The organism is Rhizobium sp. No.120 (genome assembly GCF_054558365.1).
This window is the reverse complement of sequence record NZ_BAAJNQ010000009.1, coordinates 57,672-115,342: the sequence shown is the minus strand read 5'-3', so window position 1 is coordinate 115,342 and position 57,671 is coordinate 57,672. Positions and strand designations below refer to the sequence as shown.

Below are 57,671 nucleotides of genomic sequence, written 5' to 3'. Positions count from 1 at the left end.
CCAAGCATTCAGGAGCGCGTTGCCTGATTTCAAAGGCTATCCAGCTTGCTCTGCATAGCGCGGAGCTGTTCCTTCAGTTCATCGATATCCTTGGCTTCGGCCTTGCGGCTTTCCTTGGCCGGCGGCTTCATGAAGGGCGAGAACATCTGCATGGCCTGCTGGAACATCTCGGTGTTGCGACGGACCTGCTCTTCGACCATCTGCATGGGCAGTTGCAGGTTCTTGCCGAGCGGCGTTTCGCCGAATGCGCGATTGATCTGTTCGCGCATCTGCGTCTGCTGCTCGGTAAAGGCGCGCATGGAATGTTCGAGGAAGCTCGGCACCACCATCTGCATCTGATCGCCGTAATAGCCGATCAGCTGGCGGAGGAAGGAAATCGGCAGCAGCGTGTTGCCGGTCTTCGATTCCTGTTCGAAAATGATCTGTGTCAGGACCGAATGCGTAATATCTTCACCGCTTTTGGCGTCCTGGACGATGAATTCCTCGCCCTTCTTCACCATCTCCGCCAGGTCATCCAGCGTCACATAGGTGCTGGTGCCGGTATTGTATAGGCGGCGATTGGCGTATTTCTTGATTACGATCTGGCCCTCATTCTTTGCCATTTATCAGTCTCCTGGCCCCGTCTGATTGTATGGAAACTCCTCCACCTCGGAGTGTAGACGCAAAAGAAGCTTGGTGACAATCGGTTTGTGCGATGCGGCAAGGCCTTTCCCGTGATTGCCTTTTTTGAAGGCGGTGACAGCTTCGTGAAATCTGCGCAATGAAAATTCTTGCTGTTTGACTCAAGAGCAAAGCTTTGACAGTTTCGCCTCATATACGTGTTCATTCTGTGAGGAGGCTTCCATGAGCAGTTCATCCATCGTCGTCGCCAGCGCAGCGCGCACTGCCGTCGGTTCGTTCAACGGCGCGTTCGCGACCGTTCCGGCTCATGAACTCGGCGCTGCGGCGATCAAAGGCGCGCTGGAGCGTGCCGGCGTCGATGCCAAGGAAGTCGACGAAGTGATCCTCGGCCAGGTGCTTCAAGCCGGTGAAGGGCAGAATCCAGCCCGCCAGGCCGCAATGAAGGCCGGCATTCCGCAGGAAGCGACCGCATGGGGTGTGAACCAGCTTTGTGGTTCCGGCCTGCGTGCCGTGGCGCTGGGCTTGCAGCAGATCGCAACGGGCGACGCGAAGATCATCGTTGCCGGCGGTCAGGAATCCATGTCGATGGCGCCGCATGCCGCGAACCTTCGCTCCGGTACCAAGATGGGCGACATGAAAATGATCGACACCATGATCAAGGATGGTCTGACGGACGCCTTCTACGGCTACCACATGGGCATCACGGCCGAAAATATCGCTCGCCAATGGCAGCTTTCGCGCGATGAGCAGGATCAGTTCGCCGTTGCCTCGCAGAACAAGGCTGAAGCCGCACAGAAGGCCGGCCGTTTCAAGGACGAGATCGTTCCCTTCACTATCCAAACCCGCAAGGGTGACGTCATTGTCGATGCCGATGAATATATCCGCCATGGCGCGACGATGGAGGCCATGGCGAAGCTGCGCCCGGCCTTTGACAAGGAGGGTTCCGTCACCGCCGGCAATGCTTCCGGCCTCAACGACGGCGCCGCTGCTGCGTTGCTGATGACCGAGGCGGAAGCCTCGCGTCGCGGCATTCAGCCGCTCGCCCGCATCGTCTCCTGGGCGACGGCCGGCGTCGATCCGCAGATCATGGGTACGGGGCCTATCCCTGCCTCCCGCAAGGCTTTGGAGAAGGCTGGTTGGTCCGTTAACGACCTCGATCTCGTCGAGGCCAATGAGGCGTTTGCCGCTCAGGCCTGCGCCGTCAACAAGGATCTCGGCTGGGACACGTCGATCGTCAACGTCAACGGTGGCGCGATTGCTATCGGCCACCCGATCGGCGCTTCGGGCGCACGCGTCCTCAATACGCTGCTGTTCGAAATGAAGCGCCGCGGCGCCCGCAAGGGGCTTGCCACGCTCTGCATCGGCGGCGGTATGGGTGTCGCCATGTGCTTCGAGGCGCTCTAGAATCTAAGAAATAGAGCATGATGTTGTCCGAAAACCGCTCATACGTTTCGGCATCCTGCTCTGGGGCGTTTTGAAAGGAATTTTCCAGAAGAAGTGGTGAAAGCGAGCGGGCGACCCGACCTTCGGGCGTCCCGCCTCCGCAGCAAAAAAAGGGGAGTGGCACATGAGCAGAGTGGCATTGGTAACCGGGGGTACGCGCGGCATCGGCGCGGCTATTTCTATGGCACTGCACAATGCGGGTTACAAGGTGGCGGCAACCTATGCCGGCAATGATGAGAAGGCCCGTGCTTTCCACGATGTGACCGGGATCTCCGTTCACAAGTGGGATGTGACCGACTACGAGGCCTGCGGAAAGGGTATTGCCAAGATCGAGCATGATCTCGGCCATGTCGATATTCTGGTCAACAATGCCGGCATCACCCGCGACGCCATGTTCCACAAGATGACGCCGCAGCAGTGGCACGAGGTCATCAATACCAACCTCACCGGCCTTTTCAACATGACGCACCACGTCTGGCAGGGCATGCGCGACCGCAGCTTCGGGCGCGTCATCAATATCTCCTCGATCAATGGTCAGAAGGGGCAGATGGGGCAGGCGAATTATTCCGCAGCCAAGGCGGGCGATCTCGGCTTCACCAAGGCTCTGGCGCAGGAAGGGGCTGCCAAGAACATCACGGTCAATGCGATCTGCCCTGGCTATATCGGTACGGAAATGGTGTTGGCGGTCCCGGAAAAGGTGTTGAACGAGCGCATCATTCCGCAGATCCCTGTTGGACGCCTTGGCGAACCCGAAGAAATTGCCCGCATTGCCGTCTTTCTGGCAAGCGACGATGCCGGTTTCATCACGGGATCGACCATATCTGCCAATGGCGGCCAGCTGTTCGTCTAATCAATTCAAGAAAAGCGCAGCCCGTTTTCTGCTAGGGACTTGCGTGAGCGCAATAAAAATGGAGCGGTTCAGAGTTACGGAACCGCTTCAGCCATGACATCCATTATATGCCGAACGGAATTACCGGGCTGAGCCGGAAATCATCCTCTTGTTGAGGCCTGCTGCCGATGCCGTGGTTTGAATTCCAGGACGACGGCCTCAAGGGCAACCTCCCGCTTTTCCTTGCCTCGGGCTCTCGCCGCGCTTGCGAGCGCATAAAAAGTCGTGCCGGTAAGCACGAGTGCTGCAATGCTTGCGATGATTGCGGCCATGATGCCGTTCCTTTCTCAAAACACTGCCACCTCGCGGTGACCGATGGCGGGGGGAAGAAGATCTTATTGAAGGAACTGTCGCTCCCTGAATTTTTTCCAGGAGCTAATCCTGACCGGCCGCCGCTGGCGGCCGGTCAGGTAATGCCTTAGCGGCAGCGAGCCTCGTAACGGTGACCGTAACGGTCGCGATAGATGCAGTAGCCGCGACGCTCTTCCGAACGTCCGATGAGGTTGCCGACAACGCCGCCAGCGACCGCACCGACAGCGGCTCCGCCCCAGCTATGAGTGGCGACGCCACCGATCAGCGCGCCGGTGCCGGCGCCGATTGCCGTACCCTTTTCCGTTGCCGTGCACGACGCCAATGCGCCGACAAGGGCGACAGCGACAATAATCTTCTTCATGGTGTTAGCTCCCTGATGTTGCGAGGTTTGAACAATGTCTGCGGATCAGATGCGCCCCATCAATAACAGAATGAGGACAATGACGAGAACAAGCCCGAGACCACCCGATGGGCCATATCCCCATGCCCGGCTGTAACCCCAGCTGGGAAGTGCGCCAATCAGCAGCAGAATCAGTATGACAAGCAATACCGTACCAAGCATGATATGTCTCCTCCATGTCCCTCGCTTGAATATCCCGCCAATATCGCTGTTCGATGCGGCGTTATCCTTCCAGCGTTCCAGCTCAAAACTGTCCAGTGAATGGGCCGGATTTCTCAATTCTGCTCATAGAAACTTACATGTCCGGTAATTGTTCCGGCTAAGAAATAAAAATGCGCGTGCCTGGCAGTTGGAGCGCTCAATAAAACGTTAATATGATCGCGCCGCGCAACGGATCACGGACGTGTCGTTAAATCGTCCGTATGGTTAAAATATAATTAAAATACAATGGGTTGTGGTGAACGAAACGAGAAAGGCCGGATGTCTGTGATTCGTCGGCGATTCGTTCTGCATTTGAACTTTGGTTAACGGCTGGGCGGTCTGCCGACATGCCGCATACAAGGATGCTACCCGGCAAATGGCGTTCAGGTAGTGTGTTCGCCGGCGGATTCGTTAATTTGCAGAGGACTCCGAAACGGTATCGCCGCTCGAGCCGATCTCCATGTCGGGATGCTGGTCCGGCAAGATACAATATCTAGCCGTGAACAAATGCAGTATCCGCTGCTATCCGCGATTCGTCACCGATTCGTTCCGGCTTTGATCAATGTGTTAATTGATGCAGCCTTTGCGTGCGTTCATCGATTCATTATAGCTTCACTCGCCAAAAGGCGAGCCGCAATCGCAGATTCGGCTCGGATTCGCATCTCAACCATGCAGAGTCCGGTCTATCCTTGCCGAGAAACCGCTAGATGTTGTGGAGAACAAAACGGAATCGGGAGGTCGCTGCAATCAGTCGCAGATTCGGTCCGGCTCTGGCAGCCGATGTAAGGCTGCTGGCGGATTCACAGGAAAAGTCATGATTTACAGATCATTAACCATGATACGATGCAAAGTCCCCTTGGCTGAGGCCTCTTTGCTTGACTCTCTTGTATGGAAAAAAGCCGCGTAGGGATGATTCAGTATTTGGTGTGAATCCTTCTCTTGAAATCCATATATTGTAGTGAACAAATAAAGAACTATGTCGAGTCACCGATTCGTCTCCGATTCGTTCTCAGGCTGTTCCGGAATCGCCAGGACTCGCATGGGATGCAGTGTAATTGTAGCTTATGGTTGAGGCGCTCAAATATGAAATCGAATGTTGCCGCATCTGTTTTTTCATTCGGGTCTTGCCTTTGTCACATATGGTCGTCATCTGTTCGTTTCCTCCAGGAGGAACAGGCTGATCGGAAGACGGCCGTTTCTCGCCCATGCACGGACCTATGACTCAGACTTCGCAGCCCATGATCCTGAGCGGACGCGGCGTAACCGCGGTGCTCGGACCGACCAATACCGGCAAGACCCATTATGCCATCGAGCGCATGGTGGCACACGGCAGCGGCGTAATCGGCCTGCCGCTGCGGCTGCTTGCGCGCGAGGTCTATACGCGCGTCGTCGAGAAGGTCGGCGCGCAGAATGTCGCGCTCGTGACCGGCGAGGAAAAGATATCGCCGCCCAATGCGCGCTTTTCGGTCTGCACGGTCGAGGCTATGCCGCGCGAGACTCGCGCCTCCTTTGTCGCGATCGACGAAGTGCAGCTTGCCGGCGATCTGGAGCGCGGACATATTTTTACCGACCGCATTCTGCATCTGCGCGGCCGCGATGAAACCTTGCTGCTTGGCGCCGGCACCATGCGGCCTATTCTCGAGCAGCTTCTGCCTGGGATCACTGTTCTCGAGCGGCCCAGGCTGTCGCATCTCTTCTACGCCGGGCAGAAGAAGATCACGCGGCTGCCGCAGCGCACTGCCATCGTCGCCTTTTCCGCCGACGAAGTTTATGCGATCGCGGAGCTTATCCGCCGCCAGCGTGGTGGCGCGGCCGTCGTCCTCGGCGCGCTTAGCCCACGTACCCGTAATGCGCAGGTGGCCCTCTATCAGGCCGGCGATGTCGAATATTTGGTTGCGACCGATGCAATCGGCATGGGGCTCAACCTCGATGTCGATCATGTCGCCTTCGCCCAGGACCGTAAGTTCGACGGCTATCAGTTCCGCAATCTCAATCCGGCCGAGCTCGGTCAGATCGCAGGTCGCGCCGGTCGTCATCTCAAGGACGGCACCTTTGGGGTGACGGGACAAGTCGATCCTTTCGACGACGAACTCGTGCGCCGGATCGAGGGACACGAATTCGATATGGTCAAGGTGCTGCAATGGCGCAGCAAGGATCTGGATTTCGCTTCGATCGCGGCGTTGCGTGCAAGTTTGGAAGACGCGCCTCGCGTGCAGGGCTTGACGCGGGCGCTGCCTGCAGTAGACCAGCAGGCGTTGGAATATCTGTCACGCGATCTGGAGATAGTCGATCTTGCCAGCAACCCGGCTCGGGTTGAGAAATTGTGGGAGGCTTGTGCGCTTCCCGACTATCGGCGCATCACGCCTGCCCAGCATGCTGATCTCATCGCCGCCCTCTTTTCCGATCTCGTGCGCTATGGCACGGTAAAAGAGGATTTCCTGGCCGAACAGGTGCACCGCGCCGATCGGACGGATGGCGAGATCGACACGCTTTCGGCGCGAATCGCGCAGATAAGGACTTGGACCTATGTGTCGAACCGGCCCGGCTGGCTTGCCGATCCGACACACTGGCAAGAAAAGACGCGGGAAATCGAAGATCGATTGTCCGACGCGTTACATGAGAGGTTGACGAAACGCTTTGTTGATCGCAGGACATCTGTGCTCATGAAGCGCCTGAGAGAGAATGCGATGCTGGAAGCTGAAATCAGTGTGAATGGAGATGTCTTCGTAGAGGGGCATCATGTGGGACAGTTGACCGGATTCCGGTTCACGCCTATCGCAGGGACCGAAGGGCCAGATGCCAAGGCTGTCCAGACGGCCTCGCAGAAGGCGCTGGGGCTGGAGTTCGAGGCACGTGCCGCACGTCTGCATGCGGCCGGCAATGGCGATCTCGCGATCAGCGCCGATGGCCTCGTACGTTGGCTCGGAGATCCCGTCGCGCGTCTGTCAGGCAGCGATCATGTCATGCGTCCGCGCGTCATCCTGCTTGCCGACGAGCAGCTGACGGGCAATGCGCGCGATCATGTCGCCGCCCGTATCGAGCGCTTCGTGAACCATCATATCAGCACCATCCTGAAGCCGCTGGATGATCTCCAGCGCGCCGAAGATTTGCAGGGCCTTGCCAAGGGGCTGGCTTTCCAGCTGGTAGAGAATCTCGGCGTTCTGTTCCGGCGCGACGTCACGGAAGAAGTGAAGTCCCTGGATCAGGACGGGCGTGCCTCGATGCGCCGCTACGGCGTTCGCTTCGGCGCCTATCATATTTTCGTGCCCGCCCTGCTGAAGCCGGCTCCGGCCGAACTCATCACGCTGCTCTGGGCGCTGAAGAACGATGGGCTGGATAAGCCGGGTTATGGCGATCTGATCCCGGTTCTCGCCGCCGGCCGTACCTCGGTCGTTACCGATCCCGGCTACGAGCGCATGTTCTACAAGCTCGCCGGCTTCCGGTTCCTCGGCAAGCGCGCCGTGCGAATCGATATTCTTGAACGTCTGGCGGACCTCATCCGTCCGCTGTTGCAGTGGAAGCCCGGCCAGACTTCGCGTCCCGACGGTGCTTATGACGGCCGTCGTTTCACCACGACGACTGCGATGCTCTCCATCCTCGGCGCGACGCTTGAGGACATGGAGGAAATCCTCAAGGGTCTCGGTTATCGCGCCGATTCGGTGAAGGCGGAAGAGGCTGCGGTCTTTCTCGCCCAGCAGGATGCGGCCGCGACGCCGGCCGCGCCGGCTGCGGAAACTACGGGGGAAAAGGCCGATCACGATGATGCCGACGCTGCTGGCGACGAGCCGGCTAAGGAAGTGGAAGCCGTTTCGCAGGAAACAGCCGCTCCCGCCGAGGCGCCTGATCAGACGGAAGCCTTCGTATCTGCAGAGTCTGTTGCCGTTGCAGAAGTTGCCGCAGAGCCCGTAGAGCCGAAGCCGGTTCTGCTCTGGCGTCTGGGTGGCCGCAACGACCATCAGCAGCGGCAAGGCGGCCGTGGCCACGGCGATCGCCGCGGCCAGCAAGGCGAAGGTCGAGGTTACCAGGGCAACCGCCGTAGCGGCGAACAGGCAGCCGGTGAAGGCAATCGCGAAGGCGGCCGTGATCGTCGTGACGGACGCGACAATCGTGAGGCTCGCGGCGGCGACAATAAGGGTCCGCGCGGCAACCGCGAAGGCGGTCGTCCGCAGCATCAGGGCAATCGCGGCGAACGGGGTGATCGTCAGGAACGTGGCGACCGCAACGACCGGCATGATCGCAACAATCGCGGCGCATCGCAGCCCTTGCGCTTCGAAGCCAAGCCGCCGCGCAAGGAAAAGCCGATCGATCCGGATTCTCCTTTCGCCAAGCTCGCTGCCCTTAAGGAGCTGATGAAGAAATAGGCCATGACGGACGAGAAACAGCCATTTTCCGGTTCGCGCCAGCGCATCGACAAATGGCTGTTCTTTGCCCGCATGGTGAAGTCCCGGTCGCTGGCGCAGGTCTATGTGCAGAATGGCAGCGTCCGGGTGAATGGCGAGCGGATCGTGCAGTCAAGTTTCGGGGTCAAGGCCGGCGACTGCATCGAGCTCTCGCTGGAGCGGCGAGACGTGGTGCTGATCGTGCGCGCAGCGGGCGATCGCAGAGGTCCATTCGAGGAGGCCAGGCTGCTTTACGAGGATCTGACGCCGCCACCGGATGAGACAAAACGCCTCACTCCCTTCGAGCAGGCATTGCGGACGCCGGGCAGCGGCAGGCCTACGAAAAGGGATCGGCGCGCCATCGATCGTCTCACCTCTGACGATGATTAGAAAACTCTGTCTGTTGCAGAGGGGTTTCGCGATTGTTTGTCCTTGAAATTCGCTGACAAAGTCGATACCTCACGATCAACCTGCCGGTAACCAACCGGACGGCGCGTTTGCGCGTGATGCATTCGTCTGCCCGTTCGGCTCCGAGGAAAAGCGCGACGTTCCAGGTTGCGCATCCGCGGAAGCTAGATACATTCCTGGAGTGCTTCGTGACATATGTCGTGACCGATAATTGCATCCGCTGCAAATATACCGATTGTGTGGAAGTCTGCCCCGTCGACTGCTTCTACGAAGGCGAGAACTTCCTTGTCATCCATCCTGACGAATGCATCGATTGCGGCGTCTGCGAACCGGAATGTCCTGCCGAGGCGATCAAGCCCGATACGGAACCGGGTCTCGACAAGTGGCTGAAGGTGAATGCGGAATATGCCGCCATCTGGCCGAATATCACGGTCAAGCGCGACCCGATGCCGGAAGCCAAGGAAATGGATGGCGAACAGGGGAAATTCGAGAAATATTTCTCGGCCAATCCCGGTACAGGTGACTGATCGCAGGTCGTGACAGGCCTTCGATAAAGGTGTAGTCGATATCGCAGAAAGCGAATCAATGCCATTGGGCCGTTGGCTGGTCAACGTGGCCATTTTGGTGCGTGCGCAGCAAATTATTGATTTCCTCAGATTTTTGTGATAGGGTCGTCACACTGATCCACAGCGGCATTTCGCATGCCCAAAACCATCACGAAAGCAAATCACCAATCCGTACGCGGTTTCCTTGACATATCAACGCATTGTGTTGTCGGGTCCCAGATCGCGATGGGTGGGTTTCTGTTTGCATAAGTCTGGCTGGACCAGGATGAAGTGACCCGACGGTACGCCGTCTCATCCGGGCCTGACTGACCCGGCACCCCGGCCCTAACGGGGCGCGTAACAGGGAGTTTTTGAAAAGAATGACGACCCAGCAGAAAAAACCTTCAGCAGCACGCCATGGCTTCAAGACTGGTGAAGCGATCGTTTATCCGGCCCACGGTGTCGGCACGATCACTGCGATCGAAGAACAGGAAGTCGCAGGCATGAAGCTCGAGCTGTTCGTAATCGATTTCGAGAAAGACAAGATGCGCCTGAAGGTGCCGGTGGCAAAGGCCATGAGCATTGGCATGCGCAAGCTTTCCGAGACCGATTTCGTCGAGCGTGCATTGAAGGTTGTGCAGGGCAAGGCCCGCGTTAAGCGCACCATGTGGTCGCGTCGCGCGCAGGAATACGATGCCAAGATCAATTCCGGCGACCTGATCTCGATCGCGGAGGTCGTTCGCGATCTCTATCGCGCCGAGAATCAGCCTGAGCAGTCCTATTCCGAACGTCAGCTTTATGAAGCTGCGCTTGACCGCATGGCGCGGGAAATCGCCGCCGTCAATAAGATGTCGGAAACCGAAGCTGTTCGCCTTGTCGAAACCAATCTGAACAAGGGACCGAAGCGCGGCAAGGTCGTCGAAGAAGACGATTCGCAGGACGAAGCCGCATAAGGCCGAGACGCCACTATCGCTTACAAAAAACCCGGCCTTCGTGCCGGGTTTTTTATTTGGAACCTTTTCCGTTTTGATGCGTTTAAGCCCTGGATTGGCGGTTCGTGTGGGTTTTCTCCTGTGGGGAGGCGTATCCACACGGGCTGTCTTATAGATGTTTACGAGGACCGGCCTATGCGTTTTCACTCGAAGCTCCCAGGCGATCTGAAGATGATTGAATCGGCAGACCCGTTCGATGAGATCGAACTAGACTAGTCATCGATTCTCCGGCGACCCGGATAATCGGTTTCCAATTTGCAATTTCATTCATTGATTTCCATCCGAGCAGCAATGTTCGGAAACGATGCTTGCTGCCCTTTTCGTCGACCGCGGCATAGAGACGATTTGAGGCCGAAACCCAGGAGATGCATATGACGAATATGTCTGCAGATCGGCGCATGATCAAAGTTGCGATGGCTGCTCCCTATCTCGATCGCGACGAAGAGCACGATCTCGCCATACGCTGGAAAGACCACGACGATCGTGGTGCGCGCAATCAGATAGCAACGGCCCATATGCGCCTCGTCATTTCTATGGCGGGGAAGTTTCGTAATTTCGGACTGCCGATGAGCGATCTGGTGCAGGAAGGCTATGTCGGTCTGTTGGAAGCGGCCGCCCGCTTCGAGCCGGAGCGGGAAGTTCGCTTCTCCACCTATGCAAGCTGGTGGATCCGTGCTTCGATCCAAGACTATATTCTGCGCAATTGGTCGATCGTACGCGGCGGCACGAGTTCTGCTCAGAAAGCGCTGTTCTTCAATCTGCGCCGCTTGCGCGCCAAGCTTGCCCGCAGCAATTCCAACGTCACCGTCCAATCCATCCATGAGGAAATCGCCGTCACGCTCGGTGTTAGCCTTGCAGATGTGCAGACGATGGATGCGCGCCTCTCCAGCAGCGATACCTCCCTGCAGGCCCCCTCCATTGCCGGCGATTCCGAAAGTGCCGAGCGCATCGATTTTCTGATCAGCGACGAGCCGCTTCCCGACGAGCAGGTCTCCGACATGATCGACGGCGAGCGTCGTCGCGTCTGGCTCGCATCGGCGCTGAAACATCTCAACGAGCGCGAAATGAAAATCATTCAGGCGCGCCGCCTGGTCGAAGACGGTGCGACGCTCGAAGAGCTCGGTGCTGATCTCGGCATTTCCAAGGAGCGTGTGCGCCAGATCGAAAGCCGGGCGATGGACAAGCTCCGCAACGCTTTGGTGGATGCGGATCCCCGCATGGCCAGCTACGCCTGAATGCGCGCTTCTCCCGCCCGGGAGAAGTCGCCCGCTATCATTCCGAAATAATCTTGACTTTGTCGCCCGGTGCAATGTTTGCCCCGGTTGGCAGGGCGTTTATCAGCTTGAACAGGTCGAGCTTGCGGTCGGTGCCCATCATGCGGGCAGCGAGCGTGGTGATCGTATCGCCGGGCTTGACGGTGACGACGCGAACACGCAGCGGCTTCAGCGAGGCCGCCTCTTCCGGAGTCATATGCCGGAAGCTTGCGCGCAGCACATTGGCCGTCTGATCGAGCTGGGCGATATTTCCCTTAGGCACCGCCGTCAGGAAGCGGAAGATCTGGGTACGGTCGCGGATGACAGTCACATCGAAATCCCAGCGATCGGCCGAAGCGCGTGCCGTGGCGGCCGGCATGCCGTTGACCGTGATCGACCTGATCGAGGAAGGATCGAGGCCGGTGACCCAGCCGCTGGAAATATAGTTCGTCAGATTCTGATTCTGGGTATCGGCAACGCCGTCGAAGCGGATGGCGATGTCGCCCGGGCCGGTCGCCATGACGGCTTCGACCTTGTTGTCGATACGGAAATCCGGCGGTACGTCGAAGCGGATGCCAAGGCCGCCATGCAGGAAGGTCTGGCCGCGCACATAGCCTTCTTCAGGGCTGTCGCCATAAAGCAGGCCATCGATGCCGTTGAGATAATAATCGCGGCCGATGTCGCCGACCTTGCCTTCTTCGCCGAATTCGCGCGCGTGAGCCTTGGCAAGGTCGATACGCTGCGGCGTGCTCGGATGGCTCGAAAGGAAGTCCAGGCTTTGGTCCACGTCGGAATTGGCCGACATGAAGCGACTATAGTCTTCCATCGCGTTCAGGAAGCGCGCGGCGGCATAGGGATCGTAGCCGGCCTGGCCGAGTGTGCGGATGCCGATCTCGTCGGCCTGGAGTTCCTGCTGGCGTGAGAAGGCGGCAAGACGCAGCTTGCCGCGGGCAAGCGCCTGCTTGCCGGCCAGATCGCTCGACAGGACTTCCGAAACGACGCGGCTGGCGATGACTTCGGCTTCTTCGCGCTTCTGCCGCTCGATGCCGTGATTGGCTGTTACGTGCGCCATCTCGTGCGACAGCACCGCGGCGACTTCGGACGCATCATTAGCAAGCGCCAGAAGGCCGCGGGTTACATAGAGATAGCCCCCCGGCAGCGCAAAGGCGTTGATCGAGGGAGAATTGAGAATGGTGATGCGGTAGGACTGCTGCGGATTTTCCGACACGCTGGTCAAGGCGCCGGCGATGCGGGCAACGAGCCTCTCCGTCTTGGCATCCTTGTATTCGCCGCCATAGCTTGCGAGGATACGCGGATGTTCGCGAGCGCCCATCTGCGCGCGAGGATCGTTCTTCTGCACTTCAGAAACGATCTGCGGATTGGCGGAGGGCGAAACGCTCGGCTGGTAGGATTGATCCAGCACCGTCTGGCAGCCGTTCAATATCGCCGCGGCCGTAAGGACGGGGACAAAGCGGCGCAAACGGGCTGCGACGGTCGCATCGATCCTTCGTTGTGCTCGCTTGCTCTGCTTCAGGACCTGCATCCTACTCATTTCGCTGCCATGCCGGCTCGGCGCCAAATCCGGTTGATCCTTACCGGACCGATCATCGTCGTGCGCCGATAAAGATTATTTCAGCCCCCACCGATCCGCATTTACCCGGACGGTCTCCACCCCTTGCTGTAGCCGATTTTCGCACCGGTTGCATAGCGAGACTCCGTTTAAATGTGGCGGCGTTGTATTTTAGCAAGCATTTCCGAGGACTTTCAGCCGCTTCGCTAGACGAAATTAAGGCAAAACCGGCAGCAAGATGCTGCGACGCAATCAATGTTGCAGAAATGTGGTCAGTGCCGGAATGCTGCCCGCCTCAAGGAAGGTTTCGATGGGCGCGGCGAGCTTGATCGTGCCGCCGTCGATGAAGATGGCGTGGTCGGCAAGGCGCCGTACTTCGGCCGGATCATGCGAGACGATCAGCACAGTATTGCCGGTTTCGCGATGCAGGGTTTTCAAAAGTTCGACCATTCCGGAGCGCAGGCCGGGATCGAGCGCGGCAAAAGGCTCGTCCAGCAACAGGATCGGCTTATCACGCACCAGAGCCCGAGCGAAGGCGGCACGCTGCCGCTCGCCGCCGGAGAGCGTTCCCGGCTTGCGCGTCTCGAAGCCGGGCAGTCCGACACGGGCCAAGGCCTGCGAGACCCTTTCCCGGTCCTCTTTCGAAAGCTTCAATGACGGGCTGATGCCGAGGCCGACATTGGTGAAGAGGTCGAGATGGGCAAAGAGATTGTTGTCCTGAAAGACCAGCGACACCGGCCGTTCGGCGGGATGCAGGCCGCTTACATCCTGCCCGGCAAGCAGGATGCGGCCGCGATCGGGCTGCTCGAAGCCGGCCAATAAATTGAGAAAGGTGGATTTGCCGGATCCCGACGGTCCAGTGATGGCGATGATCTTGCCCTGTGGCAATGCGCAGTCGAAGCGGAAGTCATGCGTGCCCAGGCGCAGCTCGACCCCTTCCATGGCAATCTCTCCTGCCTTCATGCTCCTGCCGTCAGTCATTTCGCCTGCTTTCGTCATTTGGTGCGCTCTGGCCCACCGTCCCGGCTATGGTCAGGAGAAGGCATACCAGGCCAAGGATCAAGGCATATCCGTCGGCGTCGTTGGTGCGGTAGCTGCCGAGCTTGCTATAGACCAGCCAGGGCAGGGTCATCAGACTATCGGAGCCGAAGAGCGCGACGGCGCCGAGATCGCCGAGCGACAGGGCCATGGCGAAAGAGAGCGCCGTGAAGAGCGGTTTGCGCAGACCGGGCCAATCGATCATGCGCAGGCGCGCAATGCCGTGAAGGCCGAGGCTTGCCGCCAATCGTCCGGTGCGGCTGACATGGACTGTATAGGCCGGCTCGATGACACGAATGACGAAGGGCAGCGCCATCAGCGCATTGATAACAATGATGAGGACGGCTGCAAAGCGGCTGGGATCGCCCAATGGCCTGAGCGCCAGGAACCAGCCGGTCGCCAGCACGATCGGCGGTACCAGCAGGATGAGAGAGGAGCTTGCGACTAGTGCGAGGGACAGACCGCGCAGACCAAGGGTCTTTCGGCGGTCTGCCGCTGAGCGGGCGCGAATGATCGCAAAGGATATCAGCACGGCGAGAAATCCGGCGGCAAGCGAGATTGCAAGACTCGTGAATGCCGCCTGCAGGAAGATCGGCTGGGCGACGAGCTTCAGAAGATTTGCTTCCAGACCGGTCACGACGATCGAAGCGAGGGGCATGCCGAGAAAGAGTGTAGCGGCCACCAGCAACGCGGCATCGCCGAATCGCGCAGCCATTCCCTGACCATCGATGCGGCGCAGAGCACGGCCACCCGTGAGCCCGTGATCGTCGGGGGCGTGAAACAGCGTCATGGCGCCCAGCACAAGGAGTGTGACGGCGATCTGCAGCAGCGACAGCATGACGGCGCGCCCGGGATCGAAATCGAAGCGGAGCGCCTGATAGATCGCCACTTCCAGCGTCGTTGCGGCTGGGCCGCCGCCGAGGATCAAAACCAGCGTGAAGCTGGTGGCGCAGAGCATGAAGATCAGGCCGGCAATGCCGGGAATAAGGCCGCGCAGGATAGGCCATTCGATGAAGCGGAAGACCGAGGCGGGCCGCATGCCGAGCCCGCCGGCCACAAGCCAATATTCCGCCGGCACGCGTTCCAGCCCGGCAAGCATCAGCCGGCAGGCGAGCGGCATATTGAAGAAGACATGCGCAAGCAGAATGCCAGCCAGGCCATAAATGCTAACTGGCTGTGACAGGCCGAGTGCCGATAGCGCCTGATTGATGAGCCCCTGCCGACCCCAAATGCCGAGCAAGCCGAGCGCGCCGATCAGCACAGGTAGGCCCATCGGCACGGCCATCAGCCGGATGAGCCAAAGCCGGCCGGGAAAGCGCGGCTGGCGCGCCAATGCGCGCGCGACCGGAATGGCGAGCACAACGGAGAGGAGCGTCGAAAGCACCGCCTGCAGCAACGTGAAACGCAGAACGCGCAGCAAGTAGGGATCTGCCAAGGGATTGGTGCCGCCGGACTCGATGCCGGCGGCAAGCAGGACGAGCACGGCGATCCCGACGAAGAGCACGATGCCGGCAAGGCTGACTGCCCCGCCTGAAATAGCGCCTCTTCGCTCGGGTGCCGTAAGTATGATCAAGGCGTCAGTTGCCGCTGGTGGCGGTCAGCCATTCGTCGATCCAGGCCTTACGGTTCTTGTCGACGTCGGCGGGGCTCATCAGGAAGGTCTTCGACGGCACCACGAGCTTGTTAAAGGCGTCCGGCAGTGGCTCCGAAGTGGCTGAAACCGGCATCATCCAGTTGCTTGTCGGAATGATGTCCTGGAAGCCTGGAGAGATCATGAACTTCAGGAAGTCCCGGGCCAGGTCCTTGTTCGGCGAGGACTTGACGAGGCCGGCGACCTCGATCTGGATATAGTGCCCTTCCGAGAAGGCGGCTGCCTGATAGCGGTCGGTCTTGTCCTCGATCATGTGATAGGCAGGCGACGTCGTATAGGAGAGCACCATCGGCGCTTCGCCCTTTGTGAAGAGGTCATAGGCTTCCGACCAGCCGGGGGTGACGGTTAGGATGCGGCCCTTGAGCTTTGTCCAAGCATCGGCGGCCTTGTCGCCATAGATCGACTTAACCCAGAGCAGCAGGCCGAGACCCGGCGTCGAGGTGCGCGGATCCTCGATGACGATCTTCTGATTGGGATCGCCCTCGACGAGATCCTTCATGCTCTTGGGGGGATTCTTAACCGTTTGGCTGTCATAGATCACGGCGAAATGGCCGTAGTCGTAGGGCACGAAGACGTCATCCTTGAAACCGCCGGGAACCTTGAGGGCCGAGGTATCGACGCCGCTGGCATCGAAGAGGCTGGTATCCTTCGCTTCATCTATGAGATTGGTGTCAAGGCCGAGAACAACGTCGGCCTTGGTGCCCGTCCCTTCCAGCTTCAGGCGGGAGAGAAGTGCAACACCATCGGTGACGGCGACGTAATTGACCGTGCAGCCGCAGGTCTTTTCGAAGGCTGCCTTGATCTTGGCGCCCGGACCCCATTCGGCGGTGAAGCTTTCATAGGTGTAGATGGTCAGGGTCTTGTCGGCTGCTGCGGCAGGCTGTGCGGCAAAAAAGGTCGTCCCGGCGGCAAGGGCCAGGCCGGCGAAGAGTGACAATAGCGAGCGGTGTTGCATGACGGCGCCTCCTTTTTGGTTTCATTTTGAAAGGGAAAGGGCGCCATGATTTCGTCACGCGTCTAATCCCTCCGCCGGTGTTAGCCGGATCAGGTTCCGCGGGTTGGCCGGTGAAAGCCTCTCAGCCGAAATGTCCGAAGGACATAAGGCACCCCGTTAGAGCATGGGCAGATTTAATCTCGTGACGGAGGGATGACAAGGGAAATGATTCCCTTGCCGATTGCAGCATGACAGATTTACTCGGCGGCCTCCGCGACCGCCGGACTTTCGAATTTCTTCGCGGCACCTGGGAGCTGCACATTCTTCAGCGTCAGCGCCGTCAAAAGGCCGAAGAGGCAGATGCTGGCGGCGGTCATGAACAACGGGCTGAAGGCGCTCGCATAGGCGTTGGCCACGGCCTCGCGGGTAATCTCGGGCAAGGCGGCCATCATCTTCGGCGTCAGCTCTTCAATGTTGGATACCCCTGATATGGAGACGCCGACATTGCCGAGCTTGGCAGCAATGATCGCGCCGTAGATGGAGATGGCAATCGAGGCGCCGCCCATGCGCGACAGCGTGACGGCGCCGGTCGCAGCGCCGACGTCACGGGCAGCCGCTGCATTCTGTACGCCGATGACAGGCACTTGCTGGGCAAGGCCGATGCCGATGCCATGCAGCAGCATCAGGCTGCCAATGAGGACGACTGGCGTGCCGGCATGGACGAAGGCAAGCGAAGCGAATGCGATGGTGCTGCAGCTGGCGCTGGCAACGGCAAAGGGCTTGTAACGGCCTTTGGCCGCGATCAGCCGACCGGCGGAAAGCGAGCCGCAGACGATGCCGCCGGTCAGGAGTATGAACAGCAGCCCGGCCATGGAGGGCGAAAGGCCTGTCGTCGTCTGCAAGAAGAGCGCAAAATAATTGACCATGCCGATGGCCACGGCGCCGCTGGTGATCGAGATGATCAGCAGAAGGCCGAATGTCGGGTTGCGGAACAACGTCATCGGAACGATGGGCTCGGGTGCGCGACGCTCGATGAAGACCCAGGCGATAGCGCAGACGATGCCGAAGGCGATGATGCCCAGGCACTGTGGCGACAGCAGAGATCCGAAGAGCTCGCTGCCGTCAGCTGCAAGCACGATGCTCGTCGTCGTCAGGGCAAGGACGACGGCACCGGCATAATCGATCTTCGGGCGGCGGGCCGGCTTGCGGTAGGGCAGCATGAAGGCAAGACCGGCGAGCACGATGAAGCCGATCGGCACGTTGACGAGGAAGATCGAACGCCAGCCGAAGAGATCGCTCATCGTGCCGCCGAGAACGGGACCTATGGCGCCGGAAGCCATGAGCACCAGGCTCGAATAACTCTGATAGCGAGCGCGTTCCCGCGGCTCGAAGAGATCGGCGTTGACGGCGAAGATCGAGACCATGATGCCGCCGCCGCCGAAGCCTTGAAGGACGCGAGCGGCGATCAGCGTGTTCATCGAGACGGCCAGGCCACATACGGCGGAGCCGACCGTGAAGATCGCGATCGCCGTCATCATCACGTACTTACGGCCGAAGAGATCGCCGAGCTTGCCATAGACGGGCATGACGGCGGAAAGCGAGAGAAGATAAGCCGAGCCAATCCAGCCGAAGCGATCCAGATGCCCGAACTCGCCGACGATCGTCGGCAGTGCCGTCGAGACGATCTGATTGTCGAGCGTCGCCATGAACATGGCCGTCATCAGAAACAGGAAAAGAATAAGCCGCCGTTTGTGATCCGCCACGAGCGGCGTGAAGCTTGTCTGCATGTCCATGGAGCAAGGAACCCGAACTGGGCCGGAACGCTGCGCTATCGAGCGAATGCGCGGGACGCCCGGTCTTCATGGAAGAAGATATGTGCTATTAGCATATAATTGTCAATGGCAGGTGAATGCCATTTGCATGTTTTGTTTCTCCTCGACCTCTGCTATGCTGAAGGGATGACATCTGCGACGAATACAAAAGATATCGAAGTTCCAACGCTGGCCGAAGACGAGAAGTTTCTGCGCATCGGTCAGGCGATGATGCGCATGCGCTTGCTGACTGGCCGTCGCATGATCGGCAGGCTCGCCATTCAGAACGTCGCCCCCGGGCTCGAGCTTTCGCATCTCGATGTACTCGATGTCGTGCGGCGGGCGGAAGATACGGGCGAGGTAACGGTCGGCACGATTGCCGAGCTGTTGCGCATCGATCCCTCGCGCGCGAGCCGCATCACTGCCGACATGGTGGCACGTGGTGTGTTGCGCCGAAAGGCATCGCAGGCGGATGCGCGGCGTATCGTCGTGGTGCTGACCGCCCTCGGGCAGCGTTTGCTGTCGGAAATCCAGGTGCAGAAATACGCCGTTATCGGGAGCATCTTTGCCGATTGGTCGCCCGAGGACATTGAGAGCTTTTCGTTTCTGTTCGATCGCTACGTCAGCGGCTACGAACGTGTCGTCCAGGCTGCCATAAAGGAAACGACCGAGTAATCAGCCCGCCTGGGCTGTTCCGGTAAAGCCGCTCTTCCCTAGGCATATGACTTTGCGCTATGGGCTTGCCTCATGAGCCAGTCCACCACCTTCACCATCCTGCTTGGCGGCGAGCTTCGCCTGACGGAGCGATTGCGCGCCGCGGTTTCCGACAGCCGTTTCATCGCAGCCGACGGCGGCATGCGCCATGCGCTCGCGCTCGGGGTGGAGCCGGAGCTGTGGGTCGGCGATTTCGATTCCACGCCTGCCGATCTCCAGGGGGCCTTTCCGAACGTGCCGAAGCAGCCCTATCCGGCGGCCAAGGCAGCGACGGATGGCGAGATCGCCGTTTCGGAAGCGATTGATCGCGGTGCCACGAGACTGATCCTGGCGGGCGCCATGGGTGGCGAGCGGTCCGATCATGCGATCCAGCATCTGCTATATGGTATCCAGCTCGCCGAAAAAGGCTTTGACGTGCTGCTGACATCGGGTGACGAGGAGGCGATGCCGCTTCCGCCGGGCGATCTCTCGCTCGCGCTGCCGGCCGGTTCTCTGTTTTCGGTTCTCGGTTTCAGCGATCTCACGGGTCTCTTCATCGACAATGCCCGTTATCCCTTGCGCGATTTTCATTTGCCCTTCGGCGCATCGCGCACCATTTCCAACGTAGCGGAAGGCGATGTGCGCTTTTCGCTCGGCAGCGGCAGGGCGATCGTTCTTGCCCGCCCTTATGATCTTTCCGGAGTCTGATCTTGGCCCCTCCCATTCTGAAACTCGACGACATCTTTCTGAGCTTCGGCGGTGCGCCACTGCTCGCAGGTGCCGGCCTGCAGGTGGAGCCGGGCGACAAGATCTGCCTTGTCGGACGTAATGGTTCGGGCAAGTCGACGCTCCTGAAGATCGCCGCTGGTCTCGTCGAGGCGCAGTCGGGCGAAGTCTTCCGCCACCCATCGTCGACAGTGCGCTATCTCGAGCAGGCGCCCGATTTTGCCGGTTACAAGACGGTCGCGGCCTATGCCGAAGCCGGCCTTGGGCCTGGCGATGATCCCTATCGCGTCACCTATCTGCTCTCTCATCTCGGTCTGACCGGCGAAGAGGATCCGAAGAATCTTTCCGGCGGTGAGGCGCGCCGTGCGGCTCTTGCGCGCGTTCTGGCGCCCGAGCCGGATATCCTGCTGCTCGACGAGCCCACCAACCATTTGGACTTGCCGACGATCGAATGGCTGGAAGGTGAACTGCAAAAGAGCCGCAGCGCGCTCGTGCTGATCTCGCACGACCGGCGTTTCCTGGAGAAGGTTTCGACCGCGACCGTCTGGTTGGATCGCGGCACATCGCGCCGGCTGGACAGAGGATTTGCTCATTTCGAGGCCTGGCGCGATCAGGTGCTGGAAGCCGAGGAGCTGGAGCAGCACAAGCTCGGCAAGCAGATCGAGCGCGAGGAGCACTGGCTGCGCTACGGCGTGACGGCGCGACGCAAACGCAATATGCGCCGGCTCGGCGAGCTGCAGGACATGCGTTCGCGCTATCGCGGCCACAAGGGCGCTTTGGGCACGGTACAGGCGGCTGCGTCTGATGCACAGGAAAGCGGCAAGCTGGTGATCGAGGCGGACAAGATCACTAAGGCCTATAATGAGCGGGTCATCGTCGCACCTTTTTCGATCCGTGTGCATCGCGGCGATTGCATCGGTCTCGTCGGCCCAAACGGTGCCGGCAAGACGACGCTTCTGAAGATGCTGACCGGGCAGCTGGAGCCGGACAGCGGCACGGTCAAGCTCGGCACCAATCTGGAGATTGCAACGCTCGACCAGAAGCGCGAGGAGCTGAACCCGGAGGATACGCTTGCTAACTACCTGACGGATGGCCGCGGCGAGAACCTGCTCGTCAATGGCGAGCAGCGGCATGTGACCGGCTATATGAAGGAATTCCTGTTCCAGCCGGAGCAAGCGCGCACTCCGATCAAGAATCTTTCTGGCGGCGAACGCGCGCGGCTGATGCTGGCCCGTATCCTGTCCCGGCCGACCAATCTCCTGATCCTCGACGAACCGACGAATGATCTCGACATCGAGACGCTCGATCTGCTGCAGGAAATCGTCTCCGGTTTCGCTGGCACGGTCATCCTCGTCAGCCACGACCGCGATTTTCTCGATCGCACAGTGACCTCGACGATCGCGCCCGCCGATCCGGAAGAGCCCGATGGCCGCTGGATCGAATATGCCGGCGGCTATTCCGACATGCTCGCCCAACGCAAGGGAGCGATTGAGGAACGGAAACGGGCTGAAAAGGCGGCGGAAAAGCCGAAATCGGCCGAAGCTGCAGCGCCGGCTGGCGACAGCTCAAAGGGCAAAGGCAAGCTTTCCTATAAGCAGAAATTTGCACTCGAAAACCTGCCGAAGGAAATGGCCAAGGCGGAAGCCGAGATTGCCGCCCGCGAAAAGAAAATGGCCGATCCGAACCTCTTTTCCAAGGATGCCGCAACCTTCAACCGCCTTGCTGCGGAGATGGAAAAGCTGCGCGAAAGCCTTACAAAGATGGAAGAGGAATGGCTGGAGCTCGAAATGCTGCGCGAGGAGCTGGAGGGCTGAGGCTCATATTGGCTCATCCTATGCGCGTCTTTACTAGCAATAAAAACAATCGGTTGCGCTCGGTCGCGACCATTCATTCCCTGTTGTCGAATCCGATAAACCGTTTATACATAAACGCATGTTGCCGGACCACGCTCCGGTTGATACCCCCGGGCCGGTGCGGCCCGTGGCGCATGTTGGGGAAGTCCGAAGCGACCTGATTTCACTGCGCCTGACGGCGGCGGGTTCTTCGTGGAAAGTTGCAGATAAATTTCGTGAGCGTACCGTGATGACGGCGCCTGCTGCCGCATGCGGTTTTTCAAAGGGGGCTTCATGCCGATGCTGCCGCGTGCCGTCTTGTTGAGCTGTGCAATTGTCGTTTTCTCGAGCGCCCAGGCGCTTGCGCAAGGTGCGCCGCCAGCACCGCCCGTTACAGTCGCCAAGCCTGTGGTTCGCGATGTCGTCGATAGCGACGAGTTCATCGGGCGCTTCCAGGCGGTCGATGAAGTTTCCGTGCGCTCGCGCGTCGGCGGTTACCTGCAGGAGGTGCATTTCCAGGATGGCGCTATCGTCAAGCAGGGAGATCTGCTTTTTGTCATCGACCAGCGGCCCTTCATCACCACGCTGAACGAAGCGACGGCCGCGTTGGAAGTGGCAAAATCATCCCTGACGCTGGCCGATGCGCAATATAAGCGGGCGGAATCCCTGTCGACGACGGGCAGCCAGTCGGCTTCGACGCTCGATGATCGACGTCGTGATCTCATTTCGGCGCAGGCGAATGTGCGCGGCGCGCAGGCGACGGTCGATCGCGCCAATCTGGACATGGATTTCACCAGGATCACGGCGCCGCTCAGCGGCCGTATCGACCGGCGCCTGATCTCGGTCGGCAACCTCGTGCAGGCCGATCAGACCGTGCTGACGACCATCGTCTCACTCGATCCCATCGATTTCTATTTCGATGTCGATGAACGCCGGCTGCTTTCCTACGCCGATGAGGCCCGCAAGAATGGCAGCGCTCTGCAGCAGGGCGGCGGCGGTCTCGATGTAGCCGTGACTATCGCGGACTCTCGCCAGAAGCCGTTCAAGGGCAAGCTCGACTTCGCCGAAAACCGCGTCGATAACGAGACCGGAACGATCCGCGTCCGCGCCCGCTTCCCCAATCCCAATCTTATCCTGCAGCCCGGCCTTTTCGGGCGCGTCCAGGTGCAGGGATCCAACACCTACAAGGCGATCCTCGTGCCGGACGAAGCCATCGGTTCGGATCAGAACCAGCGCGTCGTCTATACCGTCGATCCCGCCGGCAACATCACACCGAAATCCGTGCGTCTCGGGCCGAAACTCTACGGCTATCGCGTCATTCGTGACGGCATGACCGGCGACGAAACGATCGTCGTCAACGGGTTGATACGCATTCGGCCGGGCGTCAAGGTAACGCCGCAGCTGATCGAACTGCCGCAGCAGGCGACGAATGATGAGCCGCCGGCCCAGGCCGATGCACAGGGGACAAGCCAATGAGGTTTTCCCACTTCTTCGTCGATCGGCCGATCTTTGCATCGGTCCTATCCATCGTGCTGCTGATCGTCGGCGGCATCGCCTATTTCCAGCTGCCGGTGGCGCAATATCCCGAAGTCGCGCCGCCGACCATCGTCGTGCGCACCTCCTATCCGGGCGCCGACGCACAGACGATTGCCGATACGGTGGCGACGCCCATCGAGCAGGAAATCAACGGTGTCGAGGATATGCTCTATATGTCCTCCTATTCGAGCGCCGACGGCTCCATGGCGCTAACCATCACTTTCAAGCTCGGCACCGACCTCGACAAGGCGCAGGTGCTGGTGCAGAACCGCGTTTCCATCGCCGAACCCCGCCTGCCGGAAGACGTCAGGCGCATCGGCATCACGACGGTCAAGAGCTCGCCCGACTTGATGATGGTCGTGCATCTCCTCTCGCCGAACAATCGTTACGACCAACTCTATATTTCCAACTATGCCCGTACGCGCATCCGCGACCTTCTCGTTCGTCTCGATGGCGTCGGCGACGTCCAGCTCTTCGGTGAGCGCCAATATTCGCTGCGCATCTGGCTGGATCCGGAAAAGCTTGCCGCCTACGGCATGACCGCCGGCGACATCGTTCAGGCGCTTCGCGATCAGAACGTACAGGTTTCCGGCGGTACGATCGGCGGGCCACCGGTATCCGGCACCAACGCCTTTCAATATACCGTCACCACGCAGGGGCGTTTTTCCGATGCGCGGCAATTCCGCTATGTCATCGTCAAGGCGACGGGCAACGGTCGTCTCGTGCAGCTGCAGGATGTCGCTCGCATCGAGCTCGGCGCGCAGGATTACGTCACGAACAGCTATCTGAATGGCAGCCCGGCCGTGGCGCTTGGCGTCTTCGCTCGCCCGGGCACGAACGCGCTTGATGCTGCCGCCGATATTCAAAAGACGATGGAAAGCCTTGCACAGGATTTCCCGCAGGGCCTCGAATATCGCATCATCTATAACCCCACGGAGTTCATCGCCGAATCGATTCATGAAGTCTACAAGACCATCTTCGAGGCGGCGATCCTCGTCGCCATCGTCGTGCTGGTCTTCCTGCAGTCCTGGAGGACGGCGATCATCCCGATTGTTGCCATCCCCGTTTCGCTGATCGGCACCTTCGCCTTCCTGCTCGCCTTCGGCTTCTCGCTGAACATGCTGACGTTGTTCGGCCTGGTGCTCGCCATCGGCATCGTCGTGGACGATGCGATCGTTGTCGTGGAAAATGTCGAGCGAAACCTTGCTCTCGGCATGACGCCAAAAGAGGCGTCGCATGTGACGATGAACGAGGTGGGTACGGCGGTTCTGGCAATCTCGCTGGTGCTGATCGCCGTCTTCGTGCCGACCGCCTTCATTCCAGGCATCTCGGGCCAGTTCTATCGGCAGTTTGCGGTGACGATTTCGGTCGCGACGGCGATCTCCTGCCTGAACTCGCTGACGCTTTCGCCGGCGATTGCCGCGATCGTGTTGCGCCCCCACAGCCATCAGAAATCCAACAATATCTTCGCGCGCTTCGGCCGTGCCTTGGGTGACGGGTTCAACCGCGGCTTCGAGCGGATGAGCAGCGGCTATTCGTGGATCATCCGGCACCTAGTGACAACGTGGACGGCGCTGGCCTGCGCACTTCTCGTCTTCGCGGGGCTGCTTGCGGGCACATGGTACATGGGTAGGATCGTCCCGCAAGGCTTCGTTCCAACCATGGATCAGGGCTATGCCATCGTTGTCGTCCAGCTGCCTGACGGTGCGTCGCTTGCGCGCACCAATGCCGTCATCCAGAAGGCGACTGACATCATCAAAAAGACGCCGGGCATCGAGAATGCCGTTGCCTTTGCCGGCTTCAACGGTGCGACTTTCACCAATGCCTCGAATTCGGGCGTCATCTTCACGCCGTTCAAGCCATTCGAGGAACGTCTGAAAACCGGAGATACGGCGACCAAGATCATCGGCCAGCTCTTCGGTAGCCTCCAGGGTATCCAGGAAGCCTTCATTATCGCCATTCCACCGCCTTCGATTCGCGGCGTCGGCAATTCCGGCGGCTTCAAGATGCAGATCATGGACCGGGAAAATCCGGACATGCGTCGCATCCTGCCGCTCGCCTATCAGATGATGGGTGCCGCCGCACAGAATAAGGGCGTCAGCGGCGTCTTTACCACCTTCTCCGCCAACAGCCCGCAATACTTCCTGGCGATCGACCGTGACAAGGCGCGCGCGCTCAACGTGCCGATCCCGAATATTTTCGAGACGCTGTCGATCAATCTCGGCACGTCCTATGTCAACGACTTCAATGCCTTCGGCCGCGTCTACCAGGTGCGGGCGCAGGCCGATCAGCAGTATCGCATGGATCGCGAGGACATCCTGGCGCTGAAGGTGCGCTCGGCAACGGGCGCGCTGGTGCCGCTCGGCACGCTGGTCGATATCCGCGACACGACCGGGCCGGCGCTCGTCCAGCGCTATAACATGTATGTCTCGGTTCCCCTGCAGGGCAATCCGGGGCCGGGCGTTTCCACCGGCACGGCACTCGACACCATGGAGGGACTGGCCAAGAACCTCTTGCCGTCGGGCACTACCTTCGAGTGGACCGAACTCGCCTATCAGGAGAAGCACACCGGCAATACGGCGATCTACATCTTCGCCCTGTCGGTCATCTTCGTCTTCCTGGCGCTGTCGGCGCAGTATGAAAGCTGGATCCTGCCACTTGCAATCATCCTCATCGTGCCGTTGGCCGTTCTGGCGGCATTGATCGGCGTGCACTTGCGGGGGATGGATAACAATATCCTCACGCAGATCGGACTGATCGTGCTGATCGGCCTTGCGGCCAAGAACGCGATCCTGATCGTCGAGTTCGCCCGGCAGGCGCAGCTCGAAGGAAAGAGCGCCGTCGAGGCGGCGATCGAGGCCAGTCATCTGCGCCTGCGCCCGATCCTGATGACGGCCTTCGCTTTCATCTTCGGCGTCGTGCCGCTGATGATCGCGACCGGTCCTGGCGCCGAAATGCGTCAGTCGCTTGGTACAGCGGTCTTCTCCGGCATGCTGGGCGTGACGCTGTTCGGTCTGTTTCTGACGCCAGTCTTCTATGTCGTCCTGCGCCGGCGGCGCAAGCAGGCGGAAGCCGCGCAGGAGCCTTCGGTCAACGATGCCGCAGCACAATGATATCTAACAGAGGAGAGGCCGAACGTTTCACGGGAACAGCTCGGCCTCTTTATCCGGCTGCTTTCAGGTAATGCCAGACGCAAAGCGGTTCGATATTCTTTCGCTGAATGCTTTATAGATGCGGATTGCGCGGCCGGTATTTCTTGACCAGCCGCTGATTGGTTTCTTTTGCGCCCGGCATGTTGGCGCTGAGATAGACGGGCGGATTGCCATCCCTGCAGAGTTCGGCAGCGACATCGGCGAAGATGGCGTTCAGCACCGTGGCGCCGACGGCCGTCGAGGCCGGCCCGACCTTCAGCTCCGTTCCCGGAAGCTCGATCATCGCGTCGCCGGGCGGCAGACCGTTGTCCAGCACGATATCGGCGATATCGGCGAGTTTTCTGCGTCCATTGGCGATGGCGGCCGAATAGGCGAGCGATGTGATGGCGATGACCGTTGCGCCGATCTCGCGGCCATAATCCGCCGCCTCGATCGGCGCGGCATTGACGCCGGAATTGGAGGCGATGATCAGCACGTCACCCGGCAGCATGCCGTAGCGCTCGAAGACCGGACGGATAAGGCCCTCGGTGCGTTCATAGACCGAGCTGATGACAGCGCCTTCATGCAGCATGGCGGAGCCCACGAGCACAGGAATTGTGAAGGCGAGGCCGCCGGCGCGATAATGCACCTCTTCGGCCAGCATGTGCGAATGGCCGGTGCCGAAGACATAGACGCGGCGGTCGGCGCGCGCGGCGGCACATATGGCCGCTGATGCCTTGGACATGGGTTCGGCCAGCGTCAGGCGCAGGGTTTCCAGCCGGCCGATGAGGGCGGAAAAATAGCTGTCCGTGACTGCGCTCATGCCGATCTTCCTTATATGCTGTGTCAGGCCGAAGCTTGACCGGAGATCCAGGTTTCGGTGACTTCGATGCCGTCGTTGATGTGAACGAGATCGGCGCGCATTCCCGGCGTCAAGTGGCCGCGATCCGCCAGCCGCAGGAAACGGGCGGGGTAAGAGGTCGCCATGCGAAGGGCCTCAGTTAGCGGCAGCTCGAGAATATTGACGCCATAGCGAATGGTGGAGGCCATATCGACATCGGAACCGGCAAGTGTCCCGTCATCAAGCGTCAGCTTGGAGCAATAGCCGCCCTTGGTGCGATAGACCGTGCGGCCATTCAGCGTGAAACTCGGAAGGTCGGTGCCGACGAGTGACATTGCGTCGGTGACGAAGAACAGGCGGCCCTCACCGCGCTTGGCGCGCAGCGCAACCCTGAGCGCAATCGGCTCGACGTGATGGCCATCGGCGATGATGCCGCACCAGGGGCCAGGATGGTCGATCGCTGCGCCGACGAGGCCGGGCGCGCGGTGGCCCATTTGGCTCATGGCATTGAAAAGGTGTGTAACGCCGCGCGCACCGGCATCGAAACGCGCATTGGCGGCCTCCGCGGTGCAGTCGCTGTGGCCGATACTGACGATGACGCCGCCTTCGGCGAGCGCCTGCACCTGCCGTTCCGTCACTTGTTCTGCCGCGATGGTGACAAGCAGCGTACCGATAGCCTCGCGAGCGCGGATGAAAGTTTTGACATCGCTGTCCTCGACCGGCCGCATGAGTTCGGCGAGATGCGCGCCTTTGCGGGCCGGCGCCAGATGCGGGCCTTCGAGATGCAGGCCGGCAACGCCGCGATTGGCTTTTACGGCTTCGATGGCCGCTTCGATCGCGGCTGTCGTTGCGGCTGCGACATCGGTTATCAGGGTCGGCAGCACCGATGTCGTGCCGTAGGGGCGATGGCCTGCGGCGATCATGTACATGGACGCGGGCGAGGGCTCGTCATTCAGCATGCGGCCGCCGCCGCCGTTGACTTGCGCGTCGATGAAGCCCGGAGAGAGGACGCCGCCATTCAGCTGAATGGTCTCGGCGTTCTCAGGGACATCATTGGCACCTGTGATCGCATGGATGCGGCCATTGCCGATCACCAGCGCGCTGTCTTCGTGAAACCGGTCGCCATCGAAGATGCGGGCGCCGGTAAAGACCTTGTAGTCCATCACATGGTCTCCGTTACCTTGAGAAGATTAGCCGGCTTGTCCGGATCAAAACCCTTGCGACGTGTTACCGACTCGATAAGACGATAGTAGCACAGCAGCGATACCAGCGGATCGAGCAGGCCGTTGCCTGTGGTCGGCATGCGCAGGTTGATGCCGGCGAGCGGCGCGGTGGAGAAGGAGACGGCGGTGGCGCCGAGCTTCTGAAGCCGTTCCAGCGCCTTTGCATTGTTGGCGAAGGCTGCGTCGTCGGGCGAGAAGGCGACGATCGGGAAGCCCGGCTGCACGAGGCGCATCGGGCCGTGCATGAGTTCGGCCAGCGAGAATGCTTCGGCATGAAGGCCGGCCGTTTCCTTGGCCTTTAGAGCTGCTTCCAGAGCGATGGCGAAGGCGGGGCCACGGCCGCCGGTATAAAGCGAGGAGGCGTCGAAGAGCACATCTTCAGCCGCTTTGCCGTCGATGCCCGAGGTGGCGGCAAGCGCTTCCGGCAGTTTCGCAAGGCCATCAACAAGCGCTTTATCCTGCGATACTGCGGCCGTGACGCCGGCAAGGGCGGCAACCGAGGCGATGAAGGATTTGGTCGCGGCGACGCTCTGTTCTTTGCCGGCGTTGAGGCCGAGCACGATGTCGGCCTCCTTGGCAAGCGGGCTGTCGGTGACATTGACGACGGCGATCGTGGTGGCGCCGCCCTTACTGGCAGCTGCTTGCATGGCGATGATATCGGGGCTGCTGCCGGACTGGGAGACCGTGAAGTGAATGCCGCCCTTCAGATGCAGCGGAGCGCCATAGACGGAGGCGATCGACGGGCCGACCGAGGCGACCGGGATGCCGCAGGAGATTTCGAAGAGATATTTGAAGAAGGTGGCGGCATGGTCGGAAGAGCCGCGCGCGGCAGTCGTGATCAGTGATGGACGACCGGTCGAGAAGAGCTTCGCGATCTCGGCGAAAGCGGGTTTTTCCTTTTCAAGCAGCGTCGCAACCACCTCGGGCGATTGGCCGGCTTCCGTCAGCATCAGGGATTGGGTCTCGCTCATAGGTCATCTCCAATTCTTAATTCAGCAACAAAATCATAGGCATCGCCACGGTAATGCGAGCGGGTATATTCAACGACGCGCTGGTCCGCGAGGCGAGAGACGCGCTCGATCAGAAGTGCAGGCGCTCCGGCCTTCACGGTCAGGATCGATGCGGATGTCGGATCAAGCGTCACTGCGGTCAGCCTCTGCTGGGCGCGCACGGGTTTGAAGCCTTTGGCGGCCAGAGCGTCGTAAAGCGATCCTTCCGATATGGCGTCCTCGCCGAGGAATTTGATGGGAACGACGGCGCGCTCGATGGCGAGCGGCTGGCCATCCGCCAGGCGCAGGCGGTCGAGCCGCAGCACAGGTTCATCGAGTCCGAGGCCCAGCAGAAAGGATTCTTCCGGCGCGGGTGCGCTGACAGTGCGGGACAGGATGCGCGCTGCCGGTTCGCGGCCGCGCGAGCGCATATCGGCTGAGAAGGAGGAGAGGCGCCAGAGCGGCTGCTCGATACGTTCCACTTGCTGTGAGACGAAGGTGCCGCTGCCGTGGCGGGATTCGATGACGCCCGAGGCGAGCAGGTCGCGATAGGCGGTTCTGACCGTGATGCGGCCGATCTGCAGGGCGCTCGCGAGATCGCGCTCGCCCGGAAGCGCCGTGCCCGGTTTCAGCAGGCCCTCCTGGATCAGACCCGTCAGCGCTTGTGCCAGGCGCTTGTACAGCGGTCCGCTCCCCGTCCCGTCGCCGAGGCCGCGATTGTTCAATTCGGCGATCAAACTGGTTCTATCCATAGCCATCACATAGAACCTATTTAGAACCAATTCACAAGGCGAATCTGCTGGTAGTACGAAAAAGAATCGGCCGGGCGATTTGGGACGCCCGGCCGATTTCCAAGTAAGCGGACCATGCCCGGCTTAGTTCTTGGTGAAAATGTAATCCGTTTCCTGCCGCAATACCTCGCCCGGGCGGAGCACGGCATTGGGGAAGCCTTCGTGGTTGATTGCATCGGGCCAAACCTGCGTTTCCAGGCAGAAGCCTGCAAACGGGCCGATCTTGCGGCCATCATGGCCGGGAACCGGCACGTCAAGCTTGAAGCCGGCATAGAATTGCACGCCGGGCTCGGTGGTGCGCACTTCGAGCGAGACGCCGGAATTGACGCTGCGGGCGAGCACGACCGAGCGTTTGGCGGTGCGCTCATTGGAAAGGCAGAAATTATGATCGTAGAGCGCCTGCTCGCTTCCTTCGAAGCGCTTCATCGGCGACATCTCGCGGAAATCGAAGGCGGTGCCTTCGACGGAGCGGATCTCACCGGTCGGCACCTGCTTGTCATCGGTCGGCGTGTAATGGTCGGCGGCGATCATGATATCGTGGCCAAGTGCATCGTCGCGGCCATCGAGATTGAAATAGGCGTGCTGGCAGACATTGGCGAGCGTCGGCTGATCGGTGGTCGATTCGTAGGTGACCGACAGTTCGCCATTGCCATGGACCCAGTAGGTCGCCTGGATCGTGCAATTGCCGGGATAGCCGGCACGACCATCGGGATCGACGATCTTCAGGACGACGCGGTCGGTATCGTGCTCGACGATGGTCCAGTTGCGCTTGGCGATATTGTTCTTGCCACCATGCAGGTGGGTGACGCCCTTTTCATTGAGCTCCAGCTGGTACTGCTTACCGTCGAGCGTGAAGCGGCCGGCGCCGATGCGGTTGGCGCAGCGGCCGGGCGTGGCGCCGAAATAGGAGGAGTGGAGGGGATAATCGGCGAAATTGTCGAAGCCGAGCAGCAGCGAGGGCTCGTGGCCATCAAGACGCAGATCCTGGATGACCGCGCCCCAGGACATGATATGGGCGGTCAAGCCGCCACCGACGATCTTGACGCGATAGACGGTCTCCCCATCCGCCGTCGTCCCAAAATGTTCCCGCTGCAAAGTGCTTTCCGTCATATCAGCTCATCCATTGCTTTTGAGTATGCGAGGTCAGACCCTGCCTCCATTCGTGCCGTTCCGCAACCGGTCAGAGGGCGAAATTTAGGGGCAGGCAGCAGCGGATCAAGGTCTGATTAAGCTCTGCCCATAGCTAGGCTAGCACGTTACGCTGTGAATGTGAGGCGCATAAGACAGGCGGTCGATTTCGTCCTGATCCGTTCGGCTTATCGTGAGTAGAGTTGGCTGTCCGTCTGCTGAAAAGCGCTCTGATCATTTGGTTCGACCCATCCGCTTTTTCGGTCTTCATGATCACCATCAACCTGTCGCCGCGAATGGCGAGAAGGATGTAGAACGCTTTTTGACTGTATTTTTCGACGTAGGAGTTCCAACGTCCCATGCCTGCCTCGTAGTTGGAATTTCCGTAGCTGCTCGTCTCGGCGGTGGCGCTCCAGCCGTTGTTCGTGCTGATCCTCATGAATCTGCCTTGCCTGATTATTCCCACACGGCATTTTTCACCAGAGCTGGCGCTGGAGTAGATTTGTTCCCATTGTCCGGAGAAGCTCCCTTCTTCGGATCTCGCCTGCTGTGAGACGAGCCAAATGGCTGCGATGAAGAGAAGCAATTTCACAGCGTGGCGCACGCACATCTCCACCGGCTTCCGCAGCGATTTGGGACGGTATCTGCTGTGCTTCTTTATCTACAAATGGTTGTGGTAATTTGGTGGCGCTGCGGCATGCAAATGCTGATCAGTCAGCGTGACAATTCCTTCGTCGCTCTTTCCAGCCCGCCAAGCGTGAGGGGATACATGCGGTCGCTCATCAGCCCGCGGATCATCGAGATCGAGGTCGTATGGCCCCAATAGCTTTCCGGCACCGGGTTGATCCAGATGCATTTGCGGAAATGGCCTGTCACGCGGCTAAGCCAGGCCTCGCCGGCCTCCCTGTTCCAATGCTCCACCGAGCCGCCTGGCTGAGTGATCTCGTAGGGGCTCATGGATGCGTCGCCGACGAAGACGACGCGGTAGTCGGGACCGAAGGTGCGGATGAGATCGGCCGTCGCCGTGATATCGACGCGCCGGCGGCGATTGTCCTTCCACACGCCTTCATAGAGGCAATTGTGGAAGTAGAAATACTCCATATGGCGGAACTCCGCGCGGGCGGCGGAGAAGAGTTCTTCGACCACGCGGATATGGTCATCCATCGAGCCGCCGACATCGAAGAACATCAGAAGCTTCACCGCGTTGCGGCGCTCTGGCCGTGTTTGGACATCGAGATAGCCATGTTCGGCGGTGGAGCGGATCGTGCCGGAAAGATCCAGTTCCTCGGCCGCGCCCTCGCGCACCCAGCGACGCAGGCGCTTTAGCGCTACCTTGATGTTGCGGGTGCCGAGCTCGACGCTGTCGTCGAGATTCCTGAAATCGCGCCGATCCCAGACTTTTACCGCGCGGCGATGGCGCGATGTTTCCTGGCCGATGCGCACGCCTTCCGGATTGTAGCCGTAGGCGCCGAAGGGCGAGGTGCCCGCCGTGCCGATCCATTTCGAGCCGCCCTGATGCCGGCCCCTCTGCTCGGCCAGTCGCTCGCGCAGCGTCTCCATCAGTCTGTCGAAGCCGCCGAGTGCCTCGATCTCTAGTCTTTCCTCTTCGGTCAGATGGCGCTCGGCAAGTTTGCGCAGCCATTCCTCGGGAATAGCGGCTGGCTCCACGGCTTCTCCATCGGCATTGCCGCCGATCGCTTCGACGCCGCGAAAGTAATCGGCGAAGACCTGATCGAAGCGATCGATGAAGCGCTCGTCCTTGATCAGCGTTGCCCGGGCCAGATAGTAGAAGGCCTCGACGTCATAATCGGCAATCCCTTCTTCCATTCCTTCAAGCAGCGAGAGGAATTCCCGGAGCGTCACCGGCACCTTCGCTTCCTTCAGTTTCAGGAAGAAGGGAATGAACAAGCCTCAAGTCCTTTCCTGGCCGATCTCCTCCAGATCATACGGCGTGGTCTGGTAGATCTCGTTGATCCAGTTGCCGAAGAACAGGTGCGCGTGGCTGCGCCACCGGTTCTGCGGAGGAATTTCGGGATCGTTATGCGGGAAGTAGTTGTGCGGCATCTTGATCGGCACGCCCGCATTCACATCCCGGAAATACTCGTCCGCCAGCGAGGTGGAATCATACTCCACGTGATTGAACATGTAGAGCCGGTTGCAGGCCTGTTCGTGCACGAGACAGACGCCCATCTCGCTCGAGTCCATCAGGATTTCCAGGCCAGGCACTTTTTCGATATCTGCGCGGCGCACTTCGGTCCAGCGCGACACCGGAATGGCGAAATCGTCGGAGAAACCGTTGAGATAGACCGAGGAGGGCTTCAGGTTCTGGTGGCGATAGACGCCGAAAGCCTTTTCCTTCAGCGTGTATTTCGGCACCTGGTGGAAATGGTAGATCGCCGCCATGGCGCCCCAGCAGACGTTCATCGTCGAATGGACATTGGTGGTCGTCCAATCCAAGATTTCCTGCATTTCCTTCCAATAGGTGACGTCTTCATATTCCAGCAGTTCGATCGGCGCGCCGGTGATGATGAAGCCGTCGAACTTGCGGTGCTTCACTTCTTCCCACGTTTCGTAGAAAGCAAGCAGATGCTCCTGCGAGGTGTTCTTGGCCTTGTGGCCGCCAACACGCACCAGCGAAAACTCGACCTGCAGCGGCGATGCGCCGACCAGGCGCGCCATCTGGATCTCGGTCTTGATCTTGTTCGGCATGAGGTTGAGAAGCCCGATCTGAAGGGGGCGGATATCCTGACGGAACGCCACCGTTTCGGTCATCACCCGCACACCCTCGTTCTGGAGGGTTTCAAACGCGGGGAGCGTATCGGGAATCTTGATGGGCATTGTTTCACTCGCCAAATACAAAAAAACCGGCCGCGATAAGAATCGCTACCGGTCCGCACGCGGCCCTTTAGCGACTTATTTAACGTGGCTGCAAGCCGGCCGGCCAAATCACCACGAGAGAAATTTCATAAACCCGACGTCTCCGCGGGTCAATGGGGCAAGGTCGCGATGGTTGGCGGCCGTGTTCTGATGTCCGTTCTCGCCTACAGACGGTTGAGAAGTGCGTCCATATCGTAGCCAAGGCGTTTGTGTGCTTCAGCTAGCGGTATCCAGAAAAAACGGAAGCAGATCGGCCCGCCGCCGCCAAACGGTTTCATCTCGAAATGGCGCCACGTGTCGGGTACTGTCTCCGGCAGATTGCAGCAGAAGTAGTGTCGCTGATGATGATAGGTGCGCCCTTCGCGTTCAAAGCGATAGTCATGCACGCCCAACTTGCGCAGAAGGCCCGAAGTGAGGCCCGTTTCCTCCTCGAACTCGCGTGCGGCTGCGAGCTCAAGATCTTCATCATCCTCGACCGTGCCGCCAGGAACCTGGAGCTGGACAGCGGGAAAATCTGGCTCATCGAAGACAAGCAGATGCCCATCTCGAACCGCATAGATCAGGACTTTCACGGCATCCGGTTGCATTCACTTCCCTTGCCCACGTGCCATGAAGGCCAGTCGTTCGAAAAGGTGCACGTCCTGTTCGTTCTTCAGCAGCGCGCCATGCAGTTTCGGCAATACGCTCTTTGCATCGGCGCGTAATGTTTCTGGATCGATATCGTCGGCAACCAGCAGGCGGATCCAGTCGAGGGCTTCGGAGGTCGATGGCTTCTTCTTCAGGCCCGGCACGTCGCGGATTTCGAAGAACTGCGTCAGCGCCGCGCGGACGAGCGTCTGCTTGATGCCGGGATAGTGCACCTCGACGATGCGCGTCAGCGTCTCCATGTCGGGAAAGCGGATATAATGGAAGAAGCAGCGGCGTAGAAAGGCGTCCGGAAGTTCCTTCTCGTTGTTCGAGGTGATGATGACGATCGGGCGGATCGCGGCCCGGATCGTCTCGCCGGTCTCGTAGACGTGGAACTCCATGCGGTCGAGTTCCTGCAGGAGATCGTTGGGGAACTCGATATCGGCCTTGTCGATCTCGTCGATCAGCAGCACGCACTTCGTCGGCGAGGTGAAGGCCTGCCAGAATTTGCCCTGGCGGATATAGTTTCTGACATCGTGAACTCTGATGTCGCCGAGTTGGCTGTCGCGCAGGCGGGAAACCGCATCATACTCGTAGAGACCCTGCTGGGCCTTCGTCGTCGACTTGACATTCCATTCGATCAGGTCGAGGCCAAGCGCGGCGGCTACCTGGCGTGCAAGTTCGGTCTTGCCCTTCCCGGGCTCGCCCTTTACGAGAAGCGGACGCTCCAATCTTATGGCGGCATTGACGGCGACCATCAGATCCTTGTCGGCGATATAGTCGGCAGTTCCCTGAAATTGCATCGGAAGGCTTTCTCAATCTTTCGAGCGCAAGCTAATTGCTGGCCTTATTCGGTTCAAGACGCGAAACCGTGTATATAGGAATGTGATCCCACCGATCTATTGCAAGGGTGGACATGAGGGCGGCTCATGATTAACTGACGGGACGCGTGGCAGGGAAGTGCTGATGGCAGTTGATACGCAAGCCAAGCCGAATGTGCAGGGGAACGAACAGGTCGGATACGATTTGAGCCTCTTCTTTCGGTTGAGGATGATGTTTTCCGCGTTCTGGAATTCGCCGGTCCGCATCAAGCTCATTATTCTTGTCGTCGCGCTTTTCGCAATCATCCTGGTCACGGCCTATGTCCAGGTGCTGCTCAACAATTGGAACGCGCCTTTTTACGATTCGCTGGCTAGACGCGACATTTCCGCCTTCTTCCACCAGCTCGGCGTCTTCGGCATCATCGCCGGTTCGCTTCTGATCCTCAATGTCATCCAGGCCTGGCTCAACCAGATGACCGCGCTCTACATGCGCGAGGGCCTGGCGCGTGATCTCGTCAATCAATGGCTACAGGCCAAGCGCGCGCTTCGTCTTGCCTCTTCCGGACTGATCGGCGTCAATCCCGACCAGCGCCTGCATGAGGACGCCCGCAACCTCGCGGAAAGCACGACCGGGCTTGCCATCGGCCTTGTGCAGGCGACGATCCTGCTGCTCAGCTTCATCGGCGTGCTCTGGGAGCTTTCCAGCGGCATGGTCTTCAAGGTCAACGGCATGAATTTCGCCATCCCCGGCTATATGGTCTGGGCGGCGATCCTCTATGCAGGATCGGCATCGTTCCTCAGCCAATTCGTCGGCCGCCGCCTCGTGCGGCTGAATGCGGATCGCTATTCGAAAGAGGCCGAGCTGCGTTTTGCACTCATGCATGCCAACGAGCATATGCCGGCGATCACGATTGCCGGCGGCGAAGAGAACGAGCGCCGGCGGATCAATCTTGATATATCGGCCGTGCTTGCCGTCATCCGGCAGCTTGCCATTGCCAATACCAATCTCACCTGGGTTTCGGCCGGCTATGGCTGGCTGGTGCTGATCATTCCGATTCTCGTTGCCGCGCCCGCCTATTTCTCCGGCGGCTTGACTTTCGGTCAGCTGATGGTGGCGGTCGGTGCCTTCAATCAGGTCAATTCGGCGTTGCGCTGGTATGTCGCCAATTTCGGCCCGATTGCCGAATGGCGTGCGACGCTGATGCGCGTGACCGATTTCCGCAAGGCGCTGACGGAAATGGACGATAAAATGCCGATGCCGCACACCCTTGTCTTCGAGAAGGCTGCACCGGGGACAATGGTTTGGACCGATCTGGAAATTTCGACAAAGACCAGCGGTGAGGCAACGGAAAACGGCTTCCGGATCGTGGAGGGGACGGTCACGATCAATGCCGGCGAGCATGTAATGATCAATGGCGATCACGGCGTGAACCGCAGGCTGCTGTTCGAGGTGCTGGCACATCAGTGGTACAGCGGCTCCGGTACGGTGAGCCTGCCGCCGATGGAGGACATGCTGTTCGTGCCGCATACGCCCTATGTGCCAACCGGCACGCTCAGGGAAGCGATCTGTTTCCCCGATGATCCGGACGCCTACGACGATGCTGCCGTCGAGGCCGTTATCGACAAGGTGGGCCTCGGCCGCCTGAAGAGCCGCCTCGATACGCAGGCCCGCTGGGATCGGTTGCTCGATACCGAAGAGCAGAAGGCCGTGGGCTTTGCGCATCTGCTGCTTGCGAAGCCGAAATGGATCGTCTTCGACGATGCCATGGAAGGGCTTGAGGCTGAAGTTCAGGCAAAGGCCTTTGCTCTGCTCACCGAACTGGAGGGTGCGACCTTGATCTACATCGGACGCTCCGATGCCTTCATGCACTCCATGTCGCCGCGCGTTCTGCACCTGCAGGCCCTGGCTCCGCATGAGCATAGCACCGAGATGCAAACGCCTCCTGAAACCGCCAGTGCGATGCAGGCGGACGAGAAAAAGGCCAGTGCGCCGTAAGGCGGTGGGGATACGTCTTTGTGTAGCCCTCTGCTTCTACCGCCCAAAATGCAAAAAACGCCCCGTCACGAGGACGAGGCGTTCTTCATGCAAGCAGGTGGCCGAGGCTCAGTCCTTGGCGCGCTCGACGTAGGAATTGTCTTCCGTCGCTATGACGACGCGGGTGCCGGCGTTGATGTGCGGCGGCACCATGGTGCGCACGCCGTTCGACAGGATGGCCGGCTTGTAGGAGGACGATGCCGTCTGGCCCTTTACGACCGGTTCGGTCTCGGTGATCTCGAGCGTGACGTGACGCGGCAGTTCGAGCGCCAGCGGAACGCCTTCGTGGATCGACAGGATGCAGGTCATGCCTTCCTGGAGATAGGCCTTCTGGTCGCCCATGGTTTCGGCATCGACGACGACCTGGTCGTAGGTGGCCGGGTTCATGAAGTGGAAGCCTTCGCCATCTTCATAGAGGTACTGGAAGTTCACGTCTTCGACGAAGGCGCGCTCGACCTGCTCGGTTGTGCGCCAGCGCTCGGAAACCTTCACGCCGTCGACGATGCGGCGCATGTCGACCTGGGTGACCGGCGTACCCTTGCCCGGATGAAAGTTCTGTGCGGTGAGAACGACGTAGAGCTTGCCGTCGACGTCGAGAACGTTGCCCTTGCGGACCGAAGAGGCGATGACCTTGACCATAAGACTTCCTTGTAACGCTGCGTTTTGCGTCGTAGAGGGACTGTCGAAATGCTCTCCGAGACGCAGCAATTGTTTGCTTGGGGGCGCAACTACCCTAAATCAATGGAAATTGCCACCCCCTTGCGTGGCTCGTGCCACGAAGAAAGCTAGGAATGAAGCCGAAGACGAGCAAAGCGTCCCCCTGGTGGACCCGCAATGTCCATGCGGACCGGCGGCCGTTCCTCATCGGCCGCAATGCCATTCAGGCTGCGTTGCGCGTTTTCTTTGCGCGCAACGACTTCATCGAGGTGGATACGGCGACCCTGCAGGTGTCGCCCGGCAACGAGGCGCATCTGCACGCCTTCGAAACGGAGGCGCTGACGACAGATGGAAAGGCGCTGCCGCTTTATCTGCATACCTCGCCGGAATTCGCCTGCAAAAAGCTGCTTGCTGCAGGCGAGGAGCGCATCGCCTGCTTCTCCCACGTCTACCGCAATCGCGAGCGAGGGCCGCTGCACCATCCGGAATTCACCATGCTCGAATGGTATCGAGCCGGTGAAAGCTATGAGGTCCTGATGGCTGATTGCACCGCAATCCTGGGGCTTGCGGCCGAGACCGTCGGGGCGAAGAAATTCAGCTATCGCGGCGCCGAAACCGATCCGTTTCTGCCACCCGAGCGCATCAGTGTGGCCGCTGCTTTCGAGCACTATGCCGGCATCGATCTCTTTGCCTCCATCGGCCTCGACGGATCGACAGATCGCGAGCGTCTGGCGGCGGATATGCGCCAAGCTGGTATCCGCTTTGCCGAAGACGACCTATGGCAGGATCTTTTCAGTCGGGTGCTGGTCGAGAAGATCGAGCCCAATCTCGGCTTCGGCCGCGTGACGATCCTTGACGAATATCCCGTTTCCGAGGCGGCACTTGCGCGGCCATCGGCCAGGGATCATCGCGTTGCCGAGCGTTTCGAGCTCTATGCCTGCGGCGTCGAGCTTGCCAATGCTTTCGGAGAGCTCACCAATGCCGAGGAGCAGCGCCGCCGCTTCGAGATCGAGATGGCGGAAAAGCAGCGCGTCTATGGCGAGACCTATCCGCTGGACGAGGAGTTTCTGGAGGCGCTTGCCGTCATGCCTGACGCAAGCGGTATTGCGCTGGGTTTCGACCGGCTCGTGATGCTGGCAACCGGCGCCTCGCGGATCGAACAGGTGCTGTGGGCACCGGTCGCGGAGTATAACGCATGAATGTGATACGCCCGATCCGCACCATCGGCGAGCTTGAGCGCGCCGGGCTGATCGATGCCGATCAGGTGGTTGCGCTCGAAGCGGTCGCGGAGCGCTATGCCGTTGCCCTGACGCCCGCCGTCGCCCGGCTGATCGATCCCTCGAACCCTGCCGATCCCATTGCCCGGCAGTTCGTACCGGATGCCGCCGAACTTACCGTCACTCCGGAGGAGCGCGCCGATCCGATCGGCGATCACGCACATAGCCCTGTCGAGGGCATCGTGCATCGCTATCCCGACCGCGTGCTGCTGAAGGCCGTGCATGTCTGCCCGGTCTATTGCCGTTTCTGCTTCCGCCGCGAGATGGTTGGGCCGCAGGGGCTCGGGACGCTGGATGGCGAGGCGCTGGACGGCACCTTTGCCTATATCCGCGATCATCAGGAAATCTGGGAGGTCATCCTGACCGGCGGCGATCCGCTGATTCTCTCACCAAGGCGGCTGGAGGAGATTCTCGGGCAGCTTGCTGATATCGACCATGTGAAGATCGTCCGCTTCCATACCCGCATCCCGGTCGTCGATCCCCTGAAGGTCGATGCGGCGCTGATTTCAGCGCTGAAGACGAGCGGCAAGACCATCTATGTGGCGCTGCATGCCAACCATCCGCGGGAGATGACGGAGGAGGCGCGTGCTGCCTGCGCCCGGCTGGTCGATGCGGGGATCGTGCTTATCAGCCAGTCGGTTCTTCTGAAGGGTGTCAATGACGATCCGGAGGTGCTGGCGGCGCTGATGAAGGCTTTCGTCGAAACGCGGGTGAAGCCCTATTATCTGCATCATCCGGACCTTGCGCCCGGAACCAGCCACTTCCGTCTGACGATCGCAGAAGGACAAGCAATCGTCGCAGCTCTGCGCGGCCGTATTTCCGGCCTTTGTCAGCCGACCTATATTCTCGATATTCCCGGCGGCCATGGCAAGGCCGATATCGGTCAAAGCTCGGTTCGCGAGCTAGGCGAGGGCTGCTATTCGATTTCGGATTATAGGGGCGGTGACCACATCTATCCGCCGGAAGGTTAGCACTCGCTGCAAGGGTATACCCTTGCTGGCGCTCCGATCAGGATTGTATTTTTAGCGCAAACGTTGTGGCGAATTTTGGCACGTTAACCGACTTGAGGCCTGCGGCTTTCCAAAAAGCGCGACGCCTTTATATCAGGAATACATAATATTAATGCGCGGGCCGGGATTTGGATGGCTAACGTTTGGTAAATTTCAATCGGAAAAGTCCAAAATATAGCAATCTCCCACCAAGTATAAGTTGTTTTTATTTACCACGTCGCTTAGCGGAATGTTCTATTTTGCCTGTTACTTCTCGGCGAAGAATAAGACTGCGTAACTGCGGTTATGTTAGCCAATGCCAGAAGGGACTAGACTATGAACAAGACGATTCGCGATTTGCTGGCCAAGTTCGGCGCGCTTCCTGTTGCTATCGATCAGATCGAAGATGACGCTGATCTTTATGCGACGGGGCTGTCTTCCTTCGCTTCCGTACAGCTGATGCTCGGCATCGAGGAAGCCTTCGACATCGAGTTTCCCGACAACCTGCTGAACCGCAAGTCCTTCGCCAGCATCGCCGCGATCGAAAGGACCGTCGGCATGATCCTGGACGGCAGAAAGGTCGCCTGATGACTGCGGTGGTCGCTCTACTCGAGGTTGGGACGGGCGAGGGAGCGGCGGTGCGTGCCGCCCGCGTCGCAGCGATCGCCAGCCAACACGCCGATGCCGTCGATGCCGAAGGCCGCTTTCCACGCGAAGCTGTCGACGCCATGCGCGCCGAAAAGCTGCTTTCCATCCAGATCCCTGCCGATCTCGGCGGCGAAGGCGCGTCGATCACCGAGATTGCCGAGCTGTGCTCGATCCTCGGTCAGGCCTGCGCGGCAAGCGCCATGGTCTTCGCCATGCACCAGATCAAGCTTTCGAGTCTGGTCGAGCACGGCGCCGATAGCGACTGGCACCGCGACTTGATGCGCCGCATTGCCAGGGAGCAGCTTCTTCTCGCTTCGGCAACGACCGAGGGCGGGATCGGCGGCAACCTGCGCAACAGCATCTGCGCCATCAAGGTCGAAGGCGATACTTGCTATCTCGAAAAAGATGCGACCGTTATCTCCTACGGCGCCCATGCCGACGCCATTCTGATCACCTCGCGCAGCCATGCCGAGGCCGCCTCTTCCGATCAGGTGCTGACTTGCTTCCTGAAGGACCAGTACGAGATCAAACGCACCGTCGAGTGGAACACGCTCGGCATGCGCGGTACCTGCTCCGACGGCTTCCTGTTCAAGGGCGTGGCGCCGGCCAAGCAGATCCTGCCGAAGCCATTTGCCGAGATCGCCGCCCAGTCGATGCTCGCAAGCTCGCACCTGCTCTGGAGTGGCGTGTGGTATGGCATTGCCGCCGACGCCGTTTCGCGCGCACAGGCTTTCGTGCGTGCCGCTGCCCGCAAGTCTCCCGGCGCACCGCCGCCCGGCGCGCTACGTCTCGCCGAAGCCTCCAGCATGCTGCAGATGGTGAAATCCAATGTGGTTGCCGGGCTGAAGGCCTATGAAGAGGCGAAGCTCGATGCAGACCGCCTGTCGTCGATGGCTTTCGCCGTGGCAATGAACAACGTCAAGATCGCTTCTTCGGAGATGATCCTGCCGATCATCAACCATGCAATGTTGATCTGCGGCATCATGGGCTACAAGAATGGTACGCCCTACAGCCTCGGCCGTCATCTGCGCGACGCGCACTCGGCACAATTGATGATCTCGAATGACCGCATTCTCGGCAACACGTCGACCATGCTGCTCGTCCACAAACAAGATACCAGCCTGTTGGGGTAACCGTCATGGATATGCAAACATCGTTTCTCGACCGCCTTTTCGATTCCGGCCTTCTGATCGACACCGGCGTTGATGGTCTTTACGGCCGCAGCGGCCAGTTCGAAGATGTCATTTCAGCCTTCGAGCGGCTGATCGACACATTTGGCGGCGCCGATGGGGCCGAGGCCATCCGCTTTCCGCCCGGCATGAACCGCGCCTTCTTTGAAACCAGCGGCTACATGAAGAGCTTCCCGCAGCTGGCCGGCACGGTGCACAGCTTCTGCGGCAACGAGCTCGACCATATGAGCCTGCTGAAATGCATGGAAGTCGGCGACGACTGGACTAGAGATCAGCAGGCGACCGATATCGTGCTGACGCCGGCCGCCTGCTATCCGCTCTATCCGACGGTTGCCAAGCGCGGCGCCATTCCGGAAGACGGCGCGCTCTACGATCTGCAGTCCTATTGCTTCCGTCATGAGCCCTCCAAGGATCCGGCCCGCCAGCAGCTGTTCCGCATGCGCGAATATGTCTGCATGGGCAGCGAAAAGCATGTAACGGATTTCCGCCAGAGGTGGATGGACCGCGGTGTCGAGATGATGAAGGCCGTTGGCCTCGACGTGACCATCGACGTCGCCAACGATCCGTTCTTCGGCCGTGCCGGCAAGATGCTTGCCAATAACCAGCGCGACCAGAACCTGAAGTTCGAGCTGCTGATCCCGATCACGTCTGCCGCCAAGCCGACAGCCTGCATGAGCTTCAACTACCACCAGGATGCCTTCGGCACGAAATGGGGCCTGAACTTCGCCGATGGCAGCGTCGTGCACACGGCCTGCGTCGGCTTCGGCCTGGAGCGCATCGCGCTGGCGCTGTTCCACACCCATGGTCTCGACGTCAAGGAATGGCCCGAGAGCGTGCGCAAGGCGCTGTGGGGCTGATCGCACCCATGGCTTCCGTGTTTCAGGGACTGGATCCCGCCGCCTACAAGCCACATGCGCTGCACGACAGCGAGCGCATGTGGCCTGAGACGAATTGCTACATCGATCTCTGGATCGAGGTGCTTTCGAGCCTGAATCTGCCGCCGGAAGCCATGCTCGGCTTCACGCTGACGCAGGATTTCGAGGGCGACCAGTTCACCTTCTTCAAGGTGCCGCTCGAAGATTTGGAAGCGCTCTATGGCGTGCGCTGCACCGAGCTTGCGATCTACGACAAGGTGCAGAACCATGTCGCTGAACAGATCGGCCGTGGCCGGCTCTGCCTGGTGGAGATGGACTCCTTTTTCATGCCCGATACGCAAGGGGTCGGCTATCGCCGCGAGCACGGCAAGACGACGGTGGCGATCAACCGGCTCGACATGCAGGGCCGCACGGTCGACTATTTCCACAATGGTGGGTTCTTCCAGCTGTCGGGCGAAGATTTCGATGGGCTCTTCCAGCTGCATCTGACGGATGAGGATCTGCCATTCCTGCCCTATACTGAATTTGCGAAATTTCCGGAGAAGACACCGGGCGACGCCGCGATCCGTGAGACGGCGCGGCAGCTGCTGTCCTTCCATTTCCGCCGGCGGCCAAAAGCCAATCCGATCCGTGCCTTCGCCGAGGTCTTCCCGGCCCAGGTGGAAGCGGTTGCCGAGCGGCCTTTCGGCTTCTTTCATAAATACGCGTTCAACACGCTGCGTCAGCTCGGGGCCAATTTCGAGCTTGCCGGCAGCCATTTCGATTGGTTCGCGGCCGATCTGGGAAATGCGGCCGGCGAAGCGCGGAAAATTTCCGAGACCGCAAAATCGGTACAGTTCCAGCTTGCCCGCGCCATCACACGCAAGAAATTCGAGCCGCTGCGCACGGCGCTTGATCCCGCCGCCGATGCGTGGGATTCCATGATGGGCGAACTCGAACGGAAGCTTTGACGGGCTTCCGTTTGATCCGCGATAGGCTGGGTTATTTCTGAGAATATTGGGGCGGGGGTAATCCTCGAAGATGTCATGGGCGGGCGCTTGGCGGATCTCGGCGGCGGAATGCGGCTGAGCGAAGGTTGGAATCTGGTATTGACGGAGGCAGGCACCTGCCTCTCGCCCTCCGATGTGCCGCTGACGTCTGGCTTTATCCCGGCACCTGTGCCGGGTACGGTGGCGCAAGCACTGGAAAAGGCGGGGCGTTTCGATAGGACGAAGCCGCAGCCGCTTCACGATCGCGATGCCTGGTACATCTGCCGGTTGGTGGATGCCGAGGCCGGTGAGGCGGTCTTGCGGCTGGAGGGGCTCGCAACGCTTTGCGAAGTTTTCCTCAACGGCCAGCAAATCCTTGTTTCCGAAAGCATGTTCGAGGCCCATGACATCGACGTCACCCTGCTTGGCGGCGATGAACTGGCGCTCTGCTTCCGCGCGCTGGAGCCGAAGCTTTTGGAACCTGGGCCGCGTGCCCGTTGGCGGCCGCAGATGATCACGCCACAGGGCTTGCGGATGGTGCGCACGACGCTGCTCGGCCATATGCCCGGCTGGTGCCCAGAGGTTCAGGCCGTCGGTCCATGGCGGCCGATTATGCTGCTGCGGCCAAGTGCGCCCGCGATCCGCGATCTCTCCTTGCGACCGGACCTGCTCGAGAATGGCGAGGGCAGGCTCTATGCGTCGCTTTCGATCGAGGGTGATGTTGAAGAGCTGGTATTGAAGTGTGCCGAGGCGGAGCAGGCCTTCGAGAAGGATAGCGCCGGGCGCTATACCGCAATCCTGAAAATTCCCGATGTGGCGCCCTGGTGGCCGCATACGCATGGCGCACCACAGCTTCATGATGTCACGCTCGTCGTCGATGGCGTCGAACATGCGCTCGGGCAGACGGGCTTTCGCCGGCTGTCGGCCGATCGTGGTGCCGATGGCCAGGATTTCGCTCTTGTCGTGAATGGTGAGCGGATCTTCTGCCGTGGCGCGGTCTGGACCACGGCCGATATCGTGCGCCTGCCCGGCGGCCGCGATGACTATGAACTCTGGCTGCGGCTGGCGGCTGAAGCCGGCATTAACATGATCCGCATCGGTGGCACCATGGCCTATGAGACGCCGGAGTTCTATCGCCTGTGCGACGAACTCGGGCTGCTCGTCTGGCAGGATTTCATGTTCGCCAATTTCGACTATCCGAAGAACGACAAGGCCTTCAATGCCCATGTCGAGACGGAGGTTTCGCAGCTTCTGAGCCGGACACGCCTGTCGCCCTCGCTGGCCGTCCTTTGCGGCGGCAGCGAGATTCATCAGCAGGCAGCGATGATGGGGCTGCCTGAACAGTTCTGGAAAAGCCCTGTTGTGGAGGAGATCATCCCGCCGCTGGTGCAATCGCTGCGGCCGGATGTGCCCTACGTCGTCAATTCGCCCTCTGGCGGGCCGATGCCGTTTTCGCCGAATGCCGGCGTCACGCATTATTACGGGGTCGGAGCCTACATGCGGCCGCTCGCCGATGCCCGCCGCGCCGATGTCCGCTTCGCCGCCGAGAGCCTCGCCTTCGCGCATGTGCCGCAAGCGCGTATACTGGGCCAGCATCTGCCGGTTCCGGCAGTCCATAGCCCGCTATGGAAAGAGCGCGTGCCGCGCGATCGCGGCGCATCCTGGGATTTCGAGGATGTGCGAGATCATTATCTGCAAGAGCTTTACGGTTTCGAGCCAAATAAGTTGCGGCGGGAAGATCCCGATCTCTACCTCAACCTTTCGCGGGCGGTGACGGGCGAGGTGGCTGAGGAGACCTATGCCGAGTGGCGCCGTCACGGCTCCGGCTGCAACGGCGCGCTCGTCTGGACGCTGCAGGATCTGCTTCCCGGCGCCGGCTGGGGCGTGATCGATTCGACCGGGGAGCCGAAGCCGGTCTGGTATGGGCTGCGCCGCGCTTTCCGGCCGGTGCAGGTATTATTGATAGACGAGGGCACGAACGGTCTCGACGTACATGTCATCAACGAGAGCGATGCGGCGTTCGACTTAACCGTCGAGGTTTCCTGCCTGCGCGACGGTCGTCAGATCGTCGTTGGCGGCGGCCGCGATCTGGTGCTTGAAGCGCGTGGCAAGCAAAAGATAGCCTGCACTGATCTTTTCGGCGCCTTCTTCGATACAACTTATGCCTTCCGTTTCGGCCCGCCGTCGCATGATGTCACTGTGGCGCGGCTGACGGCGCCGGCGACCGGCGCTGTCATCGCGGAGGCTTTCTATTTTCCACTTGGCCGCACCACGGCGTTCCACGATGCCGAAATCACGGCATCGGCAGTGCAGGAGGGCGAGGACTGGTTCCTCGATCTCAGCTCCGATCGCCTGGCGCAATCGGTGCAGATCGATTTGGAAGCTTATCGGGCGGAGGATGACTGGTTCCATCTTGCGCCTGGCAGCCGGCGGATTCGCCTGTACCGGCGAGAGAGCGTTCCGGCGGATGTCATTCCAGCCGGGCAAATCCGCTCCATCGGCAGCCGGCGGATCGTCGAGGTGTAGGTGATGGCGGGCACGAGGAGTTATCTCGCCCGCCAGGGGCGAGATGGGTTCCGCGCCAGCCCCAACTACAACGTCATCCCATCCGGCCCGAACAGGTGGCAGCGCTCGGGATCGATGTGAATGTTGACCGTCTCGCCGGCGCGGATGGCTTGCTGGTCTTCCAGCGCGACCGTCAGCGTCTGGCCGCCATGCAGTGTGACGTAAAGGATCGTCTGGCCGCCGAGATGTTCGACGAGATCGACGCGGGCATTGCCGAGCGCCAAGCCGCGATCGCCGACGTTCAGATGCTCCGGGCGGGCGCCAAGGGTGACGGGTTGTCCCGGCTGGAGGCTGCCCAGCCGGCGCGGCAGGCGCACCGTCTGGCCGGCAAGATCGATGACCGCGGAGCCGTCGTCGGAGGCGACGATCTTCGCGTCAAGGAAGTTCATCTTCGGCGAGCCGATGAAGCCGGCGACGAACTTGTTCTTCGGCCTGTTATAGAGGTCGAGCGGCGCGCCAACCTGCTCGATCTTGCCGCCGTTCAGTACGACGATCTTGTCGGCCATGGTCATGGCTTCGGTCTGGTCGTGGGTGACATAGATCATGGTGTTGCCGAGGCGCTGGTGCAGGCGGGCGATCTCGACGCGCATCTGCACGCGCAGTTCGGCATCGAGGTTCGAAAGCGGCTCGTCGAAGAGGAAGATGTTGGGTTCGCGCACGATGGCACGGCCTATGGCAACGCGCTGGCGCTGGCCGCCGGAGAGCTGCTTCGGCTTGCGTTGCAGCAGCTGCTTGATCTGCAGGATCTCTGCCGCCTTTTCGACGCGCGGCTGGATGTCCTGCTTTTTCATGCCCGCCGTTTCCAGGCCGAAAGCGAGGTTCTTGTAGACGGTCATATGCGGATAGAGCGCATAGGACTGGAAGACCATGGCGATGCCGCGCTTGGAGGCGGGGACATCGTTCATGCGGCTGCCGTCGAGATAGAGCCCGCCGCCGGAAATCGGCTCGAGGCCAGCGATCATGCGCAGGAGCGTGGACTTGCCGCAGCCGGAGGGGCCGACGAAGACGGTGAATTCCCCCGGCTCGATTTCCAAATCGATCCCGTGAACCACCTGAAGCTCGCCATAGCGCTTGATAACCTTCTGCAGCGATACGCTTGTCGCCATAGGTGCTCCCTCCCTGTTGGTTCTGATGGCTCGCGGGGCAACGTTCATGACGGCCTCCAGCTCTTGTATTTCTTGGCTTCCGGCCCGACCGGGAAGCGGACTTCGGTGCGCGTTTCCGACGATTCATAGAATGCGGTGACCAGTTCCAGTGCCTGGCGGGCATCGGCCGTCGTCACCGGCAGCGGTCCGCCCGATACCAGCGCTTCGTGGAACAGCTTCATCTGCGTGTTGAAACGGTTAGGGATCGGCGACCAATCGGCGAGCAGCGCATCGATCTTCGCGCCGATCTCGTCATTGGCGGGGACGATCTTCCAGGGGTCCTGACCGGGGCTGTAGGGCTCGTGGTTGCTTTCGATCAGGACGTTTTCGAAGGCGAGGCGCAGGCGGCTGATCTGCTCCTGTGAGCCGAGCGTTGCGCTGATGGTGGCGAGCGCGCCGTTTTCCATCAGCAGGCTGGCGCTGGCGCAATCTTCCACCTCGATATCGTTGACGCGGGTGGCAACACGGCCGAAGAGGCCCGCGATCGGCCCCATCAGATAGGTCAACATGTCGTGGAGGTGGATGGAATGCGTCATCAGCACGCCGCCAAGTTCGGTATCCCATTTGCCGCGCCAGGGAACCGCATAGTAATCGGCACCGCGCACCCAATGCGTCTCCGACGTCGCGACATAGGGTTTGCCGGCGATGCCTGAAGCAATGATGCGCTTGGCTTTCTGGATACCGTCGCCATAGCGATACTGGAAGATCGGCATCAGCCGGCCCTTGGCAGTCTTTTCGGCCGCGATGACGGCATCGACATCGGCGAGCGATCCCACAAGCGGCTTTTCGCACACCACATGCTTGCCGGCTGCAAGCGCCTGCGTGATCAGCTGGAAGTGCGAGCCGGGCGGCGTGCAGATGTCGACGATGTCGATATCGGGCATGTTGAGGACTTCGGAGAAATCCTTCAGGCGTCTCGCGATGCCGAATTCATCGCCGACCGCGTTCAGGCGTTCCTCGTTAAGATCGCAGAGGACCGCGACCTCGAAACGGTCGTGATGCGGCAGATAGCCTTCGACGATATGAGAGCGGCCAATGCCGAGACCGATGATCGCGACTTTCTTGATGTCGGACATGTCGCAATTACCTCTGAATGCTGTTGAGCGATGTTGCCTCGGCGAGCGCCTGCGCCTTCAGCGCCAGCTCCATGGCCTTGAAGCAATGTTCCTGGCCCATGGCTGTTTCGGTGCGGTCTCTGATGTCGGCTACAAGCTGGCGGCCATAGGGCAGCTCCACACTGCTGCAGTCGATATGCTGCATGCCCTTGCGGTCGGTGAGGAAGAGATGGTCGGTGCCGGGCCGGCCGGCGACGTCGATATATTTGCGCAGCTCGATCGTGCCTTCGGTGCCAACGATGAAGAGGCGGCCGTCTCCCCAGGTGGAAAGCCCGTCCGGGGTGAACCAGTCGACGCGGACATAGCCCGTGACGTCGGGCGTCCTCACATGGAAATCGCCATAATCCTGCAGGCCCGGCGTTTCCGGATTGGCGCGGTTGGACACCGTTGCCGACAGCACTTCGGCTTCTAGGGAGTCTGCAAAGAACAGGAACTGCTCGCACTGATGCGAGGCTATGTCGGTGATGATTCCGCCATAGCGCTTGCGGTCGAAGAACCAGTCCGGCCGGGTGGGTTTGCGGAGCCGATGGGGGCCAAGGCCCGTCGTGTGGATGACCTTGCCGATGGCACCTGCCTTGACCAATTCGCCGGCCTTGACCGTCGATGCCGTCTCGAAATGCTCGGAATAGAGGATGGAGACGATGCGCTTGGTCTCGGCTTGCACTTTTCGCACTTCAGCGAGCTGATCCAGCGTCACCATGCCGGGCTTGTCGAGCATCACGTCCTTGCCGTGGCGCATGGCCTCGATAGCAAGGCCGGCACGCTCACTGGAAATCGCGGCGCTGACGATCAGCGCGATGGAGCTATCCTCGAGGATTTCCCTTTTATCGGTAACGCGCCGTGCTTGCGGAAAACGCTCGGCGAAGACGGTGGCGAGGTCATCTTCCATGGCATGGAAGGCGACGAGTTCGGCGCCGGCCCGCAGCATGACGTTGACCTGCCCGTAGATGTGATCGTGATTGAGGCCGATGGCGGCGAAGCGCAGCGCGCTCATGCGACATTTCCTTTCGTGGGTTTGTTGGTTCACATCCCCAAATCTTGGGCATTCGGGGCTGCGAGGTTCGTAATCAGCGTTTGAGGCCGGCGGTCGCGATGCCGTCGATCAGCAGCCTCTGGAAGAAGAGGAAGATCAGGAAGACCGGGATCAGCGACAGGCTCGACATGGCGAACAGGCTGCTCCAATCGGAACTTCCGGTGGAATCGACGAAGGAGCGCAAGCCGAGCTGTACCGTGTAGGTATTGATATCGGAGAGATAAATCAGCGGCCCGAAGAAATCGTCCCAGGTCCAGATAAAGGAAAAGATAGCGGCCGTCGCCAGAACGGGTAGCGACAGCGGCAGCATGATGCGCCAGTAGATGCGCCACGGGCTGCAGCCGTCCATCATTGCGGCCTCGTCCAATTCGCGCGGAATGCCGCGGAAGAATTGCACCATCAGGAAGATGAAGAAGGCATCGACCGCCAGGAATTTCGGCACGACGAGCGGTAGCATGGTCTTCACCCAGCCGAGCTTGAGGAAGAGGATATATTGCGGGATCAGGGTGACGTGGTAGGGCAGCATCAGCGTGCCCAGCATCAGGGCGAACCAGAAATTCTTGCCCCAGAAGTTCAGCCGCGCGAAGGCGTAGGCCGCCAGCGAGCAGGAGACGACGTTGCCGATGACCGAAAGCACGGCGATGACGGCTGAATTCCAGACGAATTTGCCGAAGGTGACCTGTCCGCCGAACCAGCCGCGGGCATAGGCGCTGAAATCGAAATGCGAGGGGATCAGCGATGCCGTGCCGAAGATCTCGTTCTGGTCCTTGATCGAGCCCGAGAGCATCCATAGCAGCGGATAGAGCATCACGATCGACGCGGCGACGAGAGCGAGGTGGATGAGGACGGAGAGAAACCACGGGCGCTCGCGCGGCGGCTTCATGTCCTCGGCAAAATGGGTGAGCTTCGCGTCAGTCATCGTAGTGAACCCAATAACGAGCGGAGAGGAAGGAGAAGGCGGTGAAGATCGCGATGATGATCACCAGGATCCAGGCAAGCGCCGAGGCATAGCCCATGCGGAAATAGCCGAAGGCTTCCTGGTAGAGATAGAGCGTGTAGAAGAGCGTCGAATCGATCGGCCCGCCGGTGCCGGATGAAATCACATAGGCCGGCGTGAAAGCCTTGAAGGCGTCGATCGTCTGAACCACGGCGTTGAAGAAGATCACCGGCGTCAGAAGCGGCAGGGTGATCTTGAAGAAAATCCGTGCCTTGGAGGCGCCGTCGAGGCTGGCGGCTTCATAAAGATCGGTCGGGATCTGGCGCAGGCCTGCGAGGAAGATGATCATCGGCGAGCCGAACTGCCAGATGGCCAGGATGATGAGCGTATAGAGCGAATAGTCGGGATTGGAGATCCAGCTCGGCCCGTTAATGCCGAAGGCGTACCAGAGCAGGGTATTGACGATGCCGTCGGCATCGAAGATCTGCCGCCACAGCACGGCGATCGCGACGCTGGAGCCGAGCAGCGAGGGCAGGTAGAAGATGGCGCGATAGACCGGCAGGCCCTTGATACCACGGTTGAGCAGCAGCGCCACCAGCAGCGCGAAAGCGAGCTTCAGCGGCACCGAACAGACGACATAGAACAGCGTCACCTTCATCGACGATAGAAATTTGTCGTCGGCCGTTGCGATCCGCACGTAGTTCTCGATGCCAACGAGGTTCGGCGACTGCAGCAAATTGTAATCGGTGAAGGACAGATAGAGCGAGGCGATCGCCGGCCCGAGGGTCAGTCCGAAGAAGCCGATGAACCACGGCAGAAGGAAGAGATAACCGGGTGCATTGCGCGCGAATGCGCTCGGCGCTTTATAGGAGGTTTCCACGCGCAACGGCGCGCGCGCGCCGACGGCCAAGCCGCCGGCAACGCTCTTGCTGTTTGTACCCACGGTATCAGCCTCGCGTAATGTTTGCTGCTGCCTGTTCGGTGAACTTCGTGCCAGCGTCCTGTGCGCTGGTTTTGCCGAAGGCCACCTCCTCGGCGATCTTCTTCAGCAGGAATGCATTCTCGCCGGCGCCATTCGGCGGTGACGGCGGCAGTGCTCCGACATGCGGTGTCAGCCGGCCGATATAATCGACCACCTGTTTGCTTGTTGCATCCAGATCCGGCGTCAGCAAATCGCGGATCTTTTTTGAAGGTGGGACGCCGCGCTCGACTCCGAGTGCTTTGGTGCCTTCCGGGTCCTCCACCAGGTAATTGACAAAGGCGACGGCGGCATCCTTGTTCTGGGATGTTGCCGAAACCGACATCAGCATCGAGGGTTTCAGATACTGGCCGGGCTTGCTGCCCGGATTGCTCGGATAAGCGACTAGATCGATCTTTTCCTTCACGAGGCCTTGAATGGCGACGAACTGATTGGAATGGGCGTAGCTGACCGCCGCCTTCTTGGTCACGAGCATGTCGGTTTCGAGGGTCTGCTGGTCCAGCGCCTGGACGTCGGCCGGCGTGCACGCGCCGATCTTGCGCATATGGCCCCAGAAGTCGAACCATTCGGTCGCGTCCTTGGCCTCGAAAGCCAGCTTGCCATCGGCCGTGTAGAGCGCCTTGCCGCGCTGGCGCAGCCAGCATTCGAAAGCCGGCTCGCTGGCGCCCGCATCTGCCGTGCCGTAGAAGCCGCGGCGTTTCTTGGCAGCTGTGACCTTGGCGCAGGCATCGCCGAGCTGTTCCCATGTCATGCCATCACGCGGCGGCTCGATGCCGGCTTCGTTCCAGGCAGCCGTATTGACGACGACCATTGAGGAATTCACGCCGAGGCTGACGCCGTAGATCTTGTTGTCGACCTTGCCGGAATCGATGTTGGCGGGGCCGAAATCCTCGATTGCCAGGCTCTTGCCGAAATAAGGTGTCATGTCGAGCAGCGCGCCGCGACGGGCATATTCGAAGATGTAGCGATAATCCATCTGGATGAGGTCGGGCGCATTGCCGCCGCCAGTCTGTGTGGCGAGGCGGGTCCAGTAGCTATCCCAGCCGAAGGATTCGCCGGCAATGGTGATATCCGGGTTCTTGGTCTGATAGGCCTTTACGGCTGCAAATGTCCGATCTGCACGCTCCTTCGATCCCCACCAAAGAAGGCGCATCGCAGTTGCCGCATTGGCGCGGGATAGTCCGATACTGCTGAAAGTTAGCGTAGCTGCCATGCCGGCAAGCAACTGCCGGCGGTCGATCGTCAACGTCATCCTGGTCTCCTCCCCAGCGAACCGATGATTTACGAACTGCTTTGCATGATATAACTATTTGGTTACAAGTTGGATAGAAACGCGACCGCTGTCAAGCGCCAATCGCGCGGCGATCAAAACGATGCATGCCGGAACCGGCCGCATCCGTCGCTGATGCTACCCTTCGGAAGGAGATCGTCCATGGCGGTCAGGGCGAGACAAGAGACTGAAAATAAAGCGCAAGCGGATGCCGGCAAGACCTTGGGCAAGCGGTCGAGAAAAGCGTCTCGCAATCCGCAGCGCACCCATGCCGCGATCCTGGACGCGGCGACGGAAGAATTTGCCGCGCATGGTTTCGGCGGCGCTCGCGTGGATGCCATCGCAGCGCGGGCGCAGACCAACAAGCGGATGCTCTACCACTATTTCGGCGACAAGGAGGGGCTCTACCTCGCCGTGCTGGAGGCGAGCTATGCGACGATCCGCAGTGCCGAAAAGCAGCTGGATCTGGCGCATCGTCCTCCGGAGGAGGGGATGCGGGAGCTGGCCTTGTTTACCTGGCGGCATTTTCTTGCGCATCCTGAGTTTTTGAGCCTGCTTGCCACCGAAAACCTGCATCACGCGCATTATCTGCAGCGATCCGACAAAGTCTCGGCCATGCATTCGCATCTGATCGACGAACTAGCGGACGTGCTGCGCCGCGGGGAGGCGCTCGGCATTTTCCGCCCTGCGGTCGATCCCATATCCGTCTATCTCACGATCGCGGCGCTCGGATTCTTCTATCTGTCGAACCGCCATACTCTGTCGACGATTTTCGCGCGGAAGCTGACTGCGCCGGATGCGCTCAATGCCTGGGGCGAGCATATCGTTGCCGTCACGCTTGCTTCGATCCGCACATAGTGCCCGGCGGTGTGGCAGTTTGGAGAAATTTTCAAAAGGCGATTGACAAGGCCGGAGGTAACGCGCGATCTTGTAACCATATGGTTACATTGCCTGATTGACCAAGCATTTGCTTTTCCTGGTTCTGGAGGGAATTGGGGATGGAGGAGATAGCATGAGCCTGTCGCTACAATGCGACGTAGCCGGGGATTTGAAGAACCGGTTCTGCAACGAGCGAATGCCTTCTCACTCGGATCCCAAGCAAATTGACTTGCCTGAGCATCACAGGAGCTGACTAACACCATGACCGAACCATTGATCATCAGGCTTGTCGAGGCCGAGACATTCGAGCGTCCGGTCAAGCTGCGGCTTCCTTTCCGTTTCGGGGCAGCCACCTTGCGGGAGGCACGGCAGATTTTTCTGCGGGTGCGCATCGAGGATGTGCTGGGGCGTTCGGCTGAGGGCATGGCGGCTGAACTGATGGTACCGAAATGGTTCGACAAATCGCCCGAGCTTTCCAATGCCGACAATGAAAACCAGCTACGGCGGTCGCTGGCTCTGGCGCTCGATGCCCTAAGAAGTGCAGGCGCGGGAACGGCTTTCGGACTGCATGCCGCCATCGAGGCCTCGCATCATGCGCAAGCGGCAGCCGAGAAGCTGAACGGGCTTGTCGCATCCTTCGGCCTGGCGCTTGCCAACCGGGCCATTCTCGATGCGCTCTGCCGGCTGGAGGGGCTGACCGTCGCGCAAGCAATCAACGCGAACCGCCCCGGTATCGATGCCTCCACCGCACGCGATCTCTCGGGCTTCGATCTCTCAGCTTTCCTTGCAACCTTGCAGCCATCCGCACGTCTCGCAGCGCGCCACACTGTCGGTCTGGTCGATGCCATCTTGCCCGCAGATGTTCCGGCAAGCGAGCAGCTGAACGACGGCCTGCCGGAAAGTTTTGAAGAGGCCATCGACGCCTATGGCCTGACCTTCTTCAAGGTCAAGGTTTCGGGTGCACTCGAAGCCGATATCGATCGTCTTTGCCGCGTCGCCACTGTTATCGACGCCAAGGTGCCCACCTATTCGGTGACGCTCGACGGCAACGAGCAATTTGCCTCCGCCGAGGCCGTTGCCGATCTGCTTTCCCGTGTGAAGGCGGAGCCAAGGCTGGCAAGATTTGCAGCATCGATCCTGTTCGTCGAGCAGCCGATCGCCCGCGCGCATGCCTTCGAAAAGCCGGTCAAGGCGCTGGCCGCCTTCAAGCCAGTGGAAATCGACGAGTCGGATGCCGATATCGATGCCTTCGTCACGGCGAGGCGGCTCGGCTATACCGGCATCTCCTCGAAATCCTGCAAAGGGTTCTATCGCTCGCTATTGAACCGGGCGCGCGTCGCCAAATGGAGCGCCGAGGACGGCATTCCGTATTTCATGTCGGCGGAGGATCTGACCACCCAGGGCGGCCTTGCCGTGCAGCAGGATCTGGCGCTCGCTTCCCTCATCGGTATGACGCATATCGAGCGCAACGGGCATCACTATGTTGACGGCATGGCCGGCGCGACGGAGGCAGAGCAGGCCGCTTTCGCCGAGGTGCATTCCGATCTCTACCGCATCAGCAATGGTCGCACACGATTGCGGATCGAGGCGGGGCAGCTTGCGATCGGCTCCGTTATCGGTGCGATCGGGCTTGGTTCATCGGCGGAGCCGGATTGGACAGCGATGGAGAGGTCGCCGGCATAGGACGTTGGTCAGGGTCATGAGGGTTTTGCGTTGACGCCCTGTCCTCGCGCTCGGGTGAGAGGCGCGTCGCAGAAATGAATTCAGGCCGCCGAGGCCTCATCATCGCTGTTTGCAGATTGTGGAGGAGCAGATGCAGTCATCGAGGAAACGCTACGCTCTGGTCGGCACGGGTCATCGTGGCACGACCATGTGGGGCAAGGATCTGGTCGAGCGCTGGAGCAACGAGGTCGAGCTCGTGGCGGTTTGCGATCTAAATGCCATGCGGGCAAAGCGGGCGCTAGAGTATATCGGCGTTTCGGTGCCCATCTATACTGACTTCGACGAATTGCTGCGGACGGAAAAGCCGGATCTCGTCATCGTCTGCACCCGCGATTCCACCCATGACGACTTGATCGTCAAGGCGATGGAGGCTGGCGCCGATGTCATCAGCGAGAAGCCGATGACGACGACTGTCGACAAGATCAAGCGCATTCTCAATGCCGAGGCGCGTACCGGCAAACGGCTGGATATCTCCTTCAACTACCGCTTCGCGCCGACCGCGGCGAAGATCAAGGAGCTGATCAATTCCGGCATCATCGGCGATGTCACCTCTGTCGATTTCCATTGGTATCTCGACACCAGCCATGGCGCCGATTACTTCCGCCGCTGGCATGCTTACGTCGAAAATTCCGGCAGCCTTTTCGTTCATAAGGCGACGCATCATTTCGACCTTCTGAATTGGTATCTGGATTCCGATCCGGAAACGGTCGCCGCCTTTGCCGATCTCAAGCATTATGGCAGCAAAGGCCCGTTCCGCGGCGAGCGCTGTCGCACCTGTCGTTACAAGGGCGAGTGCGACTATTATCTCGACATCAACGCAACGCTACTGCTCGAGAGCCTCTATGAAGACCCCTCATCCGTGGACGGCTATGTGCGCGATGCCTGCGTCTTCCGTGAGGATATAGACATCCCCGATACGATGGTGGCATCCATCCGCTATCGCAACGGCATCAACGTCTCCTATTCGCTCAATACCTATATGCCGATCGAAGGTCATCATATTGCCTTCAACGGACATAAGGGGCGCATCGAGCTGCGGCAATATGAGAAGCAGAACTGGACGACACCGCCGGCCGACGAGATCGTCGTCATGAAGAATTTCGGCGATGTCGAGCGCATATGGGTGCCGCATTCTTCCGGTGGGCACTACGGCGGCGACGATCGGCTGCGCAACATGCTGCTTCGCTCCGGCCCGAATGACGAACTCAAGCAGCGCGCCGGCTCGCGGGCAGGAGCGATGTCGGTTCTCTGTGGCATTGCCGCGCTGCAGAGCAGCCGCACCGGCCAGCAGGTATCGCTTGCCGATATCTGGGGCGAAGATGGCGGGTTGAACTTGCTGGAGCCGCGGCCTTAAGGCCGCGGTATCAAGCTTTCGCGTTTCGAGATCAGCTGCAGCTCGGCAGCTGCTGAGCGTAGATCCGCGTCATGCCGTTGAAGCGTCTGGCTCCCGCGAGAGCGGTCGAATTGCCGCGCCAGGACCCCTGCAGGTAACCCTTGGGGCCTGAGTAATAGGCAAGATAGAGATCGTAGGAATTGTTCAGGGCGATGCCGGTCTGCAGATGCGTCTGGTAGTGATACCAGCCAACGAAATCGATGGCGTCGCCGAAATTGGTGCGGCTTGCTGTCCAGTTGCCCGTCTCGCGCTTGTATTTGTCCCAAGTGCCGTCGAGTGCTTGCGAATAGCCGTAAGCCGTCGTCGGGCGCTTCCAGGGAATGAAGCCGAGC

At 60.1% G+C, this 57,671-nt stretch carries 50 protein-coding genes and 2 riboswitches (1 of these 52 only partly in view); of the genes, 23 read left to right on the top strand and 27 right to left on the bottom strand.

Features of this window, described 5'->3' with window-relative positions; genetic code table 11:
• Positions 1 to 29: 29 nt before the first annotated feature.
• Complete coding sequence (phaR, locus tag ACYJRZ_RS22730; RefSeq protein ID WP_112724155.1) at positions 30 to 602, bottom strand: polyhydroxyalkanoate synthesis repressor PhaR; 573 nt, start codon at positions 600 to 602, stop codon at positions 30 to 32.
• Positions 603 to 843: 241 nt separating this feature from the next.
• Between phaR and ACYJRZ_RS22725 the strand changes: the two genes are divergently transcribed.
• Entirely contained in the window at positions 844 to 2,025 is a 1,182-nt protein-coding gene (locus tag ACYJRZ_RS22725) for an acetyl-CoA C-acetyltransferase (RefSeq protein WP_459462776.1), read from the top strand.
• 163 nt (positions 2,026 to 2,188) lie between these two features.
• Positions 2,189 to 2,914 carry an acetoacetyl-CoA reductase gene (gene phbB, locus ACYJRZ_RS22720; RefSeq protein WP_112336179.1) on the top strand — a complete coding sequence of 242 codons (726 nt, stop codon included), beginning with the start codon at positions 2,189 to 2,191 and terminating at the stop codon, positions 2,912 to 2,914.
• Between the two features lie 140 nt (positions 2,915 to 3,054).
• On the opposite strand, the gene ACYJRZ_RS22715 is transcribed toward phbB, so the two are convergent.
• The 3 genes from ACYJRZ_RS22715 to ACYJRZ_RS22705 all read right to left on the bottom strand — a co-directional run bounded on the left by ACYJRZ_RS22715 (position 3,055) and on the right by ACYJRZ_RS22705 (position 3,827).
• Complete coding sequence (locus ACYJRZ_RS22715) at positions 3,055 to 3,225, bottom strand: hypothetical protein (protein ID WP_459462774.1); 171 nt, start codon at positions 3,223 to 3,225, stop codon at positions 3,055 to 3,057.
• 146 nt (positions 3,226 to 3,371) lie between these two features.
• A complete protein-coding gene (locus tag ACYJRZ_RS22710) occupies positions 3,372 to 3,626 on the bottom strand; it encodes a YMGG-like glycine zipper-containing protein (protein ID WP_459462772.1) in 255 nt (84 codons plus the stop codon).
• A gap of 45 nt (positions 3,627 to 3,671) precedes the next feature.
• Positions 3,672 to 3,827, bottom strand: a complete 156-nt coding sequence (locus ACYJRZ_RS22705; protein ID WP_075853478.1) for a DUF3309 family protein — start codon at positions 3,825 to 3,827, stop codon at positions 3,672 to 3,674.
• 1,256 nt (positions 3,828 to 5,083) lie between these two features.
• Between ACYJRZ_RS22705 and ACYJRZ_RS22700 the strand changes: the two genes are divergently transcribed.
• The 5 genes from ACYJRZ_RS22700 (at position 5,084) to ACYJRZ_RS22680 (ending at position 11,425) form a co-directional block, all read left to right on the top strand.
• Positions 5,084 to 8,227, top strand: coding sequence for a helicase-related protein (locus ACYJRZ_RS22700; protein WP_459462770.1), 3,144 nt, complete (start codon positions 5,084 to 5,086; stop codon positions 8,225 to 8,227).
• Positions 8,228 to 8,230: 3 nt separating this feature from the next.
• Positions 8,231 to 8,635, top strand: a complete 405-nt coding sequence (locus ACYJRZ_RS22695) for an RNA-binding S4 domain-containing protein (protein WP_459462768.1) — start codon at positions 8,231 to 8,233, stop codon at positions 8,633 to 8,635.
• Between the two features lie 206 nt (positions 8,636 to 8,841).
• Positions 8,842 to 9,180, top strand: a complete 339-nt coding sequence (gene fdxA, locus ACYJRZ_RS22690) for a ferredoxin FdxA (RefSeq protein ID WP_015341635.1) — start codon at positions 8,842 to 8,844, stop codon at positions 9,178 to 9,180.
• Between the two features lie 398 nt (positions 9,181 to 9,578).
• On the top strand, positions 9,579 to 10,151 hold the full coding sequence (locus tag ACYJRZ_RS22685; protein ID WP_015341634.1) for a CarD family transcriptional regulator: 573 nt from the start codon (positions 9,579 to 9,581) through the stop codon (positions 10,149 to 10,151).
• A gap of 410 nt (positions 10,152 to 10,561) precedes the next feature.
• Positions 10,562 to 11,425 (top strand): RNA polymerase factor sigma-32, encoded by an 864-nt coding sequence (locus ACYJRZ_RS22680; protein ID WP_459462766.1) that lies wholly within the window; start codon positions 10,562 to 10,564, stop codon positions 11,423 to 11,425.
• 37 nt (positions 11,426 to 11,462) lie between these two features.
• Here ACYJRZ_RS22680 and ACYJRZ_RS22675 read toward each other — a convergent pair whose 3' ends face one another.
• The 5 genes from ACYJRZ_RS22675 to ACYJRZ_RS22655 form a co-directional block, all read right to left on the bottom strand.
• Positions 11,463 to 12,986, bottom strand: coding sequence for a M48 family metalloprotease (locus ACYJRZ_RS22675; RefSeq protein ID WP_459462993.1), 1,524 nt, complete (start codon positions 12,984 to 12,986; stop codon positions 11,463 to 11,465).
• Between the two features lie 279 nt (positions 12,987 to 13,265).
• A complete protein-coding gene (locus ACYJRZ_RS22670; protein ID WP_459462764.1) occupies positions 13,266 to 13,994 on the bottom strand; it encodes a thiamine ABC transporter ATP-binding protein in 729 nt (242 codons plus the stop codon).
• On the bottom strand, positions 13,987 to 15,621 hold the full coding sequence (thiP, locus tag ACYJRZ_RS22665) for a thiamine/thiamine pyrophosphate ABC transporter permease ThiP (RefSeq protein ID WP_459462991.1): 1,635 nt from the start codon (positions 15,619 to 15,621) through the stop codon (positions 13,987 to 13,989). Before thiP ends, ACYJRZ_RS22670 begins: the two co-directional genes overlap by 8 nt.
• Before the next feature lie 7 nt (positions 15,622 to 15,628).
• Entirely contained in the window at positions 15,629 to 16,657 is a 1,029-nt protein-coding gene (thiB, locus tag ACYJRZ_RS22660; RefSeq protein ID WP_459462762.1) for a thiamine ABC transporter substrate binding subunit, read from the bottom strand.
• A 49-nt stretch (positions 16,658 to 16,706) separates the two neighbouring features.
• Positions 16,707 to 16,823: riboswitch (TPP riboswitch) on the bottom strand.
• Positions 16,824 to 16,893: 70 nt separating this feature from the next.
• Positions 16,894 to 18,429 carry an MDR family MFS transporter gene (locus ACYJRZ_RS22655; RefSeq protein ID WP_459462760.1) on the bottom strand — a complete coding sequence of 512 codons (1,536 nt, stop codon included), beginning with the start codon at positions 18,427 to 18,429 and terminating at the stop codon, positions 16,894 to 16,896.
• A 165-nt stretch (positions 18,430 to 18,594) separates the two neighbouring features.
• Here ACYJRZ_RS22655 and ACYJRZ_RS22650 point away from each other — a divergent pair, with 165 nt between their 5' ends.
• From ACYJRZ_RS22650 to ACYJRZ_RS22630, 5 genes are all read left to right on the top strand, one after another.
• On the top strand, positions 18,595 to 19,122 hold the full coding sequence (locus ACYJRZ_RS22650) for a MarR family winged helix-turn-helix transcriptional regulator (protein ID WP_459462758.1): 528 nt from the start codon (positions 18,595 to 18,597) through the stop codon (positions 19,120 to 19,122).
• 72 nt (positions 19,123 to 19,194) lie between these two features.
• Entirely contained in the window at positions 19,195 to 19,848 is a 654-nt protein-coding gene (locus ACYJRZ_RS22645; protein ID WP_459462756.1) for a thiamine diphosphokinase, read from the top strand.
• A gap of 2 nt (positions 19,849 to 19,850) precedes the next feature.
• Positions 19,851 to 21,680, top strand: coding sequence for an ABC-F family ATP-binding cassette domain-containing protein (locus ACYJRZ_RS22640; protein ID WP_459462754.1), 1,830 nt, complete (start codon positions 19,851 to 19,853; stop codon positions 21,678 to 21,680).
• Positions 21,681 to 21,992: 312 nt separating this feature from the next.
• Positions 21,993 to 23,174 carry an efflux RND transporter periplasmic adaptor subunit gene (locus ACYJRZ_RS22635; protein ID WP_459462752.1) on the top strand — a complete coding sequence of 394 codons (1,182 nt, stop codon included), beginning with the start codon at positions 21,993 to 21,995 and terminating at the stop codon, positions 23,172 to 23,174.
• Positions 23,171 to 26,347, top strand: a complete 3,177-nt coding sequence (locus ACYJRZ_RS22630; RefSeq protein WP_459462750.1) for an efflux RND transporter permease subunit — start codon at positions 23,171 to 23,173, stop codon at positions 26,345 to 26,347. The genes ACYJRZ_RS22635 and ACYJRZ_RS22630 overlap by 4 nt, the downstream gene beginning before the upstream one ends.
• A gap of 112 nt (positions 26,348 to 26,459) precedes the next feature.
• On the opposite strand, the gene ACYJRZ_RS22625 is transcribed toward ACYJRZ_RS22630, so the two are convergent.
• The 10 genes from ACYJRZ_RS22625 to ACYJRZ_RS22580 all read right to left on the bottom strand — a co-directional run bounded on the left by ACYJRZ_RS22625 (position 26,460) and on the right by ACYJRZ_RS22580 (position 35,644).
• Entirely contained in the window at positions 26,460 to 27,188 is a 729-nt protein-coding gene (locus tag ACYJRZ_RS22625; RefSeq protein WP_459462748.1) for an SIS domain-containing protein, read from the bottom strand.
• A gap of 23 nt (positions 27,189 to 27,211) precedes the next feature.
• Positions 27,212 to 28,369, bottom strand: a complete 1,158-nt coding sequence (nagA, locus tag ACYJRZ_RS22620; RefSeq protein WP_459462746.1) for an N-acetylglucosamine-6-phosphate deacetylase — start codon at positions 28,367 to 28,369, stop codon at positions 27,212 to 27,214.
• On the bottom strand, positions 28,369 to 29,400 hold the full coding sequence (locus tag ACYJRZ_RS22615) for an SIS domain-containing protein (RefSeq protein WP_459462744.1): 1,032 nt from the start codon (positions 29,398 to 29,400) through the stop codon (positions 28,369 to 28,371). Before ACYJRZ_RS22615 ends, nagA begins: the two co-directional genes overlap by 1 nt.
• The gene (locus ACYJRZ_RS22610; protein WP_459462989.1) at positions 29,397 to 30,170 is read right to left on the bottom strand and encodes a GntR family transcriptional regulator; all 774 of its coding nucleotides are present in this window, start codon (positions 30,168 to 30,170) and stop codon (positions 29,397 to 29,399) included. Before ACYJRZ_RS22610 ends, ACYJRZ_RS22615 begins: the two co-directional genes overlap by 4 nt.
• A 123-nt stretch (positions 30,171 to 30,293) precedes the next feature.
• A complete protein-coding gene (locus tag ACYJRZ_RS22605) occupies positions 30,294 to 31,319 on the bottom strand; it encodes an aldose epimerase family protein (RefSeq protein WP_459462742.1) in 1,026 nt (341 codons plus the stop codon).
• A gap of 133 nt (positions 31,320 to 31,452) precedes the next feature.
• Positions 31,453 to 31,941: a hypothetical protein gene (locus ACYJRZ_RS22600; protein WP_459462740.1), complete on the bottom strand. Its 489-nt coding sequence runs from the start codon at positions 31,939 to 31,941 to the stop codon at positions 31,453 to 31,455.
• A gap of 110 nt (positions 31,942 to 32,051) precedes the next feature.
• On the bottom strand, positions 32,052 to 33,245 hold the full coding sequence (locus tag ACYJRZ_RS22595; RefSeq protein ID WP_459462738.1) for a vWA domain-containing protein: 1,194 nt from the start codon (positions 33,243 to 33,245) through the stop codon (positions 32,052 to 32,054).
• Positions 33,246 to 33,248: 3 nt separating this feature from the next.
• Positions 33,249 to 34,175, bottom strand: a complete 927-nt coding sequence (gene metA / locus ACYJRZ_RS22590; RefSeq protein ID WP_459462736.1) for a homoserine O-acetyltransferase MetA — start codon at positions 34,173 to 34,175, stop codon at positions 33,249 to 33,251.
• A 47-nt stretch (positions 34,176 to 34,222) separates the two neighbouring features.
• A riboswitch (SAM riboswitch) is annotated at positions 34,223 to 34,300 on the bottom strand.
• Between the two features lie 78 nt (positions 34,301 to 34,378).
• Positions 34,379 to 34,801: an NUDIX hydrolase gene (locus ACYJRZ_RS22585; protein ID WP_459462734.1), complete on the bottom strand. Its 423-nt coding sequence runs from the start codon at positions 34,799 to 34,801 to the stop codon at positions 34,379 to 34,381.
• Entirely contained in the window at positions 34,802 to 35,644 is an 843-nt protein-coding gene (locus ACYJRZ_RS22580) for an AAA family ATPase (RefSeq protein ID WP_459462732.1), read from the bottom strand. It abuts the gene before it with no gap.
• A gap of 163 nt (positions 35,645 to 35,807) precedes the next feature.
• Between ACYJRZ_RS22580 and ACYJRZ_RS22575 the strand changes: the two genes are divergently transcribed.
• The gene (locus ACYJRZ_RS22575) at positions 35,808 to 37,658 is read left to right on the top strand and encodes an ABC transporter ATP-binding protein/permease (RefSeq protein WP_459462730.1); all 1,851 of its coding nucleotides are present in this window, start codon (positions 35,808 to 35,810) and stop codon (positions 37,656 to 37,658) included.
• Between the two features lie 108 nt (positions 37,659 to 37,766).
• Here the strand turns inward: ACYJRZ_RS22575 and efp are convergent, their stop codons facing one another.
• A complete protein-coding gene (gene efp, locus ACYJRZ_RS22570; protein WP_459462728.1) occupies positions 37,767 to 38,336 on the bottom strand; it encodes an elongation factor P in 570 nt (189 codons plus the stop codon).
• 152 nt (positions 38,337 to 38,488) lie between these two features.
• Here efp and epmA point away from each other — a divergent pair, with 152 nt between their 5' ends.
• The 7 genes from epmA to ACYJRZ_RS22535 all read left to right on the top strand — a co-directional run bounded on the left by epmA (position 38,489) and on the right by ACYJRZ_RS22535 (position 46,827).
• A complete protein-coding gene (gene epmA / locus ACYJRZ_RS22565) occupies positions 38,489 to 39,553 on the top strand; it encodes an EF-P lysine aminoacylase EpmA (RefSeq protein ID WP_459462726.1) in 1,065 nt (354 codons plus the stop codon).
• Positions 39,550 to 40,602 (top strand): lysine-2,3-aminomutase-like protein, encoded by a 1,053-nt coding sequence (locus ACYJRZ_RS22560; RefSeq protein ID WP_459462724.1) that lies wholly within the window; start codon positions 39,550 to 39,552, stop codon positions 40,600 to 40,602. Before epmA ends, ACYJRZ_RS22560 begins: the two co-directional genes overlap by 4 nt.
• Before the next feature lie 354 nt (positions 40,603 to 40,956).
• Positions 40,957 to 41,208, top strand: coding sequence for an acyl carrier protein (locus tag ACYJRZ_RS22555; RefSeq protein WP_069611561.1), 252 nt, complete (start codon positions 40,957 to 40,959; stop codon positions 41,206 to 41,208).
• A complete protein-coding gene (locus tag ACYJRZ_RS22550; protein WP_459462722.1) occupies positions 41,208 to 42,401 on the top strand; it encodes an acyl-CoA dehydrogenase family protein in 1,194 nt (397 codons plus the stop codon). Before ACYJRZ_RS22555 ends, ACYJRZ_RS22550 begins: the two co-directional genes overlap by 1 nt.
• Positions 42,402 to 42,406: 5 nt before the next feature.
• Positions 42,407 to 43,315, top strand: coding sequence for an amino acid--[acyl-carrier-protein] ligase (locus tag ACYJRZ_RS22545; protein WP_459462720.1), 909 nt, complete (start codon positions 42,407 to 42,409; stop codon positions 43,313 to 43,315).
• Between the two features lie 8 nt (positions 43,316 to 43,323).
• Complete coding sequence (locus ACYJRZ_RS22540) at positions 43,324 to 44,283, top strand: DUF1839 family protein (RefSeq protein WP_459462718.1); 960 nt, start codon at positions 43,324 to 43,326, stop codon at positions 44,281 to 44,283.
• A 75-nt stretch (positions 44,284 to 44,358) separates the two neighbouring features.
• Positions 44,359 to 46,827, top strand: a complete 2,469-nt coding sequence (locus ACYJRZ_RS22535) for a glycoside hydrolase family 2 protein (RefSeq protein ID WP_459462716.1) — start codon at positions 44,359 to 44,361, stop codon at positions 46,825 to 46,827.
• A 65-nt stretch (positions 46,828 to 46,892) separates the two neighbouring features.
• On the opposite strand, the gene ACYJRZ_RS22530 is transcribed toward ACYJRZ_RS22535, so the two are convergent.
• The 6 genes from ACYJRZ_RS22530 to ACYJRZ_RS22505 form a co-directional block, all read right to left on the bottom strand.
• The gene (locus ACYJRZ_RS22530) at positions 46,893 to 47,972 is read right to left on the bottom strand and encodes an ABC transporter ATP-binding protein (RefSeq protein WP_459462987.1); all 1,080 of its coding nucleotides are present in this window, start codon (positions 47,970 to 47,972) and stop codon (positions 46,893 to 46,895) included.
• Positions 47,973 to 48,016: 44 nt separating this feature from the next.
• Positions 48,017 to 49,087: a Gfo/Idh/MocA family protein gene (locus ACYJRZ_RS22525; RefSeq protein WP_459462715.1), complete on the bottom strand. Its 1,071-nt coding sequence runs from the start codon at positions 49,085 to 49,087 to the stop codon at positions 48,017 to 48,019.
• 7 nt (positions 49,088 to 49,094) lie between these two features.
• Entirely contained in the window at positions 49,095 to 50,120 is a 1,026-nt protein-coding gene (locus ACYJRZ_RS22520) for a Gfo/Idh/MocA family protein (RefSeq protein WP_459462713.1), read from the bottom strand.
• Between the two features lie 73 nt (positions 50,121 to 50,193).
• A complete protein-coding gene (locus tag ACYJRZ_RS22515) occupies positions 50,194 to 51,078 on the bottom strand; it encodes a carbohydrate ABC transporter permease (RefSeq protein ID WP_459462711.1) in 885 nt (294 codons plus the stop codon).
• Entirely contained in the window at positions 51,071 to 52,006 is a 936-nt protein-coding gene (locus ACYJRZ_RS22510; RefSeq protein WP_459462986.1) for a carbohydrate ABC transporter permease, read from the bottom strand. Before ACYJRZ_RS22510 ends, ACYJRZ_RS22515 begins: the two co-directional genes overlap by 8 nt.
• A gap of 37 nt (positions 52,007 to 52,043) precedes the next feature.
• A complete protein-coding gene (locus ACYJRZ_RS22505) occupies positions 52,044 to 53,327 on the bottom strand; it encodes an ABC transporter substrate-binding protein (RefSeq protein WP_459462709.1) in 1,284 nt (427 codons plus the stop codon).
• Positions 53,328 to 53,507: 180 nt separating this feature from the next.
• On the opposite strand from ACYJRZ_RS22505, the gene ACYJRZ_RS22500 reads away from it, so the two are divergent.
• From ACYJRZ_RS22500 to ACYJRZ_RS22490, 3 genes are all read left to right on the top strand, one after another.
• Complete coding sequence (locus ACYJRZ_RS22500) at positions 53,508 to 54,203, top strand: TetR/AcrR family transcriptional regulator (RefSeq protein WP_459462707.1); 696 nt, start codon at positions 53,508 to 53,510, stop codon at positions 54,201 to 54,203.
• Between the two features lie 282 nt (positions 54,204 to 54,485).
• Positions 54,486 to 55,907, top strand: a complete 1,422-nt coding sequence (locus tag ACYJRZ_RS22495) for a mandelate racemase (protein WP_459462705.1) — start codon at positions 54,486 to 54,488, stop codon at positions 55,905 to 55,907.
• 130 nt (positions 55,908 to 56,037) lie between these two features.
• On the top strand, positions 56,038 to 57,300 hold the full coding sequence (locus ACYJRZ_RS22490; RefSeq protein ID WP_459462703.1) for a Gfo/Idh/MocA family protein: 1,263 nt from the start codon (positions 56,038 to 56,040) through the stop codon (positions 57,298 to 57,300).
• A 31-nt stretch (positions 57,301 to 57,331) separates the two neighbouring features.
• Here ACYJRZ_RS22490 and ACYJRZ_RS22485 read toward each other — a convergent pair whose 3' ends face one another.
• Positions 57,332 to 57,671: the 3' portion of a transglycosylase SLT domain-containing protein gene (locus ACYJRZ_RS22485; protein WP_459462984.1), read on the bottom strand. The gene runs 248 nt beyond the window's last position; 340 of the gene's 588 nt are visible here — the last part of the coding sequence; the start codon falls outside the window, past its right edge — the gene reads right to left on this strand; the stop codon is at positions 57,332 to 57,334.

Coding starts and splice junctions, on each gene's coding strand:
- phaR (WP_112724155.1), bottom strand. CDS start 602: ATGGCAAAGAATGAGGGCCAGATCGTAATCAAGAAATACGCCAATCGC.
- ACYJRZ_RS22725 (WP_459462776.1), top strand. CDS start 844: ATGAGCAGTTCATCCATCGTCGTCGCCAGCGCAGCGCGCACTGCCGTC.
- phbB (WP_112336179.1), top strand. CDS start 2,189: ATGAGCAGAGTGGCATTGGTAACCGGGGGTACGCGCGGCATCGGCGCG.
- ACYJRZ_RS22715 (WP_459462774.1), bottom strand. CDS start 3,225: ATGGCCGCAATCATCGCAAGCATTGCAGCACTCGTGCTTACCGGCACG.
- ACYJRZ_RS22710 (WP_459462772.1), bottom strand. CDS start 3,626: ATGAAGAAGATTATTGTCGCTGTCGCCCTTGTCGGCGCATTGGCGTCG.
- ACYJRZ_RS22705 (WP_075853478.1), bottom strand. CDS start 3,827: ATGCTTGGTACGGTATTGCTTGTCATACTGATTCTGCTGCTGATTGGC.
- ACYJRZ_RS22700 (WP_459462770.1), top strand. CDS start 5,084: ATGACTCAGACTTCGCAGCCCATGATCCTGAGCGGACGCGGCGTAACC.
- ACYJRZ_RS22695 (WP_459462768.1), top strand. CDS start 8,231: ATGACGGACGAGAAACAGCCATTTTCCGGTTCGCGCCAGCGCATCGAC.
- ACYJRZ_RS22685 (WP_015341634.1), top strand. CDS start 9,579: ATGACGACCCAGCAGAAAAAACCTTCAGCAGCACGCCATGGCTTCAAG.
- ACYJRZ_RS22680 (WP_459462766.1), top strand. CDS start 10,562: ATGACGAATATGTCTGCAGATCGGCGCATGATCAAAGTTGCGATGGCT.
- ACYJRZ_RS22675 (WP_459462993.1), bottom strand. CDS start 12,986: ATGCAGGTCCTGAAGCAGAGCAAGCGAGCACAACGAAGGATCGATGCG.
- ACYJRZ_RS22670 (WP_459462764.1), bottom strand. CDS start 13,994: ATGACTGACGGCAGGAGCATGAAGGCAGGAGAGATTGCCATGGAAGGG.
- thiB (WP_459462762.1), bottom strand. CDS start 16,657: ATGCAACACCGCTCGCTATTGTCACTCTTCGCCGGCCTGGCCCTTGCC.
- ACYJRZ_RS22655 (WP_459462760.1), bottom strand. CDS start 18,429: ATGGACATGCAGACAAGCTTCACGCCGCTCGTGGCGGATCACAAACGG.
- ACYJRZ_RS22650 (WP_459462758.1), top strand. CDS start 18,595: ATGACATCTGCGACGAATACAAAAGATATCGAAGTTCCAACGCTGGCC.
- ACYJRZ_RS22645 (WP_459462756.1), top strand. CDS start 19,195: ATGAGCCAGTCCACCACCTTCACCATCCTGCTTGGCGGCGAGCTTCGC.
- ACYJRZ_RS22635 (WP_459462752.1), top strand. CDS start 21,993: ATGCCGATGCTGCCGCGTGCCGTCTTGTTGAGCTGTGCAATTGTCGTT.
- ACYJRZ_RS22630 (WP_459462750.1), top strand. CDS start 23,171: ATGAGGTTTTCCCACTTCTTCGTCGATCGGCCGATCTTTGCATCGGTC.
- ACYJRZ_RS22625 (WP_459462748.1), bottom strand. CDS start 27,188: ATGAGCGCAGTCACGGACAGCTATTTTTCCGCCCTCATCGGCCGGCTG.
- nagA (WP_459462746.1), bottom strand. CDS start 28,369: ATGGACTACAAGGTCTTTACCGGCGCCCGCATCTTCGATGGCGACCGG.
- ACYJRZ_RS22615 (WP_459462744.1), bottom strand. CDS start 29,400: ATGAGCGAGACCCAATCCCTGATGCTGACGGAAGCCGGCCAATCGCCC.
- ACYJRZ_RS22610 (WP_459462989.1), bottom strand. CDS start 30,170: ATGGATAGAACCAGTTTGATCGCCGAATTGAACAATCGCGGCCTCGGC.
- ACYJRZ_RS22605 (WP_459462742.1), bottom strand. CDS start 31,319: ATGACGGAAAGCACTTTGCAGCGGGAACATTTTGGGACGACGGCGGAT.
- metA (WP_459462736.1), bottom strand. CDS start 34,175: ATGCCCATCAAGATTCCCGATACGCTCCCCGCGTTTGAAACCCTCCAG.
- ACYJRZ_RS22585 (WP_459462734.1), bottom strand. CDS start 34,801: ATGCAACCGGATGCCGTGAAAGTCCTGATCTATGCGGTTCGAGATGGG.
- ACYJRZ_RS22580 (WP_459462732.1), bottom strand. CDS start 35,644: ATGCAATTTCAGGGAACTGCCGACTATATCGCCGACAAGGATCTGATG.
- ACYJRZ_RS22575 (WP_459462730.1), top strand. CDS start 35,808: ATGGCAGTTGATACGCAAGCCAAGCCGAATGTGCAGGGGAACGAACAG.
- efp (WP_459462728.1), bottom strand. CDS start 38,336: ATGGTCAAGGTCATCGCCTCTTCGGTCCGCAAGGGCAACGTTCTCGAC.
- epmA (WP_459462726.1), top strand. CDS start 38,489: ATGAAGCCGAAGACGAGCAAAGCGTCCCCCTGGTGGACCCGCAATGTC.
- ACYJRZ_RS22560 (WP_459462724.1), top strand. CDS start 39,550: ATGAATGTGATACGCCCGATCCGCACCATCGGCGAGCTTGAGCGCGCC.
- ACYJRZ_RS22555 (WP_069611561.1), top strand. CDS start 40,957: ATGAACAAGACGATTCGCGATTTGCTGGCCAAGTTCGGCGCGCTTCCT.
- ACYJRZ_RS22550 (WP_459462722.1), top strand. CDS start 41,208: ATGACTGCGGTGGTCGCTCTACTCGAGGTTGGGACGGGCGAGGGAGCG.
- ACYJRZ_RS22545 (WP_459462720.1), top strand. CDS start 42,407: ATGGATATGCAAACATCGTTTCTCGACCGCCTTTTCGATTCCGGCCTT.
- ACYJRZ_RS22540 (WP_459462718.1), top strand. CDS start 43,324: ATGGCTTCCGTGTTTCAGGGACTGGATCCCGCCGCCTACAAGCCACAT.
- ACYJRZ_RS22535 (WP_459462716.1), top strand. CDS start 44,359: ATGGGCGGGCGCTTGGCGGATCTCGGCGGCGGAATGCGGCTGAGCGAA.
- ACYJRZ_RS22530 (WP_459462987.1), bottom strand. CDS start 47,972: ATGGCGACAAGCGTATCGCTGCAGAAGGTTATCAAGCGCTATGGCGAG.
- ACYJRZ_RS22525 (WP_459462715.1), bottom strand. CDS start 49,087: ATGTCCGACATCAAGAAAGTCGCGATCATCGGTCTCGGCATTGGCCGC.
- ACYJRZ_RS22520 (WP_459462713.1), bottom strand. CDS start 50,120: ATGAGCGCGCTGCGCTTCGCCGCCATCGGCCTCAATCACGATCACATC.
- ACYJRZ_RS22515 (WP_459462711.1), bottom strand. CDS start 51,078: ATGACTGACGCGAAGCTCACCCATTTTGCCGAGGACATGAAGCCGCCG.
- ACYJRZ_RS22505 (WP_459462709.1), bottom strand. CDS start 53,327: ATGACGTTGACGATCGACCGCCGGCAGTTGCTTGCCGGCATGGCAGCT.
- ACYJRZ_RS22500 (WP_459462707.1), top strand. CDS start 53,508: ATGGCGGTCAGGGCGAGACAAGAGACTGAAAATAAAGCGCAAGCGGAT.
- ACYJRZ_RS22495 (WP_459462705.1), top strand. CDS start 54,486: ATGACCGAACCATTGATCATCAGGCTTGTCGAGGCCGAGACATTCGAG.
- ACYJRZ_RS22490 (WP_459462703.1), top strand. CDS start 56,038: ATGCAGTCATCGAGGAAACGCTACGCTCTGGTCGGCACGGGTCATCGT.